The organism is Arthrobacter sp. R4 (assembly GCF_051365025.1).
In the GTDB taxonomy this organism is placed as follows: Bacteria; Actinomycetota; Actinomycetes; order Actinomycetales; family Micrococcaceae; genus Arthrobacter.
The window spans coordinates 1-56321 of sequence record NZ_JBLWIJ010000023.1 but is presented as its reverse complement, the minus strand read 5'-3'; the positions used below and the strand labels follow the sequence as shown (position 1 = coordinate 56321).

The window sequence follows — 56321 nt, the reverse complement described above, 5'->3', positions numbered from 1 at the left end:
GGATTGAGCACGCCGTAGAGGAAGTAGCCAACGAAAACCGCGAAGGCAGCAAGGGCACCATCGAGGGCCCCTACTACGTCCCCAACTCCCCCATCCAGCAGAGCCCCGGAACCCTTCCAATGCGCGAATACGAGCCGGGCACGCCGCTCGTGCTCCACGGCAAGGTCACCAGCGTCGACGGCAGCCCCTTGACCGGCGCGAAAGTCGAGATCTGGCACGCGGACGATGTGGGCTTCTACTCCCAGTTCGCCCCCGGCATTCCGGAATGGAACCTTCGAGGCACCATTCTCACGGATGACGAAGGACGCTACGAAATTCACACCATCGAGCCGGCACCTTATCAAATCCCCACTGACGGGGCCTGCGGCAAACTCATCGAGGCAGCAGGCTGGCACGCCTGGCGGCCCGCCCACCTGCACCTCAAAGTTAGCGCGGATAACCATCAGTTGATCACCACGCAGCTATACTTCCAGGCCGGCGACCACCTCAGCAATGACATAGCCTCAGCAGTCAAACCCGAACTGATCCTGAACCCACAGGACAAGAGCGACGGCACCGGCAGTGAAGTCGCTTACGACTTCATACTCGCAACAGCGAAATAGCAAAACCTGCAGCAAACTAGACATGCAGCGGCACGGCCCCCAGGAATTCCTGCCGCGGCCGTGCCGCAATCTCCGTCATGAGGCAATCCCGCCAACAATAAGGTCCCGCCCAACCGAATCCAGGCGTTGTACACCAGCGGGAGCGTTCAACCACAAGGGAAATGAAACATCATGCAGGTTATCGCGGATTTCTTTGTCCACAGCAAAGCGGAAATGGAGGAGAAACTGAACGCAGCCGTCAAAGCTGCACAAACAGGAAACCATGCCCACCCTCGGTGTGGCCTTCTCGTAATGCGCCACGACTTCCACCACTTTTCCGTCGCACTCTCGCCTAAAGTTCCGTTTGGGTCCATCATCGAGAACGACTTCGCAGCCCGTCCCCACGTGTCTATCGCAATTGTGTGAGAAAACAACGAGTTCATCAATGGGGCTGCTTGGCCGATAACAGTCATAGGTGGCGGTGATGCCGCTTTGAGTGAAGATGAAGCGCCGCAGCCTTCGCAGCGTTGATGATAACTCAAACCAGTTCTCGCTTCTTTTCCGGGTCCCAGCAGTTATTGGGCGGCTTTCTTGCCATCGCCCGGCTTGTCTATGCCTCGGTCGAGGCACTGCGGACGTCGTTATGTGTGACGGCTCCGTAATCTGTTTTTGGCTTTGATGGCGGGCAGGGCCGCCGTTTACTCCACGTCAGCGACAAAGTCTTCGGACAGTCAAATGGCGCGAAAAAACTGCTGTGCCGCGAGCACTATTGGTACTCGATCTCAAAGTATTCGCACTTTGGGAACAGCAGTGAAGACCATGTGCTCAAGATCTAGGTGAACATGGGCACATTTGTATAGCCGTGCTGTCCCAGGCCATGGCAGCACGTTTTGATGCATCTCAGGCGTCTTGCACCCAGTATGGGTGCGTTGTTATGCCTTTGGGTGCAGTCTGGCCTGTTCCACGAGTTCAGTCATCCAGGGCCTGTGCCCTTGGTGGAAAGCCATCCCCTCGGGGAGTCCCTGGACGGATGGGATGGAATTGGCTATGTCGACGGTGATCCGGCTTCCGCTCATGGGCGCATTGGTGATGTGCAGGTCACCGTAGGACTCTGGGAGCACGGGATTCATCCACACCCCTCCTCTGGAAACATGGGTGTCGTAGCCCATCAGGCTGGTTATTAGCAGGATAGGCGTGGTCGCCGCCCATGCCTGCGGAGAGCAGGCCGTGGGGTAGGGGACCGGTGCTGATAGGTGATCCCGGCTGAACCCGCAGAACAACTCCGGCAGTCGGCCCTCGGAGTATTCGGCGGCCTCCAGCAGTGCCGTTGAGATTCGCTGTGCTTCGGCTAAAAATCCATAGCGCAGTAGTCCCGCCACAATAACCGCATTATCGTGCGGCCAGACCGACCCGTTATGGTAGCTGGCCGGATTGTAGGCACCCATGTCTGTGGCGAGAGTCCGCACGCCCCAGCCGCTGAACATCTCATCGGACATGAGCCGTGCGGCTACCTGGGGAGCCTTGTCTTCGTCAATGAGGCCGAACCACAGGCAGTGGCCCATGTTCGAAGCGCAGGCGTCGACCTGCCGCTTCTTACCGTCCAAGGCGATAGCGTAATACCCGCGCTCCGGCATCCAAAACTGTTCGTTGAACCGTCTTTTCAACTGTGCCGCTTGATCCTTGAGTTCGTCCCCCAACGCCTTGTCCCCGGCGTCGTAGGCCATCCAGGCTCGTGAAATATAGGCAACGTAGACGTAGGCCTGCACCTCGCAGAGTGCGATGGGAGGCTCTGCCAGACGGCCGTCGGCAAAGTTGATCCCGTCCCAGGAATCCTTCCAGCCCTGGTTGATCAGCCCGTGCTCGTTAAGGTGCTGATACTCGACGAAACCGTCACCGTCTTTGTCCCCGTAATCCCGAATCCATTCCAGTGCACGGTCTGCGTGAGGCATAAGGGCGGCGATAGTATCCGCGGCAAAGCCCCAACGGCTGACAGAACCGAGAACCGCGACGAACAGCGGCGTGGCGTCGACGCTGCCGTAGTAGGTGGACTTGCCGCCCAAGGACAGCCCGCTGGAAACGTCGAGCCGGACCTCGTGAAGAATCTTGCCAGGTTCCTCCTCGGACACCGGGTCCACGACAAGTCCCTGACGGTCGGCCAGGGTCTGCAACGTGCCCAGTGCCAAGGACGGATCCACGGGCAGCGCCATTTGTGAAGCCCACAACGAGTCGCGGCCGAACAACGTCATAAACCAAGGCGCGCCAGCGGCCACCACGACCCGCTCCGGGTGGTTTGGATCCTCAATGCGGAGCGCGCCCAGATCATCGTAACTGCGCCGTAGGGTGCGTTCGATAGACCTGTTTCCCATAAGGAGCACGGGAATTTTCGCAACCCATTCTCGCCGGCGCCGGTCACGGGGAGACAACCCATCCCCGTCAAGATGGACAAATGCTGTCGAGGAAATGGCACCCCCAATGCTCGGCAGCACCGTCAAGACCGTACTCCACTGTCCGTGCGCCGGGACAGATACCCGGTACGTCACGGCGTCTGCCGAAATGTCCGCGCCGGGGGCCTGGACGGCCATGCCCTTCCGGACATCCTGCCATGCTGCACGGACAGTTAACGCACCGCCGTAGACCTCGCGGGTTTCATCCCAGCGCCGCCGGATCCGTGCCTCTTTCACCTCGAACAGGTCCGCGAAGTCAGCCTCCACTTTAAGAGCGATCACGCATTCTGCCGGCGCTGCTGAGTAGTTGTGAACGGAAATTTGCTCCTGGATTCCGGCGCCTACTTCCCGCACGCGCTCCACTATCAACGAACTGTCCGCGTACCCGTCCGTACGGGGAACCCGGTCCACAAACAACGCCCTGTACGGCTCCTTCATCTCCGCCGCTAGTGACTCGAGCGGCTGGCTATCAACAGATAGGCACCAGCCCGAGAGAATTCGTGTGTCGTTGACGAAAAGACCGTGGGGATCTTCAGGTCGGATATCCCCATTCGGCAAAGAGATGCAGAAGCACGATCCCTCGACCAAAGTGACCGTCCCGGCTCCCAAGGGACCAGCCGCCGTGTCAGCATTCCAACCAGCCATGATCTGCTCCTCAATGCTTCGGCCCGCGACGCTACAGCCGCATCCGCCTGAAACGCCCGCTGTTGAGCTTCACCTCTCCGATGGAAAACTACGCCTGACTTTCCCCCCCCGCACCAGAGGTCCGGCGACTCCTGGGTGGGACCGAACCGACTCCGCGGGAAACCGCAGGTAACGACAGTACCGGGGGCATAAGAAGGGGTTGCATCCGCCCAGCTCATTTGGCCCCCTGCTTTTGTTACGAAACGGGAGGGTAAATCGCCCATTGCGACTCATGCTCAACGCCGTATTTCGAATCTCGTCGGGTTGAGGCACGCCCAAAGCTGACACACGGATCCTTGCCTGTTCCTCGGAACACCAGGAAACCATCTACGTTCTAACGAGAAGTCCGGCCCGCCCGCCCACAGCCGGGGATAATTCTCATAGGGTTATCCACCGCTACCGCTGCCAGGGAGCTACCCCAACGGCTCCTACTTCCAGCCGTGGATAACCTGAATTTACCCCAGCCATGGACGGATCAGAGTCGCCACCAGTTCCGGCCGCGTGATCAGCACGCACGGGTTTGCCCGGCCGAGGCAGGTTGACGGAATCTTTATTATCGGCGATCAACCCACGGGAGGCCAAGCAGTACTTTCGGGTAATTGCCGCCCACTAGCTTGACCTCCGTGAGGGTGGCATCGATTAATTTAACGGCGTAGCGTCGTGGATCAAGGGGGCAGCGTCTGCGGATAGAAAAGTAGCTGCGCGACATGCCCATTGATGCTGACAGCGGTCCTTTCAAGGAGCCGGAATGACTGGATGGAATGCAGACACCGCTGCCGGACCCCTGGGTCCGGGGACGGTTACCTTAGTGGAGGGGTCATCCTTTTGCATTTCCTCGTCGAACGGCGACATCTATGGTGAGCACCCGCACGGTGTTTTCTTCGAAGACACTCGCATCCTGTCCCGCTGGAACCTGACCGTTGATGAAGTGCCGCTGGAGCCGCTGGCAGTCAAGGTGAAGGAGCCGTATCGTGCCCTCTTCATCGGCCGCGTTCCCCGCACGGACGGGTACGCCGACAGTCCGTTGATCGTCGAACGCGTTCGAGAGCTGGGTGCGGGAATCCAGGAGCAAATCACAATCTGCAACTATTCTGCCTCCCCCACACAGTGCATGGTTGTCCTTAAAATGGCAGCGGACTTCGCCGACCTGTTCGACGTAAAGGAGGCCCGCGCCCAGCGGCGCTGGGAGGAGTCCCGCGAAGCGGACGGTGACGTGTTGATCATCCGTGCCGTTTGGCACGACGTCCGGAAGGGCGTCGTAGTCTCGGCCATCGATGCCGCCGTCACGACGGAGGCTTTAACGTACCGAGCTGTTGTCCCGCCTCACGGACAATGGCATGCTTCTCTGAGCGTGGTGCCGATCAGTGACGGGGACGGGAGGGTAGTGCCGGTTGCGAGGCCGGACGAGAGGGTTCTGTCTGCTTCCGACCTTCGCCGAGAGGAGTGGATTTCCAGGATTCCGCTGGTGCGGATGGGTAATGGCTCAATTGAGAGATCTCTTCGGCGCAGCTATGACGACCTGGGGGCATTGCGCATTGAGGACCCAAACCACCCGGACCGGGTTGTGGTGGCGGCCGGTGCCCCTTGGTTCATGGCGTTGTTCGGACGGGACTCGCTGTGGGCGTCCTTCATGGCGCTGCCAGTGGACCCGTCCCTGGCGCTGGGCACTCTTCAAACCCTGGCCGACCGCCAGGGCAGCAGGCTGGACCCGACGAGCGAGGAGGAGCCTGGGAAGATCCTGCATGAAGTTCGCCTAGGGGTCTCTACTGGTTTGGCTCTGGGTGGTAAGTCCGCTTACTACGGCAGTGTGGATGCCACTCCATTGTTCGTGGCGTTGCTGGGCGAAGTCAGCCGCTGGGGCTTCGCGGCAGACACCATCGCGGCACTGATGCCGAACGTGGACAGGGCGTTGGAATGGATCAGGAACTTTGGTGACAAGGATGGGGACGGGTTCGTCGAGTATGAACGGCTGAATGACCGGGGTCTGATCAACCAGGGCTGGAAGGACTCCTGGGACGGGATCAATTTCGCGGACGGTCGGATGGCGGAGCCGCCGATTGCGCTGTGCGAAGTCCAAGCTTACGTCTACAGCGCTTATTTGGCGCGTTCCTGGCTGGCCTACGATGCCGGTGACCTTGACGTCGCTGCTGAATGCCGCGACCGCGCGCTACATATGAAGAGGCAGTTCAATGAACAGTTCTGGATGCCTGAGCGCGGCTATTATGCGATCGCCCTGGATGGCCGGAAGCGTCAAGTCGATGCGTGCGCTTCTAACATGGGGCACTGCCTGTTTTTCGGTATCGTCGATGAGGACAAGGCCCCTCTGGTAGCTGAGCGGCTGATGTCTGCAGAGATGTTCAGCGGGTGGGGCGTCCGAACTCTCGCCAGTGACATGGGCGCCTACAACCCGGCCAGCTACCACAACGGCTCGGTCTGGCCGCATGACAACGCGATTATCGTTGCGGGCCTTATGCGTTACGGTTTCGTGGAGGAGGCCCAGCGGATTTCCACAGCTCTCTTCGAGGCGGCGGAATTCTCCGAGGGGCGTCTGCCCGAATTGTTCTGCGGCTTCACTCGAGAGCAAATAGATGACCCAGTGCCCTACCCAACGGCGTGCTCACCGCAGGCTTGGGCATCAACCACTCCAATCATGTTGATCAAGAGCCTGATGGGTTACCACGCGGACGTGCCCCGCGGCGGACTGTGGATGGATCCCATGCTTCCGAAATCATACGGCCGCTTGCACATAGCTAATGCACCTATGGGCGAGGGCCGGATCACCGTCGACGTCTCCGGCTCAAGCGTGACGGTCAAGGGGTTGCCCCCGGGCATGGCACTTCACCACGGTGCCCGTCCATGGGCGGCTGACCTGGTACAACAGCAGGCCGATACGTCGCGCAGAAAAGATTGAACCTTTGACGCTCTGGCGGTCCAGACCAGTGCAAGCAAGGGGCTGCCACTGACCCGGGCGCCCCACCCCACGTCATCTGCCAGGAGGTCTGCTCGCCGGCCCTGACCGGCAGCAAAGATTTCACCACATCTCCTGGGAAAGGCTGCAGTCAAGCCCCATCCGCACGACGGATGGAGCCCGAACCACAGGACTCCCCTGCGGGCACTCGGACCCGCCGATCAGAAACGTGGCTTCCTTGTCCTCCCGGCACTCAAAATGCTGGAGCAGCCGGCCTTCTCACAGCCGTCGCCAAGTGTCATGTAGGAGGTCCTGCAGGTCCCGGGCCAGCCGTAACCTCAGCCGAAGAGGAATGCGGCTTCGTCGTAGCGCTTCTGCGGGACGGTCTTGAGCTGGCCCAGGGCTTCCTGGAAGCCCACGTGCTCAATGTTCGTTCCCTTCAGCGCCACCATGGTGCCCCAGTAGCCTTCGACCACGGAGTCGATGGCGGCCATGCCGAGCCGTGTTGCGAGGACCCGGTCGAAAGCGGACGGGACGCCGCCGCGCTGGATGTGGCCCAGGATGGTGGCGCGGGTTTCGATGCCGGTGCGGGCTTCGAGTTCGGGGGCGAGCTGGTCGGCGATGCCGCCTAGGCGGGGCCGGCCGAAGGTGTCCAGGCCTCGTTCCGAGTGCGGGGTTTCCATGTGTTCGGGCACGAACCCTTCGGCCACCACTACAAGGGGTGCGCGGCCGCGGGCGTGGGCTTCCTTCACCCACTGGGTTACCTGGTCGATGCTGACCTTCTGCTCCGGGATGAGGATGGCGTGGGCACCGGCGGCCATGCCGGCGTGGAGGGCGATCCAGCCGACATGCCGCCCCATTACTTCGGCGATCATGCAGCGGTGGTGTGATTCGCCGGTGGTCCGGAGCCGGTCGATCGCTTCGGTGGTGATCTGCACGGCGGTGTCGAAACCGAAGGTGTAGTCGGTGGCGTCGAGGTCGTTGTCCACCGTCTTGGGGACACCGACGATCTTGAGTCCGGCGTCGGTGAGGCGCTTGGCCGCGGCGAGGGTTCCTTCACCGCCGATCGCGATGATCGCGTCGATGCCGAGGCGGTCCATGTGGGCTTTGATGACCTCGGGGCCGCCGCCCTTTTCGAACGGGTTGGTGCGGGAGGTGCCAAGGATGGTGCCGCCCTGTTTGGCGATGCCGCGGACCATGGTGCGGGGGATGTCAATGATGTCGCCCTCCACCACGCCGCGCCAGCCGTCAAGGAAACCCACGAAGTCGTGGCCATGGCTGGCGATGCCTTTCAATACGGCTCCGCGAATGACCGCATTCAGTCCGGGGCAGTCGCCACCGCTGGTAAGGATTCCAATTTTCATGCTTGGCTCAAATCCCGGGGAAGTTTTAGGCGTCGTGGTTGATTTGGAGCAGCCCGGCCAGGTGATCCAATGCTTTCTCCGAGCCGGCCTTTACACTGCGGAGTACGACGCGGTCGCCGTGCTCGAGTCCGAGGCTCATGAGGGAGAGAACTGAGCTGGCGTCCATGGCTTCGTCGGCGGGTTCCTCTTCGCGTCCAATGGTGATTTCAAGATCTTCGTATGCTGCCGCTGCTTCAACAAATACTGTGGCCGGGCGCGCGTGCAGGCCTGAGGTACTGGCGATGGTGGCTGTCCGTTCGGGCATGAAAATTACTTCCGTTCGCAGATAGGGGCGGGGGTGGTTAGCTCACTCGGAGGTCTTCGACCATCCGGGCGACGTGGAGCGTCAGGTAGGTAACTTCGTCTTCTGTCAAGGGCTCGCCGAGGCGCAGCTCGAGGACTGCTTGGAGCTTGAGGGCGTTAGCGTAAGCCTCGGGATAAGACTCCCGAATTGCTTTGCTGAGCGTGCTTGCGCCGTCGTCCAGCTGTCGGCCGGTTTGGGCTCGGACGAAAAAGTAGCGCAGATGGGTGATGAAGCGGGCGGCGTTGACAGTGTCTTGGTTAAAGGGACGGTCATAAGCCTTCTCCAAGACCTCGAAAAGCTGTGTGAACACCCCGGTCATTTGATAGGTGAGAGACAGGTCGCCGGTAGCGAACCCGGCATTTACCAGGTGCAGTGCGATCGGCACCGCTTCCGCTTCAGGCAGTGCCTGCTCGACGCGGGTATTGACGAAATCAAGGACCTGCTGGGCTGTCCGCAGCTCGTCCGGGTAGAGGTGAGCTACTTCAGCACGCAGAGGGTATTCAAGGTCGATCCCCTGACGCATGCGTTTGATGGCGAAACTTAGATGGTCCGCAAGTCCCACTACAGTCGTTGAACTGACCGGGTTAGCCAGGTCTTTCCTCGCTAGTTGCAGGGCTTCATCAGCGAGAAGCAGGTGCTCTGGGGGAATGGCTGCGACCAAGGCTCCAAAATTGTCAGCGTCCCGTCCATCCTGCGGTACGAATACTCGGACGATTTTGGTCTCATCCACAGCGCTGCCGGGTTTTGCCTGGTACCCCAGACCGCGTCCGGTGACAATGACCTCTTCCTGGTTAGCGGCCCGCGCGAGGACGACGTTGTTATTGAAGACGCGCAAGATTTCCACGTCCTCCTCCTTTCGTCGTCGATGAGGCAGCTGCGGCAGGAGAGAATTCCTCTCTCCTGCCGCACGCCGAGGAATGTGCTTCGGCCGCTTTGGCCTTGGCCTTCAGGGTTGAGCTAGTCTTTGAGGCTTCCGCCGTTGGTGGCGATGACTTCCTTGTACCACCCGAAGGACTTCTTCGGGTATCGCTCCAGGGAACCCGTGCCGTCATCGTTTCGGTCCACGTAAATAAAGCCGTAACGCTTGCTCATCTGCGCGGTGGAGGCACTCACCAGGTCGATGCAGCCCCAAGCGGTGTAGCCCATCAGCTGGACGCCATCCTGTACAGCCTCCCGGGCTTGCACCAGATGATCGTTCAAATAGGCGATCCGGTAGTCGTCTACGACGGTCTTAACCCCATCGGTTTCCTCAAGCTCGTCCTTGGCACCCACACCGTTCTCAACGATGAAAAGCGGCTTTTGCCAGCGTTCCCAGTAGTCATTGAGCGCCACACGCAGCCCCTGTGGGTCGATCTGCCAACCCCACTCGGACGCCTGCAGGGTGGGATTGGGTACGCCGCCCATGAGGTTGCCTGGGCCCTTGACTTGCTTGGCGGGGTCCGCCGTCTCACAGACGCTCATGTAGTAGCTGAAGGAGACGAAGTCCACTGTGTTTTGCAGGTCCTCGCGGTCCTGGGCGGTGATGTCCAGGACGACGCCGTTGTCCCGGAAGTATCGCAGCAAGTAGCCGGGGTATTCGCCGCGGCAGTGGATGTCACCGAACGCATAGCTGTCATGTGCCGTATGCATTGCCGCCACGACGTCGGAGGGATCGGGGCTCAACGGGTACGTGGGCAGTGCAAGGATCATACAACCTACCTGCGCGTTCGGCATCAGTTCGCGGGCAAGCCGGGTGGCTCGGGCAGAGGCCACCAGCTCGTGGTGAATGGCCTGATACAGGTCCTGTTTCGTGAGCCGTTCCTTGGGCGCCGGAATGCCGCCGGACAGGAAGGGCTCATGAAGCACCGAGTTGATTTCATTGAACGTCAGCCAGTACTTCACCCGGCCGCCGAAGTGTTCAAAGAGCGTGCGGCAGTAACGCTCGTAGAACCCAATCAGGGCCCGGTTGGTCCAGCCGTTGTACTTCCGCGCCAGATGGAGCGGAGTCTCATAGTGGCTGATGGTTACCAGCGGCTCGATGCCATACTTGTCCAGTTCGTCAAGGATCCGCGAGTAGTAGGCAAGGCCTTCGGCATTGGGCGTTTCCTCGTCACCGTGAGGGAAGATGCGGCTCCAGGCGATGGAGAACCGGAAAACCTTGAATCCCAAGTCGGCAAAGAGGGCTATGTCCTCCTTGTAGCGGTGGTAGAAATCGATCGCCACCTGTTTGAGGTTCTCCGGCGTTGGCCCCTCAGTAGGGGTCTCCGTGATGCCTTTGGGCATCACATCCTGGATGGACAGTCCTTTGCCGCCCTCATTGTAGGCGCCTTCGATCTGGTTGGCGGCGGTAGCGCCGCCCCAGAGGAATCCTTCGGGAAAGGTCATGGTCACAGATTGTTCCTTGTTCAGTCGGGCTGGGTGGAGGGATCGGGCGGGGTCCTCAGACCTGGATGGAAATCACGGCGTCACCGTTGGCAAAGGTCCCTTCGGTCACGGGGTTCACGCTGGCCAGCTGGGCTGTGTTGGTGACCATCACCAATGTCGTGGTGTCGTAGCCGGCTTCGGCAATGGCGCACAGGTCGACGACGGCGAGCAGGTCGCCAACCTGGACCTGCTGGCCGCGCGCCACTTTGGCTTCAAACCCGCGCCCTTGCATCTGGACGGTGTCGATGCCGATGTGGACAAGGACCTCGACGCCGTCGTCTGACTTAATGCCAAAGGCGTGGCCGGTTTTCATCGCCGCCTTGATGGTGCCCGTGATTGGGGAGTAGATCCGGCCGTCCGCCGGAATGATGCCCAAGCCCTTGCCCATGGCGCCAGAGGCGAACACCTTGTCTTGAACTTCCTTGAGGGCCACGGCCTGTCCGGTGACGGGGGCCAGGACCTCTACAGTGCCAGCGATCGTGGGAGCGGGAACAGGCTCAGCTTCGGGAACGGAGGAGCCTGCGTCGGACGTTGCCGCCGCTTCCGCCTCACGCGGGCAGAAGAAGAAGGTCAGACCGAAAGCGATCATTACGGCGGCGCCTGTGCCGACCAGCAGGAGGACGAAGTTGCCCACGGTGGTGAATGCGGGCAGTCCCAGCAGCGACGGGAACACGAAGGAAGTTGCGCCGCTCCCGCCAGCCGCAACAATTGCACCGCCAATGACACCACCGGCGATACCGAAGTAAAACGGCCTTTTCAAGGGAAGGTTGACACCATAGATGCCCGGTTCAGTGATACCTGCAAGGAAGCCCGATAGCGAAGCGGGACCTGCGACGGCACGGCGGGCCTTGTTATGGGTTCGGAAGGCCACGGCAAGGGTGGCGGCGGCCTGGGCGAGCACGGCCGGCAGCAGCGGCCCGAACAGGAGGGAGTGGCCCTGGGTGGCGATTTCATTCAGCATTCCAGGAACGAAGCCCCAGTGCAGGCCGAAGAGCACAAAGACTTGCCAGAAGCCGCCCATGATGGCTCCGGCGAGCCAGGGCGCGACAGTGAAGGCGGTGCTGATGCCGGCTGAAAGACCCTGTGCCGCGTAGGTGGTGATCGGGCCGACAGTGAGAAGAACCAGCGGCACCATCACCAGCAGGGTCAGCAGCGGCGTAGTGAAGTTCCGGATGGCTGACGGAAGCGCCCGGGTGAGGAAGCGTTCAAGGTAGCCCTGGAGCCAGACGGCCACGATGATCGGAATGACAGAGCTGCTGTAGTTCATCATCACCACCGGAAGGCCGGCGAAGCTTACGGGCTCGGTCTGCGCGGCCAGCGCGACGATGCTCGGGTAAACCAGTGCGCCGGCTATGGCCATGGACGTGAACTGGTTGGCTTTGAATTTTTTCGCTGCCGTCACTGCCAGGAAGAGCGGAAGGAAGTAGAACAGTGCGTCCGCGGTGGCGGCCAGAATCACATTGGTCTGGGACGCGGGATCCAGCAACCCAACCTGGGTGGCCAGGCTCAAAAACGCTTTGAGCAGACCGGAAGCGGCCAGCGGCCAGATGACAGGTGAAAAAATCGAGGAAATCAGGTCAATGAAGCGGCTCAAAAGGTTGCCCTTCGATACCGGCTCGTCATCCACCGTGGCATCTTCGGTGAGCTTGGTGATTTTGCCCAGTTCTGCGTAGACGGTCGGGACGTTATCACCGATGACTACCTGGTATTGGCCGCCAGCCTTCATTACGGTGATCACACCTGGCAGCTTTTCGACGGCGGCGGTGTCGGCCTTTGCCTCGTCCCTCAGCTTGAGCCGGAGCCGGGTAGCGCAGTGGGCGGCACTGACGATGTTTTTTTCGCCGCCCACTCCCTGCAAAATCTCTCCGGCCAGCGACCGGTAGTCGACACTTGCCATGCCAGACCTCTCTGTCTATTTTTGGGCACAAAAAAAGACCCGAGACGCACATGAGTGCTTCTCAGGTCTTGCCCCGTTTCCGAGTAACAATCCTGACGGCGAAATGGCCGCTGACATTGAATCATACGTGTGGTCGTCATCGTATGCAACCCGCACTTCAACATGCTTCGTGACGGGGCCATACGTCTTGCCCACTACTAATCCTCCTGTTGGGTTGGCCATTCCTGGCTGGATACCTTTGCCGTGGCATCGTTTGTCACATCTGATCGTTAGCTTTTGCCAGGAGGCAGGAGCAGTGAGCTGGCTTCCTGGCGGGTGGTCCCGGAGTCCTGGATGCCCTCGGCGATGTGGGCGAGTTCGGCGGGGATGTCCCGGCCTTTCTTCCGCATGGCGGTGGCCCAGAGCCGGCCGGCCCGGTACGAGGACCGCACCAGCGGGCCGGACATGACGCCCAGGAATCCGATCTCGTCCGCTTCTTGCTGGAGGTCCACGAATTCCTGTGGCGTGACCCAGCGGTCCACCGGGAGGTGCCGTTCGGAGGGGCGCAGGTACTGGGTGATGGTGATCAGGTCGCAGCCGGCGGCGTGCAGGTCGCGGAGGGCTTCGGAGATTTCCTCGCGGGTTTCGCCCATGCCCAGGATCAGGTTGGATTTGGTGACCATGCCCAGGTTCCGACCCTGGGTGATGACGTCCAGGGACCGCTCGTAGCGGAACGCGGGCCGGATCCGCTTGAAGATCCGGGGCACGGTTTCGACGTTGTGCGCGAACACTTCGGGCTTGGAGTCGCAGATCGCGGCGATGTGCTCGGGTTTGCCGGAGAAGTCCGGGATGAGCAGTTCGACGCCGGTGCCGGGGTTCAGTTCGTGGATTTTGCGGACGGTTTCGGCGTACAGCCAGACGCCTTCGTCTTCGAGGTCATCGCGGGCCACGCCGGTGACGGTGGCGTAGCGCAGCTGCATGGCCTGGACGGAGCGGGCCACCTTGGTGGGTTCGAACCGGTCGACGGGGGAGGGTTTGCCGGTGTCGATCTGGCAGAAGTCGCAGCGGCGGGTGCATTCGGAGCCGCCGATCAGGAACGTGGCTTCCTTGTCTTCCCAGCATTCGAAGATGTTGGGGCAGCCCGCTTCTTCACAGACGGTGTGCAGGCCTTCTTTTTTCACCAGGTTCTTCAGCCCGACGAACTCCGGGCCCATCTGGACCTTGGCCTTGATCCACTCCGGCTTGCGCTCCACCGGAACAGCAGAATTACGCTGTTCAACGCGCAAAAGCTTCCGGCCTTCAGGTGCCAATGTCATTTCAACGCTCCCGTGCCTCTGCATGGTTCGATGGTGGTGCGGTCATTAGTGCCTGTTCCGTTCTGATTTGTTGGGCGCTACTCGCGATTTGCGAGGAACTTTTGCTGAGCCTGCGAATCAGCGGCACCGGAGCCAAAATTTGGCACCATTGATGCGGCGGGTCCTTCTAGTCCGTGTCTCTCTTTGCTAGGCCACGAGGCTTTTCGCGACGTCGTTCATGTGTTCGTTGATGGCTTTGATTGATAATGAGGCGTCTCCGGTTTCGATGCCGATCACGATGTCGCGGTAACGTTTCGGGCTCATCCTGGCGGAGCCCATTTCCAGGGTGCCAAAAACGACGGACAGGCGGCGGGATCCTTCAAGGGAGGTCCAGGAATGAAGCAGTGTTTTGTTACCCGCCAGCTGGCAGAGGCTCCGGTGGAATTCCGTGTCGGCTTCAAGCCACAGCTCAACTGATGCCTCACGGGCAGCGTCTATTGCGTCAACTGCCCGATGCAGTAACTTCACTGCCGTATCACGGTCCGGGAGTTCGCAAAGTGTACGAACGGCCAACGATTCCAGCGCGGCACGCACGGTGTAGATGTCCCGAACCGCGGTCGCGTCGATATGGCGGACGGAGAGATGGCCTCGCGGTCCTGCAGTAATCAGGCCTTCTTGCTCCAGTGGCCTGAGCGCTTCACGTAGGGTTCCGCGGCTGATCTGGAGTATCTCCGAAAGCTCAGTTTCAATCAGCTGCCGGCCAGGTGGCAGTTCGCCGCTCGTGATGGCGGTGCGGAGCGCGGCCAGCGCCTGCTCGCGGAGACGCTTCCCCGTTAGGCCCTGCAGCGACGGGAGCGCTCCGCCATATGGGGGTGTCACCGGATCTCTCACCTGCGTTTTGTCAGTATGGATGAAGATTGCTGGAGCTGCGTCATTGCCTTGTCCACGGTTCTACTCTTCGTTGATGGCTCGAACTCCTCCCGACCTCCACGATCGAGGAATCATCCGCGGTGTCCAGGCCTAGTTCGGAGGCCCGCTGGAATTCGTGGCTCACCGCATTGAGGATTCTGGCATCGAATCCCGCCTTTGCCGCTGCGGCCTTCACCAGTTGTGTGTCCTTGACGAAGATGGACAGGTGGGTAAGCGTGGGGCGCTGTTCCGGGGACTGGAGCATCCGGGGGCCGCGGTCAGAGAGCATCCAGGATCCCCCGGCACCTCCGCTGACGGCTTTGAGTACTTTTCCTGGATCTAATCCGAGTGACTGAGCGAACGCGATTGCCTCGCCTGCAATGGCGAGATGGGACGCGGCCAGCAGCTGATTGACCATTTTGTAAGCCTGCCCGTCTCCCACTTTGCTCCCGCAGTCCTGGAGGGTCCCCAAGGTTTCCAACATGTCCCGCAGAGAGTGCACGTCCGACGAGTCGCCGGCGACGAAGAGCTTCAGTCGACCGTCAAGCGCACCGCTGACTCCCCCCGTTACGGGACAATCGACGACTCTGATCCCCCGCACTGAGAGTTCGTCAGCGAAGGCCCTGACCGCATCGACACCTACGGTGCTGAGTACGACAACGACCTTGATGGTGCCGGCACCCGAGAGCGGTCCTGATTCCAGCAGGCTCAGAAGCTGGTCGCCGGTTGCGACCACAACAAACAGGGAGTGAGCGTCGGCGAGATCCTCAATCGCCGTTGACGCTGGGATTCCGAGCTCGGAGGCTTTCAAGACCCGGGCCAGACTGAGGTCAACGGCGTGCAGAGACTGGCCGCTGTCATGTATTCGCTGTGCCATAGGCAGACCCATGGCACCTATCCCAAGAAAACCGACAAACGGAGTCCTTTTTGCTCTGGTCATACTGTCTGCGCCGCCTTGTCGTGAAAAGTCGGAGTTCCGGCTGGTATCCCATCCCTTCCAATGGAGTGGCTTTGGCTGTTTTGTTTGGCAGTCACTGCCATGAGGATGGCGCGGTGTTCGCCGTGGAGCCTAAACGCCAGCGCCTCACAGGGTAGCTGGTGTATACCTTCGATCAAGGCGCCACTGGTGGCTTCCAGGAGCGCGCCCAGCAGGACTTCGACAACCAAGTTTCCGGTAGAGGCTGCAAGTAGAAGATGAAATCTCATGTCATGTTTCAGGAGCTGCTTGTGGGCGTCGGGCCGGTCCCCCCACTTCGTGTCCTCCGTCGTCCGTTCTGCGGCCCTGATTGCCTCATGAAAGGCAGGAGACTGGGGATCTGCATGCCGAATCAACCATGTCTTAAGCACAAGCAGAGTTTCGGTCATGTCTGAAAGGGCAAGACCTCGAGTAGCCACGTGCAGTCGAAGGACGGTGCTTACTGGCAGCAGTGGATCAGCAGTAATGAAGGTGCCCGGATCATGTTCGGATGCGGCAGCAGTACGAACAAGGCCCTGGGCCCACAGCACTCTTAGCGCCTCGCGGACGGACACCCGCGAGACCCCCAGCTTTTCGGCCAAGGCTCGTTCTCCGGGGAGGCGAGAGCCGATGGGCAATCGGCCGGATGTGAGCTCCGTTTCGAACCAGACTAGGACTGAGTGATGAGCGCGCATAGACAGATCCCATCGATTTGTGAAGCAGTGTGTGCAGCCCCCGCCGACCTGTCGGGGGCTGCACAACAATAACTACTTGTCCTGTTCAGCTCTGTTCCCGAGCGATCTTTCCGATACTGAGCGTGACCCCTGCATCAGAAACGCGACGTCCGTTTCGCAGCATGCTGAGTGTGGCGGTGGCGGGCAGGTGTTTCTAACCCGCCTGGTCAAGGGGGACTCGCGCTTCTGAACTGCCAACTTGAGACGTCTGCGCGGGCCAGCGATTGCTCCACATAGCTATGGCAGCACAGAGAACAAAGAATCCGGCGATGACATACATGCCTGCACTGGTGGATTGCGTCGCGTCGCGGAGCCATCCGAAAATAAACGGTCCTCCGAACCCGCCTGCGTTACCGATGGTGTTGATGAGTGCGAGGCCGGCGGCCGCGCCAACTCCTGAGAGAAACCTGGTTGGGAGGCCGAAGTAAAGGGGGATTCCGGAGCAGACGCCCATGGCCGTCAGACTGATGCCAATCAGAGTTACCACAGGTGAAGTTGCCCAAACGGCAACCAGAACGCCAGCAGCGCCCATCAGGGCCGATATCGCGACGTGTCCGGCGATGTCGTTTGTGCGACGGGAATGCATGGACCACAAGATTGTGAAAATTGTGGCGAATCCGTATGGGACAGCGGTGAGCATGCCGATCTCGAAGATGGAGTACTTCACACCGAAAGTCTGCTGGAAAGCGCTGATAATGGTGGGCAGGAAGAATCCGATGGCATAGAGCCCAAAGAGTAGCCCAAGGTAGCCGAGGCCAAGCAACCAGACTTTGCGGTTCAGGAGGACGGCGGAGATTTTATGCTGAGCGTAACCGCCCGCTTCTTCTGCGAGGTCTTTCACCAGCAACGCTCGTTCGTCGTCATCCAGCCACTTCGCTTCGGACGGTCGGTCTGTAAGAAACCGGAAGCAAATAAAGCCTAGGACGATTGCAGGTACGCCGGTAGCGAGGATCATGAAGCGCCATCCTTCGAGACCGAAGAAGGCCTGGTCGCCCCACTGGATCAGGGCACTCGCCAGCGGGGCGCCGACAACTGAGGAGAGCGGGATGCCGATGAGGAAAAGTGCAAAAGCCTGTGCCCGGTCCTTTTGGACAAACCAGTACGTCAGGTAGAGGAGAATTCCGGGTCCGAATCCGGCTTCAGCGATGCCCAGGAGGACGCGGAGCACGTAAAGCTGCGTGGCGTCCTGTACGAAAGCAGTCAGAGATGCGAAGAGTCCCCAGGTGAGAAGGATCCGTGCGATCCATTTGCGGGCGCCAAAACGGTGCAGGGCGAGGTTGCTCGGGATCTCCAAAAGGAGGTAGCCGGCGAAGAAGATCCCGGACGCCAAGCCGAACGTCGTGGCTGTGAGGCCGAGGTCCTGATTCATGCCATTAGGGCCTGCGAAGCTGATGTTGCTTCTATCCAGGTAGCTGATGAAATAGCAGAGCATGAGAAAAGGCATGATGCGCCACAGGACTTTGCGGCGGGTCCGGGCCCGCAGTGCGGTCTCGGCAGACTTGTGTTGGGTTGACATTTGTTGAAGCGCTCCTCGTTGAGCTTGGTATTGAACAAGGGGTGAAGTGCTATGTTCGGGCCGGACTTGTGGTCCTTCGGTCACGCACCTGCCTTCAGTCAGGGTGACGGTGCGGCCATGTGACATTAGCCACATTGGTACTACCGATATAAATTTTGGCATGACCTTTATGGTTGGTCAAGTCTTTTTTCTAGGCGGTCGCCATGTGCTTAGTGTCCCTGCGGGCATTCACTGCGACCCGGCCAATGGCTTCAGCAAAGGCAGCCAGCGCCTTGGCAGCGGCAGCTCCGTCGAGGGCCTGGTGGTCAAAAGTCAGGGAGAGCGGAAGTTGGGGTGGGCTGTCCGGGGTGGCCTTGTATAGCGCTCCGATCCCCAGGATTCCCACTTCAGGTGCGTTGAGGACTGGGGTAAACCATTGGATCCCCAGGCCGCCGAGGTTTGAAATTGTGAAGGTGCCCCCGGTCATCTCTTCAGCGCTGATCCGTCCCGATTTGGCAAGGCTGATGAGTTCCTTGCTTCGGTGCGCCAGTTGTGTGAGGGAGAGCTGGTTGGCCCTGTGTATGACCGGCACCAGCAAAGCCTTGCCCGTATCTACGGCGAAGCCGAGGTTGACTTCGGAGTGCCTCTCGATGCCTTCCGGTGTGTATCGGGCGTTGATTTCCGGGAAGCTTTCCAGGACGCGGGCCACACAGTGCATGACGATGTCGTTGACTGACGGGGCCTCGCTGGCTCCGTTGTCGCCGGCCTCTGTCTTGAGCTGCGCCCTTAGGGCAACGAGTTCGGTGGCATCGGCGTAGCGCGTCAGCGTGACTTGGGCCGTCTGTTGAAGGGATGCGTGCATGCGTTGCGCGGTGATCTTCCGGGCGCCACGGACCTTGATGAGCTCGGGTGCGGCTATTTTCTGATCCTGCATATATTTTCTCCTGGCTTTGGTTGTTGCCGTGGTCCACAGCAAGGGGAAGACCGGACGCTTGAGGACCTCACTTCGGGCGCCAGGTTTCATTGGCGCGCCACGAAAGCGCGGCTGCCCGCGGGCTGGCATGGGCCCGCGGGCAGCAGTGTTCTTGGCTTTGCTGTGGTTCGGTAGCTGGGTGTGCTTTAGGCGAGAGCTTTCCGGGTGGTTCTGACGACGCTGAGGACTTCAGAGACAATTCCCTCGACCGAGGGAATGACGGCGCTCTCCAGTTCTTCGGAGTAGGCAATTGGGGTGCGGGCAGCTCCGAGCCTTCTGGGGGCCGCGTCCAGTTCGCCCCAGCACTCCTGAACGGTGTTGCTGATGAACTCGCCGCCCCAGCCAAAGTCACGTACCGCTTCATGTACGACAAGCAGGTGCCGTGTCTTCCGGACGGAGTTGAAGACCGTCTCCATGTCGAACGGGTACAGGGTTCTCGGATCCACGATCTCAGCTTCGATTCCCTGCGCGGCGAGGATTTCTGCTGCCTCGAGTGCGCGTTTGGTCATCAGCTGAGTTGCCACGATGGTGATGTCGCTTCCCTCGCGGGCCACGCGCGCCTTTCCGAGCGGAATCAGTTCCTTGGTGACAGGGCCTTTGTCGTAGTAAAGGGCTTTGTGTTCGAGGAAGACGGTGGGGTTGTTGCTCTTGATGGCACTGCGGAGTAGGCCGTAGGCATCATTTGCCGTACCCGGCACCACAACCTCCAGCCCAGGTATATGGGCGTAGAGCGTCTCCAGCGATTGAGAGTGCTGGGCGGCTTTGCCCATGCCGGACCCGCCGTTGCTCCGCACCACCAATGGCGTATCGAATTGCCCGCCGAACATGTACCGGGACTTGGCTGCCTGGTTAATCAGACCGTCGGCCCCAAGAAGCATAAAGTCCGAATACATGATCTCGACCACGGTGCGCGTCCCTGCCATTGCTGCCCCGGCACCGGCCGAAATCAATGCTTCTTCACTGATTGGGGTGTCCCGCACCCGAGCCGGACCGAAGGTCTGGGCCATTTTGCGGGTCACACCGTAGATGCCGCCCCCGGTGCCCCAAGTGGTAATGTCCTCGCCCATGAGAATGGTTGATGGGTCTTCGGTGAATTCATCGTGCAGGGCAGCGTTAAGGGCCCGCCAGATGGTCAATTGCTGTGCTGGTTTGTTCATCGGAGGTCCTCACTGACCTGGGTAAAGGCTGTCGAAACATCGGGGTATGGAGAGGCTTTGGCGAACGCTTCGGCAACATCAACCGCTGCCACCGCGGCAGCTGCCATTTCCTTGAGGGCTTTGTCGTCGACGATGCCCGCATCGAGCAGTTTCTTGGAAAGCCGGGCGATCGGATCGCGTCCCTTCCACTGCTCCACTTGCTCCGGCGTACGATAGATTTCCGTATCGCCCGCCATGTGCCCCAAATAGCGGTAGGTATCGGCCACGATGAAGGTCGGTCCCTCCCCTGCCCGGGCCCGCTGGACGGCCTCGGCAGTGACGTTGCTGACCTCTTCCACGTCCATTCCGTCGACGTCGAATGAAGGAAGACCATAGGCCTCGCCCCGGCGGCGGATTTCGGTCTGCGCGACCATCTCTTCAAGGGTTGCCGACTGGGCAAAGTGGTTGTTCTCGCAGACGAAGATGACCGGAAGTTTCCAGATCGCGGCGAGATTGAACGCTTCGGCCAATACGCCCTGGTTGCTTGCGCCATCGCCAAAATACGCGACGGCAACATTGTCGGTGCCCTGCGCCTGGGCTGCCAACGCGGCACCTGTCGCGAGGCCAATCCCGGCGCCAACGATGCCGTTGGTTCCGAGAAGGCCCAGCTCCTTGACGCCGATGTGCATGGATCCTCCTTTGCCGGCGCAGTAACCGTCGCTTCGGCCAAGGATCTCGGCCAGGGTCCGGCCCGCATCGGCGCCCTTGGCGAGGCAGTGCGCATGCCCGCGGTGATTGCTGGCAACGCTGTCAGTGGGGCGCAGATTCTGTGATACGCCAACGGCGACGGCCTCCATTCCCACCGAGGGATGGGTAGAGCCGCGGATAAGCCCTTCTTCCGAATAGCCAGGAAGCCTGGACTCAAATTCGCGGATCATGCTCATCGTGCGCAGCGCGGAAAGCCCGTCGTGAGCCAGATCGAACGTCGGCGCTGCAGTCAATTGCGCAGTCATGCTCAGCCCACCCTCGCGATGACAGTTTCCGGCTCAACTACATCGCCCTCGGCAGCAACATATGAGAGCGTGCCACTGGCCGGCGAGAGAACCTCAACCTGAACCTTTGCAGTCTCCAGCTCGGCGATGGCCTGCCCCTGAGTGACTTCGCTGCCGTCTTCTACGAGCCATTCACTGAGATCAGCTTCCGTCTCAGAACCCAGGAGTTCCTGGCCTACGGTGACATCCATGTGATTTTCCTTTGTTTGGTACGTCTGTTATCAAGAGTGGTACTACCACGCTTAAGTGTCAAGGGGTGAAGCGCAAATATTGGTGCTGTTGCAGGGCACGCACTTTAGGTGCGCCTCTTGAGCGTTCGGGAACGGGCAGGCGATTAGCGGTGCGGGTGCCCCACTGCGGCCGTCAGACCACCGTCAACGGGTAGACACACCCCGTTGACGTATTTGGCCTCATCGGAGGCCAGGAAGAGGGCCGCCTGGGCGACATCCCAGGAGCTGCCCATTCGTCCTGTCGGGCTGAGGGCGTGCCGCGCCTCGAGCATCTCTTCGACAGAGTTGTAGTTTCCGGAGATCTGCTTGTACATCATTGGGGTTTCAATGAATCCAGGGGCCACCGCATTGGCTCTGATCCCCCGGCTGGCATACTCAAGTGCCAGGTTCACGGTGAACTGGATCAGTCCGCCCTTGGTGGCCGAATAGCTTGGATAGTTGTACCCCAGATAACGCATACCTCCAACGGACGCGATATTTACGATGCTGCCACTTCCCCGTTCAAGGAAGATGGGCAGAACATGTTTGGAGGTGATGAAGGCACTCGTGAGGTTGACCCTCATCACGAAGTCCCATTCGTCAAGCGTCATTTCGTGCGGACCACCCATTCGTGCGATGCCCACATTGTTGTGAAGAACGTCGGGGCGGCCAACTTTTGCCACACACTCGGCAACCGCGGCCTCCACGGCCTCACTGTCGGTGACGTCCGCCACCGCGCCACCTACGGATATCGGCAGTGCTTTGGACGACTTGGCTTCCTCGAGCTTCCCCAACGCTCCTTCAACGGCAGCACTTGAGGCATCCACTACAAAGACACCGGCACCCTCCTCGGCGTAGGTAAGTGCCGCTGCCAATCCGTTGTTGATCTCTCCGTTTACGGAACCGCCCCCAAAGACGATCACCGTCTTGCCTGCCATACGAGTTGCCATATCGTCTCCTAATAATTATGTGAATACAGAGGGCCAGGGCGCCCCGGCTTGGGTGACCGGGGCTGCCTCCAGTCCTGCCGCTCTGGGATGTGAGCTCGCCACTTAAGGCGGTGGGCTGCAAAGCTCCTGGCGCGGTCCGAAAGGTTCGTCCGGACAGCAGGGCAAATTGGAAGCTCAAAGCCAATTTGCTTGTTAAGGGACAGCCTTGACTCGATGAGTCGACTGCTGAGGCCCCGGGCAGAGTACCTCTTCTTTAGCCGGGAGACAGATGCTGCCCCCGACGCCGCGTCGGCAGCTGAAAAACCCCGACGTCAGGTGTGTTCGTCAGCCCGATGCGGCATGGTCCGATTGAGGACCGCCGGCTTTCAGTTGCGGCGTGGTCACAGGTCGAGCACTAGCCGCTTGCTGCATGACCTGGAGCAGCACAGCATCATGACTTCGTTGGAGGCCTTCTCCCCCGGTGTCAGGTAGGAGTCCCTGTGGTCAGGGACCCCCTCGAGGACGACAGTTTCGCATGTTCCGCAGGTGCCCTCCCGACAAGAGGTCGGGACGTGGATTCCGGCTGCCTCAAGGGTCTCGGCGATCGATGCATCGACGGGAACAGTGAAGACGGCTCCTGAGGAGTCCAGCTCGATTTCGAACTCTGTGTTTTGGCCCTCCAGTGCGCCGGCCTTGGGCCGGAACCGCTCCACGTGCAGGCTGCCCACACCGGCGGGCCATTTTTCGCAGTGGCCTTCGACTGCATCGAGGAGCACGCCAGGTCCACAGCAGTACACCGCAAGGCCTTCGCGCGGTTCTTTGAGCAGGGTGGGCAGGTCGATCAGTCCGTGCTTGTCTTGGGGCCACAGCGTGACCTTGTCACCATAACGGGCCAGCTCGGCGGTAAACGCCATTGACGATTCGCTTCGGCCGCCGTAGATCAGGCGCCAGGGCAGCCCTTGTTCCTCGCATTGCGCGATCATGGGAAGAATGGGAGTGATGCCGATGCCTCCTGCGATGAACAAGTATTCCCGGTGTTCCACCAGTTCGAAGTTGTTCAGGGGACTGCCCAGGACCATACGATCGCCCACGGACAGCTTGTCGTGGACCCACTCCGAGCCTCCACGGCTCTGCGGTTCCCGGAGAACCGAGACCCGCCATTTGTGCCGATCTCGTGGATCGCTGCAGAGGGAATACTGGCGCACGAGGTCCGGGGCGAGATTGAGGTCGATGTGGGCGCCCGGCTGCCACTCGGGAAAGATTCCCGCTGTGGGTGCCAGATGCAGCGAAATGATTCCTTCGGCCTCGTTGACGATGTCGGAAATGACAGCATCCACCCGTGTGAGGTGCGGAAGAGCATGCGTCGTGGATGGTTTTGAGTTGGTCATGGATCTCACCTGTAAGAGTTGGGCGCGGATGTACCCGCGGATTGCTGGTGGGCAGCTCAGATGCCCTTGTGGGTCTCTGAGGGGCCACAAGGGCAGCTCCCCAGAGGGCGATCCTGTCAGCGGCCGGTCACTGCTCGCTGCCCGGGCGGCGTTCCTTGCGCCGGCGGCTCGTATCCACAACGATGACGTCGCCCTCGATACTGACCCCGTACCCCTCCATAACATAGGGCCCCTTTTGCAGGCCCCCCTCGGGATCTGTCAAGGCCTCCGGTGACCCCGGGAACACCTCGACGTCGTACTTGCGTACTCTGGCGTTTTTCGGGTCGTAAAAGGATTCACCGGTGCGAATATCAAATTCCCATTGGTGCCAAGGGCACCTGATGGAGCGGCCGCGTTGGTAGGTAATGGGGGTGTCAGGCCGTTCAGCGGAAGACACTCCAAAGATGGTGCCGAATTTGCACAATTCGGCACCGGCGTGCGGGCAGTGGTTCAGGAGGGCAAAGTACTCACCATCGACATTCAGCACGCCTACTGAGCGTCCTTCGAGTTCGATGATTTTCCGGCCTCCCGGCTCGATTTCGTCGGCCCGGGCCACAACGTACTTGCTCACTTTCCCTCATTCTCCAATCCGAAGAATCGCATGCCGTTGGTCCTGAAGATTTTTTCTTTGAGCTCGGGCGAGAAGCTCGCCGGGAACACGGTCTCGGGCGAATCAAAATCAAAGTGCGGATAGTCAGAGGCAAAAAGCACGTTGTCAGGGCAGAACTCTTCGATGACTTCCTGAAGATGCCGCGGGTTCTGTGGCTCATCGATCGGTTGCGTGGAAGCCCAAACGTGATCGTAGATGTATTCAGACGGTTTGCGCTGCAAGTTTGGAACTTCACCCCGCAGCGTCTTCCAGTGGTAGTCGAGCCGCTGGATCAACGGGACGAAGTGTGCGACGTTGCCCTCGACGAACATGATCTTAAGACCGGGGAAACGGTCGAAGACGCCTTGAAGAATGAGGCTCAGCATTTGCGACTGAATGCTTTGTACGTGACCGACGTGGTATTCGGCGTGATACGAGGTCCACCCTGTGCCCGTGTTGGCGTGCCCGCCGCCCTGGGACAGGTGTACCTGGATGGGCAGGTTGTGCGCCACCGCGGCCTCATAGATGGGCCAGTATTTCCTGCTGCCCAACGGTTCCATGGTCTTGCTGAGTCCAAGAACGGAAATGACTGCCGGGTCGGAGCCAACACGTTCGATTTCCTTTACGGCCAGGTCGGGCGCTTCGAAGGTTGCCGCCATCGAAACGCGCAGACGAGGCTCGGGGTGAACCAGATGCTCGATCTGGTAATCGTTGAGTGCGCTGCACAGGGCTGATCCGATTTCAGGATTCAAAGCCTGCCCGGCGGGGTTCAGTGTCTGGCCTCCGGGTGACAGGCACTGCAGAACGCCCAGCTCGATGTTGTACAGGTCAAGAAGCTGCGTCCGCATGAGGTCCAGGTCGCTGCCCGGATAGCCGTCTTCAGGCCACGCATCGGCGCGCATCGCGTTGCCATACATCTGCGGATACTCGCTGATGAGCTGGAGCCCCGTGGTTGACCTCATTCCATACTCATCAAGCTGCTTCAGGATCCCCGTTGGCAAGTACTCGTTGAGTCCTCCAACTTTGGGAAGGGGGTGGATATCAACATCGATGAGCCCTGTCGTGACGACTGGCTTGGACAAAGCAGATGCCTTTTCGCTTTTAGCTGTAGTCATGGCCCCTATTTCCCCTCAATCCGGTTTTCGGCAACGACCAGGTTGTAGAGCTCCGCGGCATTCTGGCGGTAGATCCGGTCCAGAAGTGCTTGGTCGTTGGTTCCCGCTTCTATGTCTCGTGGTCCTGATGCGTGGTTGTGCGGATAGTCGCTGGAGTAAACCAGCAAGCGATCGGAGCCCATACGATCTACGGTCTTGTCGAGTTGCCCAGGAATCTCAGCACCGTCAGAAGGGCTGGTTGTGAACCTGAAGTGCTCCCGGATCAATTCCGAGGGTGCCCGGTCAACCCATGGGATGTCGGGACGGTAGCTCTTCCAGAGCTTGTCAAATTTCCACATGTAAGCCGGCAGCCAGTTGAAACCGACCTCACTTACAACCACCTTGGTTCCCGGGAACTTTTGAAGTACGCCTTCACAGACAATCGAGCTGATCTGCGCTTCAAGATTGGCAGTCTGGCCCGCATACCATTCCAGATGCGTAGCCGGCCATCCAACAGATGTAGGAGCCTGACGGAATACGCCCCCGATGTGAATGGCAACCGGAAGCCCGGCCCGTTCCGCCGCCTCCCAGATCGGCCAATTGATCTGCCGCCCGTAAAGCAGTTCTGACTGGCCCACCAGCAGTACCTGCACGAACCGATCGTCCTTGGCCCAGAAATCTATCTCCGCGGCAGCGGCTTCCGGCGTTCCCTGAGGCACGACGATCGAGGCCCTAAGCCGGGAGTCCTTGGCCAACCACTCATTGGCGATCCACGTGTTCAGCGCCCGAACATGCGCCTGCTCCCTCCGAGGCTGGTGGATCTGCTGGGTGGCATACAGGCAGTTCAGAATGGCGTAGTCCGTGAAGCCGTCCTCGAAGACATCTGCCACAAGGTTTTCCACAGTAGTGGCCGCCCGCCCATGTTCGTCTTTCCTCGTTTCAGGGCGCTGGGCGATGGGGGAATTTCGTGGATGATAGTTCGGCTCATACGACGGCGTCCTCGCGGCAACCAACTGATCATGCCAGTACTCGTCCAAATACGGCAGGAGCTGACTGGAAGACTCCAGAATGGGGTGAACGTCGCAGTCCACGACAGCGGGGCTGCCAGGACCGTGGGTTTTCTCGGCGGTCATGTCGCCGGGCTGGGTAAGAGTCATGCGAAGCTTCCTTCCACTTCAGCGTCGGAAAAAGAAAAACTAACTAACAGGCGGATGCGGTTCGTGACCGCGATCGTGAATATGGACTGGGACAGGCCCAGCTCGAGGCATCACGTGGCGCAGGAACCTCCGCCGAACTGTGGCGGTCCAGGCAGGCGCTCATTGCGAGACACCGCCAGGCATTCCAGCAAGCTCGGCATGCCTTATCGCCTGCGGATGAACGTAAACCGTGTGGCCGCGGCGCTTCTCCAGGATCTGGCGCGAGCCGTCCGAGGCGATGAGCCACAGCAGGGAGGAATCCGGCATCGCATCATCGACGACGCCGCTGATGCGATGAGTGGGGTCAAGTCTGGCCTCAACGCTCAGACCAATGAGCCCCAGCCAGAAATCAACTCTCCTCGGTGACATGTTGCCTCCTCCTTGAGGTTTGCGATAGCAGGTTCGCCAAGTTGTCCACTGGCCACTGGGGGCGAAACCCCAGAGTCTCTCCCCTGCCGGGCAAAACAGCACCCGTGCAGGGATGGTCCTGCGTACAGCCAAAATACGTACCCAGCAGGGCCGAAGGCGGAGAGTCCTTATTGAGTAAGCTCGCCCTCCGATTGGTCCTACCGCTGTACAGTTTGGCATGACCGCTCATCTGTGGTCAAGCCCACATTTTTGGATGGCCCATCGTTGACGAAGCGCAGTTCATAAAGGATCATTAGTGGCAATGGTATTACCGCTATAACAAATGCTACTACCGCTAGTAGGCAGCGCCTTCTTATCCGAAAAGCGCCGCCGCCAGGAAATGGAGAAACAATGATTGTCAGCAACGATGCGACTGTCGTCAGCCTGCGGTTGGGCCCCGGAGAAGACCTGCTCAAGACGCTCGCAAGCATCCTGGACGACCAGAATGCCGATGGGGGCGCACTGGTGTCCGCGGCAGGCAGCCTCGAATTTCTTCGCTACTCGGTAGTGAAGCCGGATGCTGAAGGTGTGCCGCGATACACCGAGATAATCGAGGAAACCGGCGCCATAGAAATCACAAGCCTCCAGGGGCACTTGGGCCGGGAAATCAACGGCCAGGCCGTCTGCCACTTCCACGGCACCTTTGCCCAGGACGACGGCAGCCTCCGTGCCGGGCACGTCTTTGACGCGAGGGTCCTCGTCACGGTGGAAATGACCGTCCTCCTGTCATCTGGAGTTGCCTGGCGGCGCTCGAGCATGCCATATGGAAATGGGCATCAGATGCCGATCCTTGTGCCAGTGCAGCGGGGGCTAGATGTATTGACCTGAGAGGTTGGTGACGCTGACTGCCCGGCGGCAGCCGCTGAACCGACCTTCCCCGCTCCCACCAAAGCCCTGACCAGCGGCCTTGGACGGAATACGGACTAGGGCACGGCGGAGGGCTCCTCAAGTGGTCCCAAATCGTATAGCTGGTAGTACCGTTGTGATATGAGTGAAGATGTGCTGACCGCGGATGTTTTCGATGACGAGCTGATGAGTGCGCTTGCGCGCCAGGTACTGGCCATGAGCCCTGGGGAAAAACTCCCAAGTGAACGCGAGCAGGCCTTGGAACTGGGAGTAAGCCGAACTGCCTTGCGGGATCGGCTGGGGCGCTTGGAAGCTATGGGAGTCCTGGAGAGGCGTACGGGAGCAGGGACATTTGTCCGCGGCCTTCAGCCCGAGACTGTCAGTGAATCGTTACTCCTTGGTTTGGTGGCATCAAGGATGACTTTGGCGTCCCTGCGGTCAGTCCGTTTTGCCCTCGAACGCCAGGCGGCCTACGAGGCCGCACAGAAGGTCGATCACATGGCCGGGGCGCATATGGCCGTGGCCTTGGACCGGATGGACGCAAGCGATGACACTGATGAACTGCATGAAGCCGACATCGCCTTTCACAAGGCGCTTTTCGCCGCGTCCGGCTCCCCGGCACTAATCTTCTTTGCAGACGTGCTGCGCGGGGTTCTTGCTCCACATCAGAAGCTGTCCCTGGCCGATGACAGGGAACGCATGAGAGTAGTTCACAGAAACATCGCCAACGCGGTTGCTGCCCATAATCCAGCGGACGCATCGCGGGCAGTGGATGAACACTTCGCCTGGCTCGATGAACTTATCCAGGTCAGCAAGGCACCAGAGATTCTGGCTGATTCCTCGACATCCCACTAGGCAACGACCGGCAAGGGCTGCTGGGGTGCATTAACCGGCACTGCGGGATACGGGCGCCAAGCCTGAAGCCAATGAGACTGACATGCAGGGAACCGTCAGCTGGACGGCCGCGGTACCTGGAGCAGTAAAACTCCGTTCCGGCGACTGGCGCCGCCATCACGAGAGGCCGGGTTTGAAGCCTACAAGCGTTACCAACCCTGATGTATGCCCGGGCGAGTCAGTGCTCTTGGCCTACCGCGCCTGGGTGTCAGCTCAGCAGGCCGCAGACCAGCTGCGGGCGGGTCTGTTTGGCGTGCATGTTCGGAATTCCGACGGACGGCAGGGGAACATTTACAGAATCACCGGCAAAGGACTGTTCGTGCGGTATGACGGTGCTGTTATGGAAGAGAGAGCCCGCCCGGAGGATCTAGAGATGCTGACTCCCGGGCTGCCGGCCTCAGAACCGGGACGGTAACGGTTGAGCTCTGCACTTGCTGCTCAGTGAGTTGAATTGAATCCGGCGATGAATCGGCTCTCCTGAGGAGACATCGTAGAACTGGAACACCCCACTGCCTGATGACCGGATATCGTTGAAGCCCGTCCATAACGTGCACCTTGCCGACTTCGAAACCGCATGTCCACAGCCTCGGGCATCCACAGCAACATTCGCACGTAACCGTTCGGCTGTCTCGGATCGGGCTTGCAGCCGGACCCTGGCGAATCGAGTAGGGTCTCAGGAACCACTAATAAACACTTGTGCCACCAGCGGCAGAGTGAGAAATGCTGCCGCGTTAGTTACGACGATGATTGCAGCCGTTGGGCGCGCATCCCCGTTATTCGCCTGAGCCAGGACAAATGCTGTCGCTGATGTTGGCATTCCAGCCATGAGTACCACGGTAGCTTTCCAGACAAGCGGCAGGTCAGGGGAAATCCATACAAGAAGGAGGGCCGTCAGTGCCGGCAACAATGCCAGCTTGGCCAAGGCAGCCACTCCAATCGGGCCCAATCGCAGATTCCCCTCGCGAAGGACTCGAACGGCCCTTCGCATGCTCAAGCCAATCGCAAACAGGGCGCCAGGTGCTGCGGCGCCGGCAAGCACATCAGTGAGCGCGGTTAAGGGTTGGGGCATCGTCAGATTCGCCGAGCTGACGACCAGGCCGAGGGTGACTGCCCAGACGACGGGATTCTTGAGAAGTGCCTGGTAGATCACCGCGCGCATTTGATTCCAGAAGCTGACCTCTGGGCCCCTCTCTCTGGCGATCATGCCATGCAGCATTGGGTAGATCACCATGAAGATTATGTTGTGGAACAGTTGGCCCATGCTGGCAGCCAGCCCCCCCGCGGTGCCCAGAACGCCAAGGACCAGCGGAACGCCCAGGTAGGAGACGTTTCCATAGGAGGCGGACATGGTTGTCGTCATTGTTTCCCTTGCGCTTCCTTTCGAGGAGAGACGCAGCCCGCCGAACACAAGGGCGGCAAAAATGCCGGCTGCCAGAGCAATCACAATAGGAACTGCCGCTGGGACGCCGGTGGAAAGGTCCGATCTCGCGGCCAGCTGAAAGAGCAGGGCTGGGAGGGCGATGTGGAAAACAAAAGCACTAAAGGCTGCCTCGGCAGCGCTGAACTTATGCCAGCGGCTGGCTATGTAGCCGATCAGAATAACAAGGAAGAGCGGTATGACCCTCACCAAAACATCAACGAACACGGCCCACACCGCTCAATCTGGGGATCATGCGCGTGATGGCACCCCGGTCAAATACCGGCCACGGCGAACCTGCGGGAAACGGTATGCGCTCCCGGTCCCCGGGGCAATCCCGGGTAGGGCGCGAAAACAGGGGTGACAGAGACGACATCCAAGCTCCTCTTCGTATTAATGCATGAAGAAGGGGCGCTCCGGACCGTGAACTACTTTTTGCCGTTCGTGTTAGTCCGCGACCGTGCCGCTGATTTGTCGCTTACTGAGCAGGGCCTGCCCCTGACCCTCGATTTAGGGCACGGGTTCAACAGAGATCATCTGGTAGTACCAAGCCTATCACGTGGACATACCAATTGCGTGTCTGCCTAGAACAGCACCGTTCCTGCTCAAGATGCCCTTGCCCCTTCGGGATTGACCGGGCAGGCGTTTCCCCGCAGGGACAGCAAAAAACTCCATTCCCGTCCTGGTTCTTCACGTGTGCCTCACGCTGTGGTGGAACGGCACTTGCGCACTCGCTGGAGATCGGGGCTAAGCGATGGCTTAATCCGGTGCACGCTGGCCCCGACTCGCGTCGCTCAGCTCAGTGCTGCAATAGAGTTTGCCTGCTTGACCTCTTGCGTTTGGGTACGGGCCGGACAGCCGAGGTTCCGGAAGAAGCCTCTGAACGGTGGTTGGCCAGTGGGCCGCCGTGCCCGTCGCATGCGAGAACCCACCCGGTCGGCATCAAGAAACACATTCAAAAGCAGGGCTGGACAGTCTCACGACCTGCCGGCCAATGGGGCAAGTGCACGGAAATTCGTCGCGGGGCACCGGAATTCCGCGATCTTGCGCCGGCTGTGCGGGGCCGTGCCCAAATCCCTCGCCTTGTTACAGCGTCACCTTTTCCGCCCGCCTCTCCATGTGAGCGGAGAGCAGCGTGTTGGCCCGGTGCAGCTTCTCGACCCCGCGCTGGGAGAGGTAAACGATCGCCTTTCTGCCGTCGTCCGGGGATGGGCGGCGGAAAACAAAGCCGGAATCCGTCAGCTCATCAACGAGCCGCGTGGTTGTGGCCTGCGGTATGGCCTGAGACGCGGAAATGTCGCCCATCGATACACCGTCGGTCTGGGACAGACACATCAGGATGCGCCACAAGTCCTCCCGCAGGCTGTCCTCGGCAAGAATTCGGTTCACTTCGTGGGCAGCGCGTCGGGCCGCCCCGAGGAATTCCGCAAGCTCGTCGGTGGAACTGGCGATCATTTGAAGGTCCTTCACGCTCCCAGCCCTTTTCATATCGAAACAGCAAACCTTACATTGAGAGGATGCCAGCAACAATACCCATGCTCGACCCGCTTGAGGCGATGCTACACGGGCAAAACCCCGCAGTGCTCCGCGTCGGTCTTATATTCCCCCTGTCCGGCGTGCTGGGCGTCACGGGCCCCACCGTCATCGACGCAGTCTGCCTCGCTGCCCACGAGATCAACAGCACCCGCTCGGCGGACGGGCGAAAGGTCGAGTTGGTCCTGGTAGATTCGGGCAGGTCGCCGGCCCAGGTTGCCGCCGAGGTGCAGGACCTGGCACAAAGGAAGGCCATCGAGGCGTGCATAGGCCTCCATACAAGCCAGACGCTGGAGCACGTGGAACGAGCCCTCAGCGCTCCCATTCCCTACATTTTCGCGGCCGGACACGAAGGCACCCCACGCAGACCCGGATTCTATTGCTCAGGAGAAACCCCGGGTCAATCAGCTGATGGCCTTCGCTGGCTCATGACCGAGCGGAACGTCAGCGATTGGGCAATACTGGGCACCGACTATGTCTGGCCACGCATTGCTCGAGAGTCCGAGCGGCACCAGATCGAGGCCAACGGCGGGAGGGTCCTGATGGACCGGCTCATACCACTGGGCACGGTGAAATCAAACATCAGGACCCTGCTGGACGAAATCCAGGCAAGCGGAGCAAAGGGACTAATAGTTAATATGCCCGGCCGGGACCTCATAACCGTCCTCCGTGCAGCCCAGGGCCGAGGGCTGCACAACCACCTCATCATCTTCTCGCCGGGATCCCTGGATGAAAACCTCCTGTACGCGCTCGACGGCAACAGGAGCGGAAATCTATATGCCTCGATGCACTCTTTCGACTCAATCGCCACGGACATCCGTCCTGACCTCACCGATCGCTACCGCTTCATGTTCGGCGACTCCTCCCCCGTCCTCACCAGCTGGGGCGAACACGCCTACGACGGAATGCATCTTCTGGGGCAACTGGACGACACCGGAGCCTTGGAGGCAGCCAACCTGGGTACGCCCGGAGGGGTGCCGCGTGTCCAGGGTTCATCAGTTGTTGCCAGGGAGTACCGGGCTCACCTGGCTGTCGCAGCCGGCCTCTCCTTCGAGATCATCAACGTCTAGGATCCGACCCCCTGCTTTTTCGGATTCGAGTTAACAAACCCTTTACTTTTGATGCACTTGACGGAAACATCTTCCTCATACCTTTCCATATGGAAGGAGTTGGGCGCCCCGCGCCCGACGTACAGGAGGAAAAAGTCTTGGTTAATCATGAGGAAATCTGTTTGCTTGAACTAACAGAAGCGGCCGAGCTGATCCGGTCCCGCCAGATCAGCGCATCGGAAGTTCTTGACGCAACTCTGGAGCGAATCGTCGATCACGACCAGGCTTTGGGAAGCTATGTCACGGTAATGGGCGACGTCGCCCGCGCTGCGGCAGCCAAAGCGGACAAGGAGATCAGCCGGGGCAACTACAAGGGCCTCTTGCACGGAATTCCGCTCGGCATCAAGGACCTCTGCTACACAACTGATGCCGTAACAACGGCCGGCATGCCCATTTTCAATGACTTCACCCCGCCTCATGACGCGACGGTCGTGACGCGTTTCCGTGACGCCGGTGCAGTCATGGTCGGCAAGCTGAAGATGACCGAGGGCGCCTACACCGAACACCATCCCCAAGTCGCCGCGCCGGTCAATCCCTGGGACGCGGAAACGTGGGCCGGGGTATCGTCCAGCGGCTCCGGCGTTGCCGTCGCAGCCGGACTGTGTTTTGGTGCCACCGGCTCGGACACTGGCGGTTCCATCCGGCTCCCCTCCAGCATGAATGGGGTCACCGGGCTCAAGCCCACGTGGGGCCGGGTCAGCCGCTACGGTGTCGTTGAATTGGCGGCGAGCCTTGACCACGTAGGGCCCATGGCCCGGAGCGCGCGCGACTGCGCCGCCCTGCTGGAGGTCATGGCCGGGGCGGACCCGAACGATCCCACCGCGTCCCTGGAACCCGTTCCGTCATATGCAGCCAATCTTTCGCTGGCAGCCCCGCCCCGTGTAGGGGTTGACTGGACGGCGATGGCGTCCTTCGACGAGACCACCCGGCAGATGCTCGTTGACACTGTAGTTCTCCTGGAAAGCCTTGGCTGGCCCGTTGTCGAGCTCCGTCTACCGGACCTGGGGGCCATTTCGGAGGCCTTTGGTCCGCTCCTCGCGGTTGAAACTGCCCTTGCACATGAGGACACTTTTCCGGCGCGAGCCGCCGAATACGGCCAGGCTCTCGGCGACTTTATTGAAGCGGGCAGGGCGACCATGGCGGTGGATTACCAGAAGCTGGTCAAGCAGCGGATGGCATTCGTTGGGGAGTTCCGTCGGGTGTTCCAGAAGGTTGACCTGGTCCTGATGCCCGGAGTGGGTTTTGCTTCCCCCACGCTGGAGAAGCTCAGCACCCTGGGTGAAGATATGGAACTCTTCGCTGCCCTGCTGACGCCTACTGCGCCTTTCAATATGACCGGCAGCCCCACCATCACGCTGCCGGCGGGTTTTTCATCCCGTGGGACTCCATTGGGTGTCCAGTTCATCGGCCGCGACTTCTCCGAGCAGCTGTTGCTTCAGGCCGGGCATGCATTCCAGTCCGTGACTGACTTTCACACCAAACACCCGCCGCTGGCACAAACGGCACGTCAACTCGAAAGGGCAGTGTTATGAGGGGTATCCATGACGTAGGAGGCGCCGACGGTTTCGGGCCCATCCTTGTTGAAGAGAACGAACCGGTCTGGCATGCGGAGTGGGAAAAGGCTGCCTTTTCCTTCTTCGCGCAGTGTGCCATCGCCGGCTACTTCAACCTCGACGAATTCCGGCATTCGATGGAGAAGATGGACCCTGTCCAATATCTTTCCCACCCGTACTATGCGCACTGGATGCACTCGTTCGAGGAATACCTTGCACGGGACGACTCCACGTTCACAGCGGAGCTGGACCGCCGAACGGCCGAGTATCTGAAGTCGCCTGAGCTTCCGCTGCCTCCAACCGTCAACCACGAGCTCGCCGACACCATCGGCGCGCTGGCCTTCGCCGGTGCCCCCACCCGCCGCGATGTGGACCGGCCAGCTGGTTTCAAGATCGGGGACCTGGTCCGGGTCTCCGGGTCCGTTCCGGTGGGCCATACGCGCAAGGTGGGGTACGCGACCGGCCGCGTTGGAACCATTATCTCTTCGCACGGCAGTTTCGTATTTCCCGACACCAACGCCCACGGCGGCGGCGAGGCGCCGGACTACGTTTACTCCGTCCAGTTCTCGGCCGAAGAACTGTTCGGGGAGTCAATCGGTGACCCTAAGGCGAGAGTCATATGTGACCTCTGGGAGCCCTACCTCAGTCTCGCCAGCACCACATCAAACAACTAGGAGACAAAAGTGTCTGAATTCATTCATGCCTTCAGCGGCCCGGTCGTCCCCGCTGCCACAGCAGAGTTTGACGAGTACATGACCGCAAGAGTCAAAGCAATGGAAGCAATCCTCATTGAACGCGGTGTCGTTTCAGAAGAAGCAGTTGAACGCATCTCGAACATCTACGAACACCAGGTGGGCCCCCAAATCGGAGCCAAGGTGGTGGCCAGGGCGTGGACCGAGCCGGACTTCAAAGCCCGACTTCTTGAAGACGCGACAGCAGCCTGCGCCGAAATGGGCGTCAGCGGCCTGCAGGGCGAGGACATGCTCGCGGTCGAAAACACCGATGAGGTACACAACGTCATTGTCTGCACCCTGTGCTCCTGCTACCCGTGGCCGGTCCTCGGCCTCCCGCCCAACTGGTACAAGAAGGAGGCCTACCGAAGCCGCGTCGTCCGTGACCCCAGGTCAGTCCTGAAAGACTTCGGCCTGGACCTTGCTCCGGAGAAAGAAATCCGGGTATGGGATTCCAGCTCCGAACTGCGCTACTGGGTGCTCCCCCAACGCCCGGCAGGGACCGAAGACTTGTCCGTTGAGGAACTCGCCGAACTGGTAACCCGGGACTCGATGCTTGGTGTAGGCGTGGTCGCACCGGCCAAAGTGGGTGCCTGAACATGTCACAGTGCCAAACCCTGTCCGAAGAAAACATCCAGGACATTCACGTGAGCAGCGCCCGGACCCCCCGTGACGGAGAGGAAGCTTTCCGGCTTCCCTGGGAGCTGCGCAGCTTCGCACTGGGCGTCGCCTACTACGAGAACGCCAACTTCCCCTGGAGCGACTTCCAGTCCAACCTGATCAGGGCCATCGACAAGGCTGAAGACAAGAACAAACCGGAGCACTATTACGCTCGCTGGGTCGAAGCCCTCGAGGCACTTCTGGCCGAACGCGGCGGCCTCGATCTCGAAGAGGTCGACCGCCGCACCCGGGCGATCCTCGACACGCCCCGGGACGACACGCACAAACATCCACACGGTGACGACGACCACGACCACGACCACGTCCACTAAACGACCTGCATTGACTGCTGGGCCTCGCCCTGCGCGTGGCCCGGCACCAGATCCTGCTACAAGGCAGGGCCGCAAAGCGGCGGCCTCACGCGCACTCGCTGTGCGTCGCCCTCAGCCATTCCCGTCCAAGAAAGGACACCCATTGACCCAGTGGATCCCCGCTGCTCCCTCCCGGCAGGGCCTCAAGACCCAGCGGCCGAAGTCCTCCACAGCGCGGGCGGTGGCCGGCTTCGACCACATCAATGTTGTCGGCGGCCGAGGCACCTGGTCGGCGCAGACATCAAACCATGATGAAGGTTCTTGTTCCGCCACCGGCAGTCCCGAGACCCACGGACCACGCCGATGACAACGATGATCTCACCGGCCGCGGGACGTGGCCAGACGATGGCATGGAGCCGAGGGGAAAAGCGCCGTATCGCGGCGATCATAGGAGTTATCGTCGCACTTCACCTCGGAGGTGTCGTTCTCTATCTCGCAGGGCAAGGAGAACTTGCCGGCGCCGGCGGTCTGGCCGGCGCCGGTGCTCTAGCCTACGTTCTGGGCATGCGGCACGCGTTCGATGCTGATCACATCGCGGTCATCGACGACACCACCCGGGCCATGATGTACCGGGGACGCCGCCCCGTCGGGGTGGGCTTTTTCTTCGCCATGGGCCATTCCTCCGTCGTCGTCATCCTGGCCCTGTTGATCTGGTGGGGTGCCGGAGCAATTGACGAAGGGGCCCTGGCCACCTTCACCGACGCTGGAGGAACGGTGGCAGCGGCGGTTGCTTTCTTCTTCCTGGTCCTCGTCGCAGTCCTTAACGGTTCAGTCCTGCGCGGGCTTCGTGCTCTGTGGCGGGAGTCGAAGCAAGGCAAACATGATGGCAAGCGCATCGACCAGCAGCTCGCATCCAGGGGCCTGGTCTCCCGGCTCCTCGGTTCCCGCGGCCGGTCAATGATCACATCCTCATGGCACCTCTACCCGGTCGGTCTGCTGATGGGCCTGGGGCTGGAAACAGCAAGCGAAGTGGCCCTCCTGGCCATGACTGCGTCGGCCACCGACGCCGGAAGTGTTTCCCTCCTGGCCGTACTCAGCCTGCCCCTGCTGTTTGCAGCCGGCATGAGCACCTTTGACACCGCTGACAGCCTCATCATGACCAGGCTGTATTCCTGGTCCCACCGCGACCCCGTGCGTACTCTGTTCTTCAACATCGCCACCACCACAATGACCGTCGTGATCGCGATCGTCGTCGCGACCGTTTATGCGAGCGGCCTCGGATCCCAGCTCTTAGGCTGGGCGTGGCTGGAGCCAGTCGCCGCACTGGCCGAGCAATTCGAGCTCATGGGCTACTTCATTGCCGGAATCTTCGTGCTCACCTGGCTGGTCGCAGCCCTCATCTGGCGCAGCCAATCCGGCAGCAGCGCTCTCAGGACGACGGCTTCGACGACTCATGGGAGCGATCCCGAAGCGTGAATACAATTCGACTCTGACCCGGGCTAGTACTCCCCCTTGAGCCCAGGACCCCTGGCCTTTATCTGCAGACAGCGGGACGTACTTGTCCCCAAAGGCGGCCGCTCTTCGTTCTGGTCCTCGCAACTACCCCGAGCGGAATAGCGGGCCTGATCTGCCGCAAGCGTGGAGTCACGGCCGCGTTGCTACCTCTGCGAAGTGACCGCCGCACACCTTCCTGACGTCATCCGGCGGCGGCAGGTGTGCACCACAGACTGCAGCCGGCGCGCCGCTGCCTCACCTCTTCTGCCATATTTGCCCAATTCCGGCCTTGCTATGGCGAAACACCTTCACGTATGTGACAGTGGTTACACCAATCCTTCCATTTGGAAGTACCAATCACCTTCCCGGCCATTTCAGGCCCAATCTTTCGCATCGCACATCAGGAGCAAGCATGAAAATCCCCAGCCTATTGACCCTTGGGGCCATCACGGTTGCCACCGCACTGGTGGCCACCGGGTGCGCCACTCGCGGCGACACCTCCGAAGGGCAGGCTTCGGTCACCCGCACCGCCCGCACCAGCTGCGACACGAACGGTGTCGCCCAGGGGATCACTGACAGCAAGATCAAGCTTGGAATGTTCACGCCGTTGACGGGGCCGCTTGCGGCCCCGGGCAACGGGGCTCTGAAGGGGTTCCAATTCGCACTCGACAAGGTCAATGCGGCAGGAGGCGTGCAGGGCCGGCAGGTGGAAGTCGTCGCCGAGGATGATCAGTATGACGCTGCAGTAGCGCAGCAGGCAGCACGCCGTCTTGAGACGAGCGAAGGCGTATTCGCGTTTGCAGGCGGGATCGGCACGCCGAACTTCGTCGGTGTGCTGCCCTTCATCAAAGAAAAACACATACCGGCCGTGGGCCCCTACGCACCTTCGAACCAGGTCGGTGTCATGCAAAACCCGGATGTCTACATGATCTGGCCCAATTTCATTGACGAGTACAACGTCGCACTGAGCTGGTTGATGAAGGAACAGAAGCCGGCAAGCATTTCCTTCGTACAGCAGGTGGGGGACGTCGGCGACGACGCACTGACCGGCATAAAGAAGGCCCTTGACGGCAGCGGGCTGACGATTGGGACGACGCAAACAGTCGAACCGACCATGACCGACTTTTCGGCGGTTGCGCAGGCACTGAAGAACAAAAACTCCGCGCTGGTCGCGCTGGTCGCCGGCCCGGTCGTCGTTGGCCAGGTCATCGCGGCCATGAACCAGATCGGCTACAAGCCGAAGCTGCTTGCCCAGTCCGACATCACCGATGAATCCTTTCTGTCGGAGTACGGGAAGGCGGTTGAAGGAATGACCGTACCGACCAAGGTCGCGCCGTTCGCCAGCGATGAACCTTTGGTCAAGGAATTTGTCTCCGACTACACCAAAACAACAGGCGCAGCACCCACTATGTGGAATGCAGTCGGCTACACCCAGGCGCTAGTCACCATCAAGGCGCTGCAGGATGCGCCGGCCCTGACCAGGGACTGCCTCGCTTTTTCCTTGGAGAGCATGAAGGACTTCAAGACCGGCCTGATCCCGCCGGTCACTTTTGGGCCGAATTCCAGGCAGGGAACCAATGCTGTGGGTGTGGCCCGCATCGAAGATGGAAAGGCCGTGCAGGTCGCGCCGTTCCAAGCCGTGACGGGCAGGTAGGACATCACGTGCAGTTGTCCGGGCTTTTACAAATACTTCTGAGCTCTCTGGCCACGGGGGCGCTGTACGCTCTGCTTCTGTTTGGCATGCTCATCGTTTATCGCGTCAGCAAGGCAGTGAACTTCGCTCACGGAGCTCTGGGAATGATGGCAGCCTTCATCACCTTTACCTTGGCTGCGGGCACGCAGCCCCTTTGGGTAGGAATCCTTGCAGGCTTAGCCGCCGCGGCTGTGATCTCCTTTGCCACTGATCGGTTCATCCTTGAACCGATCAGTCGCAAAGCGGGCCGCGAAGGACTGGATCTCGTGGTGACTCTGGGCATCTTGCTCCTGCTGACAGCTGTCGCCGAAGCACTCTTTGGCACGACCACCCGTTCATTTGTTCCCTTGGGTACTGACGTCCCGGTGGAAATAGGCGACCTGTTCCTGAACCTCAATCAGGTCGTGGTGACCCTCGGCGTCCTCGTGCTACTCGGCGGATTCGCATGGTTTCTCTCAAAGACACAGTTCGGTCTGGCAATGCGGGCTGTTGCCACCGACCCGGCGCTGGCCAGAAGCATGGGCCTGAACGTCAGCCGCGTCCGAGGAGCTACGTGGGCGTTCGCCGGACTGACCGCGGGTGTCGTCGGAATCGTTGTGGCGAGTCGGCTGTCTTTGGACGCCTATTACATGACGCCCTTTCTGATCAAGTCTGTCATCGCAGGAATTATTGGCGGGCTCGACCGTTTCGTAGCTCCCCTGACGGCTGCCTTTGGCCTGGCTCTCTTCGAAGGCCTGGCGACCTACGCCATTGGCACCAACTACGGCACACCCGCGGTGTTCATCGTCGTTATCCTGCTGCTCGCCGTCCTGCCCAAGCGTTTCCTGTCCGAGAGAGGAGTCGTACGCGTATGACTCAGGCCAAATTACACGGAGATTCTGCCACCACCACGGGTAACGCCTGGGCGCTGCCCCTTTCACCAGGGGCAAAAGACAGAATCAATCACCTGCTGGCCGGGCGCCGCAGGAGAACCATCATCACCGTGGCACTCTTCATTATCGTCGTGGCTCTTCTACCCTTTGTCTTGGATCCTTACTGGCTTTATCTGGCATCGTCATGGATGGCGTACACCATTGCCGTCATGGGCGCCCGTGTTCTCTTCGGGATCACAGGGATCTTTTCCTTGGCGCAGGCGACGTTCGTGGGAATCGGCGCCTACACAGCGGCTGTAGGAGCAACGGTGCTCGGCCTCACAGGCCTTTATGAGATCGTCCTGGTCATAGCTGTTTCGGTAGCTGCGTCGCTTCTGGTTGGAATCCCGGCGCTGCGGGTCAGCGGACTGCGTCTTGCCTTGGTGACGCTCGCCGTGGGCGAGCTGTTCCAATGGTGGATCCGTGAGCAACGGGCAGTCACCGGCGGGCTTCAAGGCCTTCCGGTTGCCTCCTTCTACATTCCGGGGCTGGAAACGGACAGCCCCTACTTCCTTTACGGTTTATGCGCTGTCTCGGTTGGCCTGGCTACCGTCGTCCTGACGCGAATACCTCATACCCAGTTAGGCCGGAACATGGCGGCAGTCCGTGAGTCACAATTCGCGGCCCGTTCCGTCGGTGTCAGTCTCTCGCGCACCAAATTGGCCGCCTTCGTCGTAGCCGGTGTCTGCGCGGGAGTGTCAGGTTTCCTGGTAGCCCATCTCGTCGGATCGGTGACGCCGGCCACCTTCGGACTTTTCCCGTCGGTTTACATCCTGGTGGGGGTCATCCTTGGCGGGTCAGGTTCCACCCTGGGCGCATGGATTGGCGCGGCCTACGTGTCCCTGGTCCCGCCACTGTTCAGCGCCCTTGGCCAAGACCGCCTCTACGTCCTGTTGTCGGGCGCACTGCTTGTAGCGCTCATCTACTTGCTGCCCGGCGGAGCTGTGCAGCTCAAGAATATATTCAGCCAAAGCAAGAACACCGGAAAGGCCACTCCATGACCATTCAGTTGGAAATCAAGGATGTGGGCGTGAGCTTTGGCGGATTAGTCGCCCTGCACAATGTGAACCTCCACCTCAAGGGGCCAGGAACAATAGGCCTCATCGGTCCGAACGGGGCCGGTAAGAGCACCCTGCTTAACGCGCTCTCCGGCTTTGTTCGTCCGACAGAAGGCACCATCCTTCTCGACCAGGAGGACATCACCGCACTGTCACCGGAACTCCACGCAAAGGCCGGGGTAGTGAGAAGCTTTCAAACAGCTCAGTTGCTGGAAGATGAAACCGTCATCACCAATCTGCTACTGGGACGCCAGCGGTTCAGCAGCGCCGGCGCACTTCGGCAACTCTTCGGGTCTGCCCGCCACCGTAAGTCCGAACGCGCCTGGCTGGATCAGGCCTACGCAACCCTCGACCTGCTCAAGCTCGTTGACTACGCCGATGCCCAAGTCTCATCCCTGTCCACGGCTACCCGCCGCTTGGTCGAAATCGGGCGTGTGCTCATGGCCGAACCCCGGGTGATATTCCTCGATGAACCAGCCGCCGGCCTCGACTCAGGAAGCCGGGAACAGCTTGCCGCCATCCTTCGCGACCTGCCCTCAAAAGTCGGATGCCTCCTGATCCTCGTAGAACACGACGTCAACATCGTCCGGAAATCATGCGACCGATGCATCGCACTGGTAGCCGGAACTGTCCTTGCCGAGGGTCCAACCGGCCAAGTGCTTGACCGCGCAGACGTTCGCCTCGCCTATTTCGGAGAATCACATGCTCTCGCTTAACCATATTGAAGCCTGGTACGGCCGCACACAGGCGCTCTTTGACGTCTCCCTCACCGTGGTCCCAGGGCAGGTTCTTGCACTTGTCGGAACCAACGGTGCCGGTAAATCCAGCACCATCAAAGCCACCCTTGGTCTTATCAAGACCCGCGGGACGGTCACCATGTACGACACAGACGTATCGTCCTGGCCGACCCATCGCCGCGTCAGGGAAGTAGGGGTAGGCGTCGTGCCGGAGGCCCACAGCCTCTTTTCGGCCATGACGGTACGCGAAAACATGATGGTCGGACAGACCAAGGCCGCGATCAGGAATCTCGACACGACGCTGGATCTCTTTCCAATGCTCCAATCGCGCACGACTACAGACGTTGGAGCGCTGTCAGGCGGTCAACGCCAAATGGTGGCCCTGGCTCGTACATTCATGCGGGATCCAAAGATCCTCCTGTTGGATGAACCCGGGCTGGGCCTGGCACCGGTTATCGTGGATGAAATTTACGCCCAGATCCGCTCTCTGCTGAACCCCAACCTCGCCGTGGTCCTCGTGGAACAGAGCGCAAGCAGGGTCGCCAGCCTTGCTGACGACGCGATGCTCATCTCTATCGGAAGAAGCCACGAACAAGTCAAAGCCAGGGACGCCGACGGCCTCCGACGTCTGGAAACGATCGCATTCGGCGGCCCGAACGGCAACACCCAACAGGGAGTTCCCACAACTCCGTCAAGGTGAATTACACCCCAGACTGACGTCAGGCAGTAGCTCAAACACCATCAGATTAGGGTCCAATAGTCGATTCCCGCACCATCCAACTGAACAGTCTTAGATGCAAACCTGACAGAGTGGCTCCGGAAATGCAGCGCCTGCGTAGACGCGTGCTGATGGGATTCGAACAAGGCGCGCAAAAATCCCATCGCCTCTTCTCTGGATGATGCAGAGCTGTCGAGCCATGAGGTCTTGGCGTACGTGCTCAAGCAATTGTCCAGACAGTGTCTGGACGAATTGGGTTGGAGGATCGGAACTGCCGACTAGGGCTTCCGAGGCTTGGCTGCCGAGCGTCCGGTTCAGTACGGGCGATTGCCAGAAGGTCCGGGTCGAACGTCGAAGCAAGGACTTGGTCTTTCTCCACAGGTCGAACCACCCGGCGAGGTGCAGCCTGGACACTTATTGGCGAAGCTCCGGTCAAATAGCGGTTGACCGAAGCTTCGCTCCATTATGCGTTTCTAAACCTTGGGATTCGCTGTGAACCGAGGAGCCGTTTGTTCCGACCCAAGCCAGGCACTTGCGCTCAAATCGACGATTCAAGGGAGTCGACCTCCGATAGCTTCCTTAATCTGACGTGTCGCCGAATGCCTTAGCTTTCGCACTCGATGCAGTACGAGTGGCCATCGCTTTCGCGCGCCAGCTGGGACCGGTGCCGGACGAGGAAACAGGAATAGCAGGTGAACTCGTCCGCGGCCTGCGGAATGACCTGAACGATGAGCTCCTCGGCAACGATCTCTCCACCAGGGGTGAGGCCTTCATCGAGCGCGTCGGCTTCGTCCAGTTCAGTGACGACGCTGCGGGCATCCGGGGCATTCGCAGACTGCAATGCCTCGAGCGAGCGGTCTTGAGATTCCTTGACGTCCGAACGGACTTCGTCGTAATCGGTGGCCACGTTGTGATTCTCATTTCTGCCGGTCCTACGAGGTTTTCTTTGCCGAGACTGCAACGTACCCCAATGCGCTGTTGTTCCCGTGCAACGGTAGCTGGATGGTCTGTCAGTGCAGCGTTAGCGTCCACGTCTCGCCGGGTAAACCAGATTCACCACATTCACCAAATTCACACACATTCACCTGTTGGGTGGGCGTTCCGCCGGTGGGAGACGGCTACGGCCGTGACAAATAAGGAGCGCGGAAGGCTGTAACGGACGCTGCTGGCCTTTCTTAGTGCCTCAGATGAGATGGCAATGGGTTTCAGGGTGGTGGTCGCGCGCGAGCGGATGGTCCTAAGCCAGTGGTCAGGGCTTGGATGTCCGCTCGGCGATCATCCGGTCGACTTCCTCGTCATCAGGACATGCCCTGTTGTCGATGGGGCACTGCCTATCACCCACGGTGACTCCCATGCGTTCGGCCGTTTCGACGCACATCGTGCAAACGTTGAGCGAGTAGTGCATGATCGAAGGGTCTTCTTCGACATAGCCGCAGATCGCCCGGCGCCAGTCCAGGTCCCGGCAACAGACCATATGAGCGAAGTCCTCGGGGTTCTCGTTCAGCTTGTACTTGGCCTGCCAAGCCGGTATCTGGACAAGCTCCATGGAGCCGCCGTCCTCGACTGTCTGCGGATTGTCCGTTGATGTTTGTGTCATCGCTCCCCCACTCCCCCATTTCTTTACGAGGAGGATACGTGCTGCCCGGGATGCTGAACAGCGCCCGTCCCATCATGCCGCGCTATGGGAACTGAGCGGACCGGATTGGGTGGCTGGTTTCTGGCACATTTGGTTTGCTCTGTGACCAGAGCGTCCCGTTGACCGGGCTTCCTGGACCGTCTGCGCAGACGTGTCTGTCCAAGTTCTCTGGACCATTCAGCCTGCGACGACCGCTCGCACAAGTTATCGATAGGCGATACCTCTTATGTCGCACTTTCCTCGGAGTCGCGTTCGGCCCATTCGAGGGCGGCGACGATGTGTCCCTCGTTGGGGAGTGCTTTTTGTTCGGCCGGCGGGAGTTTGTCGTAAGTGTAGGCGGCGACGGCCATGGGTGAGGTGGAGCGTCCGAGGCTGTAGCGGACGCTGCGGTCGTTCTTGGTGCCGCAGATGAGGATCCCGATGGTTTCGTTGTGATGGTCACGCCGCAGCATGTCGTCGACGAGGGCGACGTAGAAGTTGAGTTTCCCGGCATGCTCTGGCTGGAACTTGCCAGTCTTTAGTTCGATGACCACGTAGCGGGACTGCTCGATGTGGAAGAACAGCATATCGACGTAGAAATCGTCCCCGTCGACGTCGAAGTGGACCTGCCGGCCGACGAAGGCGAACCCTGGGCCCATTTCGCGGAGGGTTTCGGTAATCCTACTGGTGAGGGCATTCTCGAGGTCGCGCTCCGCTACTTCGCCGGAGAGGCCGAGGAATTCGAAGTTGTAGGGGTCTTTGGCCACCTGTTGAGCAAGCTCGGAATCTCGCGCAACAAGGTGTTGCGCGAAATTCGAGGGTGCTGCCCCCGTACGTTCCAAGGTCTTGTTCATGATCATGTTCATCAGGACGTTCCGGGACCACCCATACTCCACCGCCGCCGATGCGTACCAGTCCCTGTCCGTCTGGCTCTTGATCTTGTCCAGCAGCACGGTGATGTGACCCCACGGCAATTGCGCAACAGCCTGTTGCGCAATTGAGGTCCCCGTCCAGGCTTGGGCGAAAGTGGTCATGTACTGGAGGTTCCGGGGCGAGAACCCCTTCATCTCGGGGAACTCAGCACGAAGGTCCTCGGCCAGTCTTTTGATGACACCACTCCCCCAGCCCAGGCTGTCCTGCTGTGCACTCACGTCGTTTCCGATGGACCAGTACAGCTCGATGAGCTGGGTGTTCACCGTTCGCAGTGCCTGTACGCGGGCGGCCCGGACCCGGTTCTTGAGCTCGCCGAGGAGGTCGGTGTAGCCGTCGGGAAGGGCGAGGTCGCGGGCATCAGTCATGGGTTCGATCCTATCGATGGCCACAGACAAGGCCGGCCGCCCCTCGCCCTCCGCTTTAGCGGCTGAGGCCGCCTTTACCTCGTTCTGCCCCCATGGCTGCCCCGCTGCGGGTCTTTCTGGCCGTGGCAGCACCCTTGCCCATGGTGACTGCTGAAATGGGGTGAGTGCCCTCGCCGCGGGCCGCGGCGAGGCGGCCGCGGATCTGTGTTTCGTTTGCCCCGGTGTTCTCCAGGGACTCGGCAAACTTCTCGTGGTGCGCTGCGGAGCCGTAGTCGGCGGCCGAAGTGTTTTCAGTTTTCAGGCCCTGGTCTTTGAGCCGACTGCTGTCGTTGCCGGTGACGCGGTTTTCGATCTCGCAGCCGACGCCTGCCAGGCGGGCGAAGAGTTCCTTTTCGGCTCGTTCGTAGCGCTGTTCCACCGGTGAGAACTGGGTGCCTGTGAATCCGCCTTCGGCCAGGAGCTTGGCCTCGTGCATGTCCTTGGCCGCCTTCACGAACGCTGGATCCTCGAAGTGGGAGTCACCGGCACCATTGACGTTCGCCGTGGTCTCTTTGCGCAGCTGGTCAATGTCCGGACCGTTTATCCCGTCCTTGCCGATAAGGAACATGCGTTCCTGCACGGTCGCGTCCGCTGCCGCCACCGCTATGGGCGTCTTGGCGCTGTGCGCGGTCTGCAATGCCTGGGCCAGTTCGGCGTTGGCCAGATACTCCACGGGCACCTGATGGCGCTTCATTCCCGGAGCCAGTTCCGTCGCCTGAACGCGGAGTTCTTCTGCGCGGGCCGCTGCGAGCAGTTGCATGGCCTTCTCGTGTTCGGCGGCTGCTTTGCGCGTCTCTTCCTGGCTGCGGGCCAACTCATCCTGCCGGGCTTTCTCGGTAGTGATGGTCTGGATCCCTGACGCCAGATAGGCGGCGTCAGCGCCGACGTCGTGGGTGTCGATGCCGTAGCGGGTGAGAACTTCCTGACGGATTCTCTCCGATGCGGCCAGGGCGGCCGGGTCGTGGTCCTTCCAGCCCTCAGCGACGGCGTGTGCCGTGGCGATGTCGTTCGGCTGCGCCTTGTCCCACCAGTGGTCCTTGTCCACGGGTGCCAGCGCTGCGCGCGCGGCGCTGCGTTCAGCAGCGAGGCGTGCCTGAGCTTCGTGCGCTACCTGGGAGTCCTGGTGTTCCTGCTGCCGCTGGCTCTCCTGGCGCCGGCGTGCCAGTGTCTCGGCAATGCGTGATGCGATCATCAACGACTGCCGCAGGCCGCCGTCCAGGACGTCATCCATTCCATCTGATTCACTCATCGTGCTCCCCTTGCAGTTGGTGGTGGTTATCGGTCGAGGCCCGACCCGGAATCGCGTCGGCTGGGCTGATGGGTCTTGGCTGGCGTTGCCGGCGTCGGCGTAGTTGGCACTACTGATCCCGGACGGATGGGCACCATTCCACGCCGGGCAATGTCGATCGCGCTGGGCACCACTGCAGCCTCAGCTGCAGACTGCTGCTCGGCACCAACCAAAACCGCCTTAGGCATGGTCGCGGTGAACGGGGCCAGCTGCTCCTCAACCACCGAACGGATGCGCTGAGCCTCACGGGTCCGCCCGGACTGGGCGTGCATCTCGTACACCGCGAAGGCAGTGTTGATCAGCTGCACCATGAGTGCTGTTTGAGCCGCTGTTTTGCTCTTGCTAGACGCGGCCATGAACAACATTGCAGTGCCGGCAATGGATGGCAGCGCGACGGGTTTGCCATGCTGCCTCGGCGCGCGCAACTGGGCGGTGCGGGACAGCTCGGCAGCTGTGGCCGCCAACGGCCCAGGCATCGGTTCAAGCCGGTAAGACCAGGCTGCAAAGGCACCGGAAACCTCACGCGCTGCCTTCGCCCAGGTTGCGTGATCGTCACGCGGAATAGTGCGCAGCTGGTCGGCCAATGCTGTGGCGTTGCGGGTGTACTCCACCCACGCTTCCGCTGAAGGGGTCGCGTTCTCGGGACCGGTCTTGGAGACCTTGCGCTTGTTGCGTGCCGCTGCGTTCCATTCCGCCGCGGCCTCTGTAGCCAGGTGCGGGGTGTCCGGCCATTCTTCACGTAGTGCACCGAGCTTCAGGTCGGAGGCGAGGGTACCGCCGCCGAACCAGATAGGCCGCTCTCCCGGCTTCGGGCGTTCGGCGACGGAGTAGCCAACGATGACGTCGGTGGTGTTCTTCGCGTACCGCGGTCGGACGAGCAGTCCGGTGTCGCGGGCGCGGCGGACGAACTCCGCCTCGGTCGCTGAAGCGGAGGCACTGGCGCGCACTTTCCGGGCCAGCGAGGCGCGGTGCATTTCGCGCTCATCCCGTACAGCGGTCGCCTTCTCTGCCCGGTCGTAGCCTCGCGTGGCGTGCACGGACGAGAGCTCTTCGAGACCGTACTTGGTTTCCAGGTCCCGGCAGGTTTTTTGTGCGCGTTTGTAGTCGCCGTGGGTGGAGGCTTTGGTGCCGTCTTCACGGACCAGGGACACCGCGATGTGGATGTGGTGGTTGCCGTTCTCACTCGTTCCGTGGTTGATCGCGACCCACCGGCACTGGGCCTTGCCGCTGGCCTCGGTGAAGCCCATGGCATCAACGAAGTCGTTCGCAATGTCACCCCACTGCTGGTCCGTCAGGGCGCCTTCTTCGGCGCGGAGGCTCAGCGAGCAGTGCCACACATCGGCCTGCTTGTAACCGTTCGCGACCCGTTCCTTCTTCACCGGGTCCCAGCGGAAATCCTTCTGCAGGATCTCGACGCCGAAAGCCTTGCGCGGCTGGTCCAAATGTTTCGCAATCGCGACCGCGTCATCGCGGTCCAGGACACCGTCGTCGTACCAGGCCATGATCGCCCCGTCCCCGGCCACCAGGTGCGGGTCCGTGTGCGAGTTTTTCGTCTTATCGGCATCGGTGGAGGCGAGGTAGAGCAGCAGCCCGGACATCCGGGAACCGCGGGTGATGTTTGGAATCATCCCTACATCAGCCCCTCGATTGTCCGGTCAATCCGCATGGCAACCTCGCGCACATACGCCAGGGCAGCCTTCGCGTCCTGGGGGAATTCGTCGCCCGCGTTGGCGTGCCGGGCGATCTGGTTCACGTTGTTCGACACCCGCGCCAACAACGTATGGATCGCCATCAGTTCAGCCATCGCCGCCTTACGCTCCGTCGGCGTCTCCGAACCCTCCGACAACGCTGCCGTGAGGATAAGGTTCGGGACCGTGACCTTCTCCCTCGCAGCCCGGGCAACCAGCGCAGCTTCCTCCTCGGCCGTGACCCACAAGTCACGGCGCTTCTTCGACCCGGCGGGTTTGTTCGCACGCCGCCGCTTGGAGATCCGGGAACGCGGCTCACTCTCCTCAGACACGCACTCCCCCAATCCCTTCAAACGGCCCAGCGCAGCGACCCCGAAACCGGGGACCACACGACCAGTGTGCCAAGCGAACAACCACAGGGCCGGTAGCGACACACCATTTACACCCGTGTAAATGTATAGCTTGCTCCGCCGAAGGTGGCTCACACTTCTTTCCGCGGCTCAGGCGCTCATCCGGTCTGGAATCGGACCACCGCGCGAGTCGCTCCCCCGAAACGGCCCACTCCTGTGGTTACCGTTGGTGCATGCCAACCATCGATATCGAACAGACCCGCAACCAGGCCCGCGCCCTCCTGGACTCACGCATCGAGTCCGTCACGAACCTGGTCAAGACCAGACAGCGCATCACCGAGCTGCGCGAGCAGCTCGCCGACGCAGAACGTGAAGACAAGCGCGCCTACGTGCGCGCCACCAAAGACGGGTGGAGCCCCGAGGAACTGAAGAAGCTCGGGCTCGAATCCGGCGCCGCCACGCGCCGCCGCAAAACGGCCACCGCCGCCACGTCGAACGACACTTCCCCGTCCTCCACTGGAGGGTTTACCGCGACGGAGTAGGACTGCCCCTCGACCACATGCGCACGGCAAAAGCTAAAACCTTCGGGCTTTTCCCGCACACATGTGGACGACGGGACCCACCTGACCGGCTGCACACAAACGCCAGGACACCACAGGCGGGAATGTCACCGCCGGGACCGGCGAATGTGCACAGCCTAGGCACGCTACATCACCACCGGGCCCCTTCCCCATGGACCAAGACCGGCGTCGCCGGCCAACCCCCGTCCCGGGGTCAGGTTTCCTTCAGCAGGGACAACACCCATCCGCCAAGCGGAGCGACGTTGGGCGGCGATGGAACCGAACCGATGACCTGGCTTCTTAGGCGCCCGGGGGCTTCCAGCCCGGTTACCGGCGGTGACAACCACAGACTGCAGGGCGGCGCTCATCACCACGAAGTACCGCCGGCCCGCGTGATCCATCCAATGGCACCAACCGCACTTCCCAGGCATCACAAACGTCCCCCATGACGATGAAGGCCGGCACCCGATGGGTGCCGGCCTTCATGCTGCTTTGGGAACTGGATTGATTAGCTGCCGCCGCGGGCGTCGCCGTCCGGGATCTGCCCGGACGCGATGCGCTCTGCGGTCTTCTCGTAGGCGGATTCAATGTAAGCCTCCAAGTCGTCTTGCCGTACCCGCCAGACGTTGCGTCCGCCGAACTGCGCCGCGCGCAGCTCGCCGCCTTTCACCAGCGCATAAATCGACGGCATGCCCAGGTTCAGGATCTCCTGGACTTGCTCAAGGGACAGCATCCTTGGCAACGGCAGCGGCGGCGGCACCTTCGCTTGGTTCGTTTCTTCGGTCCACTTTCCCATCGCTATGTGCCCTCGTTCCGGTGTTGCATCTCATCCATAGTTCTCTGTCCACGACGCAGTTCGCCGGCCTTCACCGCGGGCCACGGCTTGCCGCCGTTGTACTTGCGCTGCAGGCGCTTCACCTCACGCATCGTCGCCCGGACAATGAAGTCCGACACGCTCGCATCGCCTTCCTGCAAACCCGCCGCCTTGAACGCGGCCCGGACCTGCCCGGCCTGCTCCTCGGTGTAGTAGGGCGTGAACGCAGGAAACCTTTCCGGCTTCTTCGCCATTATGAACAACCCTGCTTAGACTGCACGCAGTGCCCTCGGCCACGGATGCAGGCTGTCCAAGTACCCCTTCCCCAGGGTCATGGAACCGTCCTCGTTGAAACGGACATCGGAGTGCTCGTGACTACCGCCTGCATGAGCGACCGCGGCCAGGACAAGGTCGAGGTTCTCCCTGTCCAGCCCCGGTACGACATCGCGCAGGACGACCGGCACATCCTCCGCCAGCGACGCCGCCAACAACAGAAACCGACGTTCCCCACCGGAGAGCACACCCGCCCCCTCCGGGACAGCTGCGAAATCGATCCATGCATTCACTTGGCCGGGCCCCTGGGCCTCAGTGCGTGTGTGGACCCAAGGGTTACCAGGGGCAGCAAACTTCCCACCAAAGCCCCGGATCAACAGCTCAGTGGCAGCCTCGATCGTATACACGCCCTTTGCCCAGGCGCGGAGGTCATCTGCGTGCGTCATTATTTTGTGTCCTTGCTCTTGGTCTGGGTAAGGAGCGGAGCCTGTCCGGGCCAGCGTATCTGCTAACCCCGACAGTTGTACTGCTTAGAACGGGGGCTCGGAATCGGGTCCGTTGCCCCAGCCGCCGGCAGCGTTGCTGGTAGCCGGGACACCCCATGGGTCATCCTGCGGGGCTGATTGCCCGGCCGAACTGCTGTTGCCCTGGAAGCCGTTGCCATTCCCGCTTTGTCCGCCCTGGGAACTCCGCTGGGCGCGGTTAACCTTCGCGTTCGCGTACCGCAGGGACGGGCCGATCTCGTCGACCTCGAGTTCGATCACGGTGCGTTTCTCCCCTTCCTTCGTTTCGTACGAGCGGGACTTCAGCCGGCCCGAAACGATGACGCGCATGCCCTTAGTGAGGGACTCTGCGACGTTCTAGGCCGCTTCGCGCCAAACCGCTGCCCGGAGGAAGAGTGTTTCTCCGTCCTTCCACTCGTTGGAGGCCCGGTCGAACGTCCTAGGGGTGGAGGCGATGGTGAAGTTTGCTACCGCGGACCCCGAAGGGGTGAACCTGAGTTCGGGATCGTTGGTGAGGTTTCCGATGACGGTAATGGTGGTTTCTCCGGCCATGATGGTTGGCGCCTTCCGTGAGGTGTTGCTGGTCTCGTGCGGGTTCTCGTGATCTGGCTCGTAGGGGTCTGGCAGGGCTTGGTAGGGATCTTCGAAGGGGACGTTGATGGTGCCTTCTTCGTTGGCCTCAAGGCCAAACCAGTCAGCGTCGCTGAATTGGCGTGGGCTGAGTTGGAACCGCTCCCCTGCCGTTGCGTCAGGCATGGTGCTCAGGCTGCCGCGTGGTTCATGTTCGCCTGGACGAGCTTGTCCCGGCGAAGCCCGGACCAGTGGTCCTGATCATCGGAGTTGTTCACGACGACGGGCGCCTGGGAGTAGCCGAGCTCTTGAGTGATGTATTCCAGTGCTGCCGGCACTTCAGTGATGTCCACGGCCGTGTAGCTGATGCCCTTGTCCTCGAAGTAGGCCTTGGTCCTGTCGCAGTTCGGGCACTCAGGTTTGGTGTAGACCGTGTAAGCGGTGGGTGAAGAAGTCATTTTCAGTACCTGGTTTCGTATCTCAATTAGTTTCGTTCGCCTGTCTGACTTGCTGCTTCAATTCTACCAATCATTCACATGAATGAATAGGCATTCTGCGGCTAGTTCTAGGTATTTTTGGCTTGTTTTTTGTGTAGACTTCTGCGGCTGCAGTGGCGGGTCCGTCAGCTGACAGGCGTTTAGCCCCGCGCTCCTGGTCCTCGGAATAGAGCCGCAGTAAGAGCTGCCACTCCCCCCGCCCCGGACGCTAGTCACCGCCCCGGCCCCGGATCCCATAACTGGTCGTCCATGGCCATGTTCTTGAAAAGTAAGCTTGCTTTCTATTAGATTGGGGTGAGCTTCTCCGCATGTCCCCCCAATTTGCGGAGCCGGCGCTTAGGAAGACCCCGCGTAACTTGACTCGTGCTGCGGGGTTTTCCGCTGTCTGAACCATTCGTGAAAGTTCAACCGGGAGAGGGAGATTTCAATGGCCCAGGGTGATATCGAGACGTACTACGAAGATGGCGCATGGAAGAACAAGCGTGAAGGCGCAGGTCGGGCGTTCGGCGCCGACTACAACACCAAGGATGAAGCAGTAGCTGCAGGCCGGGAGGCTGCGCAGGCTGACAAGGTGGAGCACGTTATTAGGAACCAGGACGGCCAGATCGGTGAGAAGAACAGCTACGGCAATGATCCGCGGAATGTCCCTGGCTAATCGTTCTGTAGGCCCGTTCTTCACTGCGTTCATTTTTCCCTCCTAGCAGAGAGTTAGGGCGGGTCGGGCGGCCGCTCCTCTTGTAAGCTCTCTGACGTGTGTGCGGGCTGCAGTAGATGCTGACGTGCCGGCGGGGGCTGAGGCGCGATCTTTAATCTGGCTCCGGTTTGGACAGCGACAACAAGGTCTTAGTTAGCTGATTCAGTATCGATATTCCAGCGCAGCCGAATCGGTCATAAACTCTGGATGATCACGAAGTCACGGTTTCCGTGTTAAGCGTGCTTCAGAACGGAAAAGCGCCATGCTCAAGATCCTGATGTGCAAACTGAACTTGCGCCACGTTTGGCATATTGAATCCACAGAGGATGGGAGCCGCTATCGGCGCTGCACGCGTTGCGGTAAATACGACCGCGGCAGGGACGGAACGGGCTTTATGCACTAGTGGGCTGGTTGACCGACTTCCTTTTCCACCGGTGTTGACGGCGGCACCTCGCCACAATGTCAGGGTTTCCGAGGCTGCATGAGTCTTGGTCCATGGGGTAGGTATCCGGTGAAGGGTTTGATCCCTGATGGCGCGGTGGCCGTTGGCGGCAGCGAGGAAATCGGATGGATTACAAAGGCATTCCCGCTGCGCTGCACCCTCCGGTGGCCTTGGCCCTGGCCAAGGCTGTACCTCGGATCCCGGGCGCCAACGCGCTGCCCGGTGGTTCGATTTTTGAGCCGAAGTGGGACGGCTTCCGTATTTCGATTTTTGTTGGTGCAGGCGGTGCGTCGTTGTGGTCCCGGCAGAGCAAGGATCTGTCACCCTATTTCCCGGATTTGGTAGCGGCCGCGGCCGGGCAGATCCCGCCCGGGTGTGTCCTGGATGGTGAAGCGGTGATCTGGTCCGGGGGCCGGCTGGACTTCGAGGCGCTGCAGGCGCGGATGACGACTTCGAAAGCGAAGCTTCCGGTGCTTGCGCGTGCGGTTCCTGCGTCGTTCGTGGCTTTTGATTTGTTGTCGGCCGCGGGACACGACATCAGGGGCGTTCCGTTGTCGCGGAGGCGTGAGCTGCTGGAGGCCCTTGCCTCGGGCTGGGATCCTCCGTTGTCCCTCTCCCCCGCCACGATGGTCCGGGCTATTGCGATGACCTGGTTTGAGGAGATGTCGGCGGCCGGCATCGAGGGCCTTGTCATCAAAGGCGCCGGGCAGGCGTACCAGGGCGGTGTGCGGCAGTGGTTGAAGGTCAAGCACCGCGATGTCTTGGACGTTGTGTGCGGGGCGGTAATTGGCAGCATGAGCCATCCCATCGCTCTGGTTGCGGGACTGCCGATCGGCGGGAAGCTGCGGATAGTCGGCCGGTCCTCAGTCCTGTCAGCCGCGACGGGCCGGGAACTGGCCCGGTACCTGCGGCCGCCGGCCGGGGTTCATCCATGGCCGGCAGTGATTAGCCAGGGCGCCCTGGACAGGTTCAGCAAGGAAAGGGGCCCGATCGACCTGACCCTGGTGGAACCGGTGGTCGTAGAGGTCTCGGCCGACGTCGCCTGGTCCGGGCACTCATTCAGACATTCGCTGCGTTACCTCCGGGTCAGGTCGGAACTAAGTCCCACGACAGTTTCCCCACCCAAGCATTAAAGGACGGAAAGCCGGCACAGTGTGCCGGCTCTCCTGTTTTCCTCGGACAAAGGAAATCTATGGGTTCAGCTTAGCTGAACTTGTGGTGGCGCCTTCCCGGCTGCCCGTCTGGGAACTCCATTGTTCCTGGGGGCGCGGCACGTCGGGGCGATGTTTCGGTGTCGCGGGATCGGCGGTCCGCCGCTGGTGAGTGGCTGCCGTGGTTCGCACCTGGCGGCGGACCGCCCGACTTTGGGAGGTTCCCTGCCCGTCGTGGTGGGTGGGGCGGTGCCTTGCCGGGCGGTGGGTTCCGCCCGGCACGGGGTCTTACTCGGCCGCTCCGTCCTCTGCTGGCTTGCCGCTGTCGAGGATGATCTGTTCGACTTCGCTGGGGGTGTAGCCCCAAGTGACGAGCTGGGCGAGGTAGTCCCGGTGGGTCTGCCCCGGGGACCGCCACGAGTCCTTGGCGATGGTCTTTTCATACCCTGCGCAGACCAGTGCGATCAGGGAGAACTCGGGCCGTGTCGTGCTCTTGGCCACGTGCTCACGGAGGGGGTTCCATGCCCACGCGTTGGATTCTTCGAACTTCGCCCCGATCATGTCAGCGGCCACCTTTCCTTCGTACCCGCTGGCGGTTTCGGCGTGGTGGGTGATGGCGTGGACGGTGAAGTACTGCCAGCCCTTCGGGGCCTGCTTCCGGGACAGCAGGGTCTTGACGAACTCGCGACGGACCTTCGTCGCGGATTCCATGGCCTTGTTGTTCGCGATCAGGGTTTTCCGTTCGGCCTTCTGCTCCTCGGCCATCGGTCCTTTTTGCGCGTTGCTGCCGCCGTCGTGGCGTTCGTACTTCGGTGTGAAGCCCAGTTCCTTCCATCCGGTGATGACGGGCTTAGCGTTGTGCTCACCCCGGTAGTCGGTGCTGATCACGTACGCGTTGGCGTCCTCGTCGGTGGCCGGTTCCCCGTCGGCCCGGTTTGCCGCTGAGACGTAAAGATTCTCTTCCTCGGCGTAGTGTCCGGCGTCCTCAACGATGGTCTTGCCCTAAGCTTCCAGTTCCGCGATCAGCGCGGCGAGGGCCGCCGCGCGTTCCCGACGGTCGCGCAGCAGCTGGGCCACGTGCAGGAGCTGCTCGGGTTCGTCCATGATGACCGATTCCAATTCCTCCGTCGCGTCCTCGTCCCCTTCGAACTCGGCCATGATGAGCGCTTCCTCGATGGTCCACCCTTTGCCCAGGGCGGCGGATCCCGCGTCGGATGCTTTGGCCTTCAGTGCGCCTTCGACAGTGGTCTTGGTGCGCCCGGTCTTCTTCGCGATCGCGGCCGCAGAGACGCCGATCAGGGACAGCTGGTGGTAGGCATCGGCCTCGTCCGCTTCGGTCAGCTCGGCGCGCTGGATGTTCTCCACTACCTGCGTGACGATACGTTCGGCTTCCTCGGGGCTGTCGATGATCATGACCGGGATGTTCTCGAGTCGGGCTTCGACGGCGGCGCGGGTGCGGCGTTGTCCCATCAGGACATGGACCATGCCGTCGTCCTTGCGGTGGGCGATGACCGGCTCCATCACGCCGTGCTCTTTGATGCTGGCGACGAACTCCTTAGTGAGTCCTGCGTCCTTGCGGACATTGATGTCAACGGTCAGGGTTGCCGGGTCGATCATTTCAAGCGTGGGTGTCGCGTTCATGGTGTTGTTCCTTCTTGTCCGAGAAGTGGGTGGGTGGGGCGACCAATGGTGACCGGCCAGCTCCCCTCTCCCCCGTTGTTTTTTGGTTGCTGGCAAGCTTGCTTGCTTGGCGGCCGACGGAGGCCTGTCTACCCTTTGGGCAAGGACCGAAAAATCTTGCGGGATCCGAGCTGGCGAGGATCCCAGCTGAAGAATTTTCGGGCCGCAGGCCCCGACGCAGGAGGGGCTA

The 56321-nt window shown here is 60.8% G+C and carries 53 protein-coding genes and 3 pseudogenes (1 of these 56 running past the window's edge); 19 read left to right on the top strand and 37 right to left on the bottom strand.

Going from position 1 to position 56321, the window contains the following annotated elements:
* Positions 1 to 602: the 3' portion of a catechol 1,2-dioxygenase gene (gene catA / locus ACLKOZ_RS15360; RefSeq protein ID WP_436476219.1), read on the top strand. The gene continues 247 nt to the left of window position 1, outside the view; the window shows 602 of its 849 coding nt (coding positions 248-849); the start codon falls outside the window, past its left edge; its stop codon occupies positions 600 to 602.
* A 171-nt stretch (positions 603 to 773) separates the two neighbouring features.
* Positions 774 to 1007: a hypothetical protein gene (locus ACLKOZ_RS15355; protein WP_436476217.1), complete on the top strand. Its 234-nt coding sequence runs from the start codon at positions 774 to 776 to the stop codon at positions 1005 to 1007.
* 506 nt (positions 1008 to 1513) lie between these two features.
* On the opposite strand, the gene ACLKOZ_RS15350 is transcribed toward ACLKOZ_RS15355, so the two are convergent.
* Positions 1514 to 3670, bottom strand: coding sequence for an amylo-alpha-1,6-glucosidase (locus tag ACLKOZ_RS15350; protein WP_436476215.1), 2157 nt, complete (start codon positions 3668 to 3670; stop codon positions 1514 to 1516).
* A gap of 787 nt (positions 3671 to 4457) precedes the next feature.
* Here ACLKOZ_RS15350 and ACLKOZ_RS15345 point away from each other — a divergent pair.
* Complete coding sequence (locus tag ACLKOZ_RS15345) at positions 4458 to 6620, top strand: amylo-alpha-1,6-glucosidase (protein WP_436476213.1); 2163 nt, start codon at positions 4458 to 4460, stop codon at positions 6618 to 6620.
* Between the two features lie 335 nt (positions 6621 to 6955).
* On the opposite strand, the gene ACLKOZ_RS15340 is transcribed toward ACLKOZ_RS15345, so the two are convergent.
* From ACLKOZ_RS15340 to ACLKOZ_RS15240, 21 genes and pseudogenes are all read right to left on the bottom strand, one after another.
* On the bottom strand, positions 6956 to 7981 hold the full coding sequence (locus ACLKOZ_RS15340; RefSeq protein ID WP_436476211.1) for an ATP-dependent 6-phosphofructokinase: 1026 nt from the start codon (positions 7979 to 7981) through the stop codon (positions 6956 to 6958).
* 25 nt (positions 7982 to 8006) lie between these two features.
* Positions 8007 to 8285 (bottom strand): HPr family phosphocarrier protein, encoded by a 279-nt coding sequence (locus tag ACLKOZ_RS15335; RefSeq protein WP_436476209.1) that lies wholly within the window; start codon positions 8283 to 8285, stop codon positions 8007 to 8009.
* Positions 8286 to 8322: 37 nt separating this feature from the next.
* A complete protein-coding gene (locus tag ACLKOZ_RS15330) occupies positions 8323 to 9168 on the bottom strand; it encodes a PRD domain-containing protein (protein WP_436476207.1) in 846 nt (281 codons plus the stop codon).
* Positions 9169 to 9281: 113 nt separating this feature from the next.
* Positions 9282 to 10688 (bottom strand): glycoside hydrolase family 1 protein, encoded by a 1407-nt coding sequence (locus tag ACLKOZ_RS15325; RefSeq protein ID WP_436476235.1) that lies wholly within the window; start codon positions 10686 to 10688, stop codon positions 9282 to 9284.
* 55 nt (positions 10689 to 10743) lie between these two features.
* Positions 10744 to 12624, bottom strand: a complete 1881-nt coding sequence (locus tag ACLKOZ_RS15320) for a beta-glucoside-specific PTS transporter subunit IIABC (protein WP_436476205.1) — start codon at positions 12622 to 12624, stop codon at positions 10744 to 10746.
* A 269-nt stretch (positions 12625 to 12893) separates the two neighbouring features.
* Positions 12894 to 13919 (bottom strand): lipoyl synthase, encoded by a 1026-nt coding sequence (gene lipA, locus ACLKOZ_RS15315; protein WP_436476203.1) that lies wholly within the window; start codon positions 13917 to 13919, stop codon positions 12894 to 12896.
* A gap of 186 nt (positions 13920 to 14105) precedes the next feature.
* Positions 14106 to 14777, bottom strand: a complete 672-nt coding sequence (locus ACLKOZ_RS15310; protein ID WP_436476201.1) for a GntR family transcriptional regulator — start codon at positions 14775 to 14777, stop codon at positions 14106 to 14108.
* Between the two features lie 52 nt (positions 14778 to 14829).
* Complete coding sequence (locus ACLKOZ_RS15305) at positions 14830 to 15747, bottom strand: NAD(P)-dependent oxidoreductase (protein ID WP_436476199.1); 918 nt, start codon at positions 15745 to 15747, stop codon at positions 14830 to 14832.
* Entirely contained in the window at positions 15744 to 16172 is a 429-nt protein-coding gene (locus ACLKOZ_RS15300) for an FCD domain-containing protein (protein WP_436476233.1), read from the bottom strand. Before ACLKOZ_RS15300 ends, ACLKOZ_RS15305 begins: the two co-directional genes overlap by 4 nt.
* A 123-nt stretch (positions 16173 to 16295) precedes the next feature.
* Positions 16296 to 16457, bottom strand: a pseudogene (locus ACLKOZ_RS15295) (FadR/GntR family transcriptional regulator); the annotation flags it as partial.
* A 193-nt stretch (positions 16458 to 16650) separates the two neighbouring features.
* Positions 16651 to 18012, bottom strand: coding sequence for an MFS transporter (locus tag ACLKOZ_RS15290; RefSeq protein WP_436476197.1), 1362 nt, complete (start codon positions 18010 to 18012; stop codon positions 16651 to 16653).
* Between the two features lie 190 nt (positions 18013 to 18202).
* On the bottom strand, positions 18203 to 18925 hold the full coding sequence (locus ACLKOZ_RS15285) for a 2-oxo acid dehydrogenase subunit E2 (RefSeq protein WP_436476195.1): 723 nt from the start codon (positions 18923 to 18925) through the stop codon (positions 18203 to 18205).
* 185 nt (positions 18926 to 19110) lie between these two features.
* Complete coding sequence (locus tag ACLKOZ_RS15280; protein ID WP_436476193.1) at positions 19111 to 20121, bottom strand: alpha-ketoacid dehydrogenase subunit beta; 1011 nt, start codon at positions 20119 to 20121, stop codon at positions 19111 to 19113.
* Positions 20118 to 21113 (bottom strand): thiamine pyrophosphate-dependent dehydrogenase E1 component subunit alpha, encoded by a 996-nt coding sequence (locus ACLKOZ_RS15275; RefSeq protein ID WP_436476191.1) that lies wholly within the window; start codon positions 21111 to 21113, stop codon positions 20118 to 20120. The genes ACLKOZ_RS15280 and ACLKOZ_RS15275 overlap by 4 nt, the downstream gene beginning before the upstream one ends.
* 2 nt (positions 21114 to 21115) lie before the next feature.
* On the bottom strand, positions 21116 to 21343 hold the full coding sequence (locus ACLKOZ_RS15270; protein WP_436476189.1) for a biotin/lipoyl-containing protein: 228 nt from the start codon (positions 21341 to 21343) through the stop codon (positions 21116 to 21118).
* 143 nt (positions 21344 to 21486) lie between these two features.
* Complete coding sequence (locus tag ACLKOZ_RS15265; protein ID WP_436476187.1) at positions 21487 to 22311, bottom strand: SDR family NAD(P)-dependent oxidoreductase; 825 nt, start codon at positions 22309 to 22311, stop codon at positions 21487 to 21489.
* 380 nt (positions 22312 to 22691) lie between these two features.
* Positions 22692 to 23678 (bottom strand): PDR/VanB family oxidoreductase, encoded by a 987-nt coding sequence (locus ACLKOZ_RS15260; RefSeq protein WP_436476185.1) that lies wholly within the window; start codon positions 23676 to 23678, stop codon positions 22692 to 22694.
* A gap of 127 nt (positions 23679 to 23805) precedes the next feature.
* On the bottom strand, positions 23806 to 24288 hold the full coding sequence (locus tag ACLKOZ_RS15255; protein WP_436476183.1) for a Rieske (2Fe-2S) protein: 483 nt from the start codon (positions 24286 to 24288) through the stop codon (positions 23806 to 23808).
* A complete protein-coding gene (locus ACLKOZ_RS15250; protein ID WP_436476181.1) occupies positions 24285 to 25421 on the bottom strand; it encodes an amidohydrolase family protein in 1137 nt (378 codons plus the stop codon). The genes ACLKOZ_RS15255 and ACLKOZ_RS15250 overlap by 4 nt, the downstream gene beginning before the upstream one ends.
* Positions 25422 to 25426: 5 nt before the next feature.
* Positions 25427 to 26557, bottom strand: a complete 1131-nt coding sequence (locus tag ACLKOZ_RS15245) for an amidohydrolase family protein (protein ID WP_436476179.1) — start codon at positions 26555 to 26557, stop codon at positions 25427 to 25429.
* A gap of 159 nt (positions 26558 to 26716) precedes the next feature.
* Positions 26717 to 26965, bottom strand: a complete 249-nt coding sequence (locus tag ACLKOZ_RS15240; RefSeq protein ID WP_436476177.1) for a hypothetical protein — start codon at positions 26963 to 26965, stop codon at positions 26717 to 26719.
* A 390-nt stretch (positions 26966 to 27355) separates the two neighbouring features.
* Here ACLKOZ_RS15240 and ACLKOZ_RS15235 point away from each other — a divergent pair, with 390 nt between their 5' ends.
* Complete coding sequence (locus tag ACLKOZ_RS15235) at positions 27356 to 27832, top strand: PCC domain-containing protein (protein WP_436476175.1); 477 nt, start codon at positions 27356 to 27358, stop codon at positions 27830 to 27832.
* A gap of 159 nt (positions 27833 to 27991) precedes the next feature.
* Positions 27992 to 28705, top strand: a complete 714-nt coding sequence (locus tag ACLKOZ_RS15230) for a FadR/GntR family transcriptional regulator (RefSeq protein ID WP_436476173.1) — start codon at positions 27992 to 27994, stop codon at positions 28703 to 28705.
* 712 nt (positions 28706 to 29417) lie between these two features.
* Here ACLKOZ_RS15230 and ACLKOZ_RS15225 read toward each other — a convergent pair.
* On the bottom strand, positions 29418 to 30389 hold the full coding sequence (locus tag ACLKOZ_RS15225) for an AEC family transporter (RefSeq protein ID WP_436476171.1): 972 nt from the start codon (positions 30387 to 30389) through the stop codon (positions 29418 to 29420).
* A gap of 858 nt (positions 30390 to 31247) precedes the next feature.
* On the bottom strand, positions 31248 to 31616 hold the full coding sequence (locus ACLKOZ_RS15220) for a MarR family winged helix-turn-helix transcriptional regulator (protein WP_436476169.1): 369 nt from the start codon (positions 31614 to 31616) through the stop codon (positions 31248 to 31250).
* Between the two features lie 62 nt (positions 31617 to 31678).
* Here ACLKOZ_RS15220 and ACLKOZ_RS15215 point away from each other — a divergent pair, with 62 nt between their 5' ends.
* From ACLKOZ_RS15215 to ACLKOZ_RS15165, 11 genes are all read left to right on the top strand, one after another.
* Positions 31679 to 32764, top strand: a complete 1086-nt coding sequence (locus tag ACLKOZ_RS15215; protein WP_436476167.1) for an ABC transporter substrate-binding protein — start codon at positions 31679 to 31681, stop codon at positions 32762 to 32764.
* Between the two features lie 161 nt (positions 32765 to 32925).
* Positions 32926 to 34335 carry an amidase gene (locus ACLKOZ_RS15210; protein WP_436476165.1) on the top strand — a complete coding sequence of 470 codons (1410 nt, stop codon included), beginning with the start codon at positions 32926 to 32928 and terminating at the stop codon, positions 34333 to 34335.
* Entirely contained in the window at positions 34332 to 35030 is a 699-nt protein-coding gene (gene nthB, locus ACLKOZ_RS15205; protein WP_436476163.1) for a nitrile hydratase subunit beta, read from the top strand. Before ACLKOZ_RS15210 ends, nthB begins: the two co-directional genes overlap by 4 nt.
* Before the next feature lie 9 nt (positions 35031 to 35039).
* The gene (nthA, locus tag ACLKOZ_RS15200; RefSeq protein ID WP_436476161.1) at positions 35040 to 35684 is read left to right on the top strand and encodes a nitrile hydratase subunit alpha; all 645 of its coding nucleotides are present in this window, start codon (positions 35040 to 35042) and stop codon (positions 35682 to 35684) included.
* Positions 35685 to 35686: 2 nt separating this feature from the next.
* Positions 35687 to 36079 (top strand): nitrile hydratase accessory protein, encoded by a 393-nt coding sequence (locus ACLKOZ_RS15195; RefSeq protein WP_436476159.1) that lies wholly within the window; start codon positions 35687 to 35689, stop codon positions 36077 to 36079.
* 342 nt (positions 36080 to 36421) lie between these two features.
* The gene (locus tag ACLKOZ_RS15190; protein WP_436476157.1) at positions 36422 to 37534 is read left to right on the top strand and encodes a HoxN/HupN/NixA family nickel/cobalt transporter; all 1113 of its coding nucleotides are present in this window, start codon (positions 36422 to 36424) and stop codon (positions 37532 to 37534) included.
* 430 nt (positions 37535 to 37964) lie between these two features.
* The gene (locus ACLKOZ_RS15185; RefSeq protein WP_436476155.1) at positions 37965 to 39206 is read left to right on the top strand and encodes an ABC transporter substrate-binding protein; all 1242 of its coding nucleotides are present in this window, start codon (positions 37965 to 37967) and stop codon (positions 39204 to 39206) included.
* A gap of 8 nt (positions 39207 to 39214) precedes the next feature.
* Entirely contained in the window at positions 39215 to 40099 is an 885-nt protein-coding gene (locus ACLKOZ_RS15180) for a branched-chain amino acid ABC transporter permease (RefSeq protein ID WP_436476153.1), read from the top strand.
* Complete coding sequence (locus tag ACLKOZ_RS15175; RefSeq protein WP_436476151.1) at positions 40096 to 41157, top strand: branched-chain amino acid ABC transporter permease; 1062 nt, start codon at positions 40096 to 40098, stop codon at positions 41155 to 41157. Before ACLKOZ_RS15180 ends, ACLKOZ_RS15175 begins: the two co-directional genes overlap by 4 nt.
* Positions 41154 to 41930 carry an ABC transporter ATP-binding protein gene (locus tag ACLKOZ_RS15170; RefSeq protein WP_436476149.1) on the top strand — a complete coding sequence of 259 codons (777 nt, stop codon included), beginning with the start codon at positions 41154 to 41156 and terminating at the stop codon, positions 41928 to 41930. The genes ACLKOZ_RS15175 and ACLKOZ_RS15170 overlap by 4 nt, the downstream gene beginning before the upstream one ends.
* Entirely contained in the window at positions 41917 to 42651 is a 735-nt protein-coding gene (locus ACLKOZ_RS15165) for an ABC transporter ATP-binding protein (protein WP_436476147.1), read from the top strand. The genes ACLKOZ_RS15170 and ACLKOZ_RS15165 overlap by 14 nt, the downstream gene beginning before the upstream one ends.
* Before the next feature lie 622 nt (positions 42652 to 43273).
* On the opposite strand, the gene ACLKOZ_RS15160 is transcribed toward ACLKOZ_RS15165, so the two are convergent.
* The 6 genes from ACLKOZ_RS15160 to ACLKOZ_RS15135 form a co-directional block, all read right to left on the bottom strand.
* Positions 43274 to 43576 (bottom strand): DUF4193 domain-containing protein, encoded by a 303-nt coding sequence (locus ACLKOZ_RS15160; protein WP_436476145.1) that lies wholly within the window; start codon positions 43574 to 43576, stop codon positions 43274 to 43276.
* Positions 43577 to 43918: 342 nt separating this feature from the next.
* On the bottom strand, positions 43919 to 44266 hold the full coding sequence (locus ACLKOZ_RS15155) for a hypothetical protein (RefSeq protein WP_436476143.1): 348 nt from the start codon (positions 44264 to 44266) through the stop codon (positions 43919 to 43921).
* Between the two features lie 263 nt (positions 44267 to 44529).
* Positions 44530 to 45582 carry a PDDEXK nuclease domain-containing protein gene (locus tag ACLKOZ_RS15150; RefSeq protein WP_436476141.1) on the bottom strand — a complete coding sequence of 351 codons (1053 nt, stop codon included), beginning with the start codon at positions 45580 to 45582 and terminating at the stop codon, positions 44530 to 44532.
* Positions 45583 to 45637: 55 nt separating this feature from the next.
* On the bottom strand, positions 45638 to 46870 hold the full coding sequence (locus ACLKOZ_RS15145) for a hypothetical protein (protein WP_436476139.1): 1233 nt from the start codon (positions 46868 to 46870) through the stop codon (positions 45638 to 45640).
* A gap of 26 nt (positions 46871 to 46896) precedes the next feature.
* Positions 46897 to 48537 carry a relaxase/mobilization nuclease domain-containing protein gene (locus ACLKOZ_RS15140; protein ID WP_436476137.1) on the bottom strand — a complete coding sequence of 547 codons (1641 nt, stop codon included), beginning with the start codon at positions 48535 to 48537 and terminating at the stop codon, positions 46897 to 46899.
* Between the two features lie 2 nt (positions 48538 to 48539).
* Entirely contained in the window at positions 48540 to 48929 is a 390-nt protein-coding gene (locus ACLKOZ_RS15135; protein WP_436476135.1) for a MobC family plasmid mobilization relaxosome protein, read from the bottom strand.
* Positions 48930 to 49180: 251 nt separating this feature from the next.
* Between ACLKOZ_RS15135 and ACLKOZ_RS15130 the strand changes: the two genes are divergently transcribed.
* Positions 49181 to 49489 (top strand): hypothetical protein, encoded by a 309-nt coding sequence (locus ACLKOZ_RS15130; RefSeq protein WP_436476133.1) that lies wholly within the window; start codon positions 49181 to 49183, stop codon positions 49487 to 49489.
* Positions 49490 to 49653: 164 nt separating this feature from the next.
* Here the strand turns inward: ACLKOZ_RS15130 and ACLKOZ_RS15125 are convergent, their stop codons facing one another.
* The 6 genes and pseudogenes from ACLKOZ_RS15125 to ACLKOZ_RS15100 form a co-directional block, all read right to left on the bottom strand.
* Positions 49654 to 49908 (bottom strand): hypothetical protein, encoded by a 255-nt coding sequence (locus ACLKOZ_RS15125; RefSeq protein WP_436476131.1) that lies wholly within the window; start codon positions 49906 to 49908, stop codon positions 49654 to 49656.
* 107 nt (positions 49909 to 50015) lie between these two features.
* Positions 50016 to 50303, bottom strand: coding sequence for a helix-turn-helix domain-containing protein (locus tag ACLKOZ_RS15120; protein ID WP_436476129.1), 288 nt, complete (start codon positions 50301 to 50303; stop codon positions 50016 to 50018).
* Positions 50304 to 50305: 2 nt separating this feature from the next.
* On the bottom strand, positions 50306 to 50575 hold the full coding sequence (locus tag ACLKOZ_RS15115; protein ID WP_436476127.1) for a ParB family protein: 270 nt from the start codon (positions 50573 to 50575) through the stop codon (positions 50306 to 50308).
* 15 nt (positions 50576 to 50590) lie between these two features.
* Entirely contained in the window at positions 50591 to 51040 is a 450-nt protein-coding gene (locus ACLKOZ_RS15110) for a hypothetical protein (RefSeq protein ID WP_436476125.1), read from the bottom strand.
* Positions 51041 to 51124: 84 nt separating this feature from the next.
* Positions 51125 to 51649 (bottom strand): annotated as a pseudogene (locus ACLKOZ_RS15105) (single-stranded DNA-binding protein).
* A gap of 209 nt (positions 51650 to 51858) precedes the next feature.
* A complete protein-coding gene (locus ACLKOZ_RS15100; protein ID WP_436476123.1) occupies positions 51859 to 52125 on the bottom strand; it encodes a glutaredoxin family protein in 267 nt (88 codons plus the stop codon).
* Between the two features lie 466 nt (positions 52126 to 52591).
* On the opposite strand from ACLKOZ_RS15100, the gene ACLKOZ_RS15095 reads away from it, so the two are divergent.
* Positions 52592 to 52819, top strand: a complete 228-nt coding sequence (locus tag ACLKOZ_RS15095) for a DUF2188 domain-containing protein (protein ID WP_436476121.1) — start codon at positions 52592 to 52594, stop codon at positions 52817 to 52819.
* Positions 52820 to 53425: 606 nt separating this feature from the next.
* A complete protein-coding gene (locus tag ACLKOZ_RS15090; RefSeq protein ID WP_436476119.1) occupies positions 53426 to 54433 on the top strand; it encodes an ATP-dependent DNA ligase in 1008 nt (335 codons plus the stop codon).
* A 306-nt stretch (positions 54434 to 54739) separates the two neighbouring features.
* Here ACLKOZ_RS15090 and ACLKOZ_RS15085 read toward each other — a convergent pair.
* Positions 54740 to 56092, bottom strand: a pseudogene (locus ACLKOZ_RS15085) (ParB/RepB/Spo0J family partition protein).
* Between the last annotated feature and the right edge of the window lie 229 nt (positions 56093 to 56321).

Bases quoted from the DNA above. Each gene is read 5' to 3' on its own strand.
- ACLKOZ_RS15355 (WP_436476217.1), top strand. From the start codon at position 774: ATGCAGGTTATCGCGGATTTCTTTGTCCACAGCAAAGCGGAAATGGAG.
- ACLKOZ_RS15350 (WP_436476215.1), bottom strand. From the start codon at position 3,670: ATGGCTGGTTGGAATGCTGACACGGCGGCTGGTCCCTTGGGAGCCGGG.
- ACLKOZ_RS15345 (WP_436476213.1), top strand. From the start codon at position 4,458: ATGACTGGATGGAATGCAGACACCGCTGCCGGACCCCTGGGTCCGGGG.
- ACLKOZ_RS15340 (WP_436476211.1), bottom strand. From the start codon at position 7,981: ATGAAAATTGGAATCCTTACCAGCGGTGGCGACTGCCCCGGACTGAAT.
- ACLKOZ_RS15335 (WP_436476209.1), bottom strand. From the start codon at position 8,285: ATGCCCGAACGGACAGCCACCATCGCCAGTACCTCAGGCCTGCACGCG.
- ACLKOZ_RS15325 (WP_436476235.1), bottom strand. From the start codon at position 10,688: ATGACCTTTCCCGAAGGATTCCTCTGGGGCGGCGCTACCGCCGCCAAC.
- ACLKOZ_RS15320 (WP_436476205.1), bottom strand. From the start codon at position 12,624: ATGGCAAGTGTCGACTACCGGTCGCTGGCCGGAGAGATTTTGCAGGGA.
- lipA (WP_436476203.1), bottom strand. From the start codon at position 13,919: ATGACATTGGCACCTGAAGGCCGGAAGCTTTTGCGCGTTGAACAGCGT.
- ACLKOZ_RS15305 (WP_436476199.1), bottom strand. From the start codon at position 15,747: ATGACCAGAGCAAAAAGGACTCCGTTTGTCGGTTTTCTTGGGATAGGT.
- ACLKOZ_RS15300 (WP_436476233.1), bottom strand. From the start codon at position 16,172: ATGACCGAAACTCTGCTTGTGCTTAAGACATGGTTGATTCGGCATGCA.
- ACLKOZ_RS15290 (WP_436476197.1), bottom strand. From the start codon at position 18,012: ATGTCAACCCAACACAAGTCTGCCGAGACCGCACTGCGGGCCCGGACC.
- ACLKOZ_RS15285 (WP_436476195.1), bottom strand. From the start codon at position 18,925: ATGCAGGATCAGAAAATAGCCGCACCCGAGCTCATCAAGGTCCGTGGC.
- ACLKOZ_RS15280 (WP_436476193.1), bottom strand. From the start codon at position 20,121: ATGAACAAACCAGCACAGCAATTGACCATCTGGCGGGCCCTTAACGCT.
- ACLKOZ_RS15275 (WP_436476191.1), bottom strand. From the start codon at position 21,113: ATGACTGCGCAATTGACTGCAGCGCCGACGTTCGATCTGGCTCACGAC.
- ACLKOZ_RS15270 (WP_436476189.1), bottom strand. From the start codon at position 21,343: ATGGATGTCACCGTAGGCCAGGAACTCCTGGGTTCTGAGACGGAAGCT.
- ACLKOZ_RS15265 (WP_436476187.1), bottom strand. From the start codon at position 22,311: ATGGCAACTCGTATGGCAGGCAAGACGGTGATCGTCTTTGGGGGCGGT.
- ACLKOZ_RS15260 (WP_436476185.1), bottom strand. From the start codon at position 23,678: ATGACCAACTCAAAACCATCCACGACGCATGCTCTTCCGCACCTCACA.
- ACLKOZ_RS15250 (WP_436476181.1), bottom strand. From the start codon at position 25,421: ATGACTACAGCTAAAAGCGAAAAGGCATCTGCTTTGTCCAAGCCAGTC.
- ACLKOZ_RS15245 (WP_436476179.1), bottom strand. From the start codon at position 26,557: ATGACTCTTACCCAGCCCGGCGACATGACCGCCGAGAAAACCCACGGT.
- ACLKOZ_RS15240 (WP_436476177.1), bottom strand. From the start codon at position 26,965: ATGTCACCGAGGAGAGTTGATTTCTGGCTGGGGCTCATTGGTCTGAGC.
- ACLKOZ_RS15235 (WP_436476175.1), top strand. From the start codon at position 27,356: ATGATTGTCAGCAACGATGCGACTGTCGTCAGCCTGCGGTTGGGCCCC.
- ACLKOZ_RS15230 (WP_436476173.1), top strand. From the start codon at position 27,992: ATGAGTGAAGATGTGCTGACCGCGGATGTTTTCGATGACGAGCTGATG.
- ACLKOZ_RS15220 (WP_436476169.1), bottom strand. From the start codon at position 31,616: ATGATCGCCAGTTCCACCGACGAGCTTGCGGAATTCCTCGGGGCGGCC.
- ACLKOZ_RS15215 (WP_436476167.1), top strand. From the start codon at position 31,679: ATGCCAGCAACAATACCCATGCTCGACCCGCTTGAGGCGATGCTACAC.
- nthB (WP_436476163.1), top strand. From the start codon at position 34,332: ATGAGGGGTATCCATGACGTAGGAGGCGCCGACGGTTTCGGGCCCATC.
- ACLKOZ_RS15195 (WP_436476159.1), top strand. From the start codon at position 35,687: ATGTCACAGTGCCAAACCCTGTCCGAAGAAAACATCCAGGACATTCAC.
- ACLKOZ_RS15190 (WP_436476157.1), top strand. From the start codon at position 36,422: ATGACAACGATGATCTCACCGGCCGCGGGACGTGGCCAGACGATGGCA.
- ACLKOZ_RS15185 (WP_436476155.1), top strand. From the start codon at position 37,965: ATGAAAATCCCCAGCCTATTGACCCTTGGGGCCATCACGGTTGCCACC.
- ACLKOZ_RS15175 (WP_436476151.1), top strand. From the start codon at position 40,096: ATGACTCAGGCCAAATTACACGGAGATTCTGCCACCACCACGGGTAAC.
- ACLKOZ_RS15170 (WP_436476149.1), top strand. From the start codon at position 41,154: ATGACCATTCAGTTGGAAATCAAGGATGTGGGCGTGAGCTTTGGCGGA.
- ACLKOZ_RS15165 (WP_436476147.1), top strand. From the start codon at position 41,917: ATGCTCTCGCTTAACCATATTGAAGCCTGGTACGGCCGCACACAGGCG.
- ACLKOZ_RS15155 (WP_436476143.1), bottom strand. From the start codon at position 44,266: ATGACACAAACATCAACGGACAATCCGCAGACAGTCGAGGACGGCGGC.
- ACLKOZ_RS15150 (WP_436476141.1), bottom strand. From the start codon at position 45,582: ATGACTGATGCCCGCGACCTCGCCCTTCCCGACGGCTACACCGACCTC.
- ACLKOZ_RS15145 (WP_436476139.1), bottom strand. From the start codon at position 46,870: ATGAGTGAATCAGATGGAATGGATGACGTCCTGGACGGCGGCCTGCGG.
- ACLKOZ_RS15140 (WP_436476137.1), bottom strand. From the start codon at position 48,537: ATGATTCCAAACATCACCCGCGGTTCCCGGATGTCCGGGCTGCTGCTC.
- ACLKOZ_RS15130 (WP_436476133.1), top strand. From the start codon at position 49,181: ATGCCAACCATCGATATCGAACAGACCCGCAACCAGGCCCGCGCCCTC.
- ACLKOZ_RS15125 (WP_436476131.1), bottom strand. From the start codon at position 49,908: ATGGATCACGCGGGCCGGCGGTACTTCGTGGTGATGAGCGCCGCCCTG.
- ACLKOZ_RS15120 (WP_436476129.1), bottom strand. From the start codon at position 50,303: ATGGGAAAGTGGACCGAAGAAACGAACCAAGCGAAGGTGCCGCCGCCG.
- ACLKOZ_RS15115 (WP_436476127.1), bottom strand. From the start codon at position 50,575: ATGGCGAAGAAGCCGGAAAGGTTTCCTGCGTTCACGCCCTACTACACC.
- ACLKOZ_RS15110 (WP_436476125.1), bottom strand. From the start codon at position 51,040: ATGACGCACGCAGATGACCTCCGCGCCTGGGCAAAGGGCGTGTATACG.
- ACLKOZ_RS15100 (WP_436476123.1), bottom strand. From the start codon at position 52,125: ATGACTTCTTCACCCACCGCTTACACGGTCTACACCAAACCTGAGTGC.
- ACLKOZ_RS15095 (WP_436476121.1), top strand. From the start codon at position 52,592: ATGGCCCAGGGTGATATCGAGACGTACTACGAAGATGGCGCATGGAAG.
- ACLKOZ_RS15090 (WP_436476119.1), top strand. From the start codon at position 53,426: ATGGATTACAAAGGCATTCCCGCTGCGCTGCACCCTCCGGTGGCCTTG.